This is a genomic window from Gilvirhabdus luticola (genome assembly GCF_040117515.1).
GTDB lineage: Bacteria > Bacteroidota > Bacteroidia > Flavobacteriales > Flavobacteriaceae > Gilvirhabdus > Gilvirhabdus luticola.
The window spans coordinates 461,374-519,044 of the sequence record NZ_JBEEEN010000002.1; the positions used below are offsets into that span (position 1 = coordinate 461,374).

The following is a 57,671-nucleotide window of genomic DNA, read 5'->3' on the forward strand; positions in this document are numbered from 1 at the left end:
ATAAAAGAAATTTAAACATAAAAATAAAAAATTCGGCTCGTGTTTAATCCAAAAAGTTAGTGTCTTTTTATACGCTACGTTTCATACACAAGACCGTTAGAGCACATTCAGCTGAAGCTGACTTGTGTTGCTACTTGCTTCGCACTTCCGCCCCACAAGTGAAATGTGCTCTAAAGACCTGCTAAACCAAATTGTTTAAAGCTTATATACAAACCACAGCTCCAGCTGACGGACTCAAGTCCTTAACGAGCCATAACAGTAGCTAAAAGCAATTTGGATCTGCTTCTTGAACTCCCAATCTAATAAATTTATCAACTAACGGTAGCTGCGCTACCTTGTCGGTAAACAATGATTTGGGACCCAAATAACAATATCTGTCATTTTCACAAATCATTGTTGCTTAAATTTATTATCTTTTCGTTCGCAAAGCAGAACTGCGTTTAGCAGGTCGTTGTACCCAATAGTATAATACAAATACCTTTAGAATAAAAAGAGTACCTTCATAGCATGAAACATTCTAACAAAGTATTTATTTTTACAATTACAATTCTACTTTTTTCACTAATAGCCTGCAAAAACAAACAGCCAAAACCAAATCCTGGACTCGCATCAATTGATTTACTTCGTGGTGATATTTTGTTGTGTGGTAATCCGCAATTTGGAGATGTAAGCTTTTCTTTGGAATGCAATTACGATACTAGAAAGGCTTTTGACTTGGCAATTTCTTTATTGCACTCTTTTGAATATGACGAAGCAGAAAAAGCATTTGTTAAGGTCATTGATGCTGATCCGGAATGTGCAATGGCATATTGGGGTGTGGCAATGAGCATTTATCACGAACTTTGGGCTCCTCCAGGTCCGAAAGAATTGGAAAAAGGTTCAAAGCTTCTTGAAATTGCTGAAACTTTACCAAAATCTGAACGTGCGAAGGATTATTTGGACGCTATTGGGGTATTTTATAAAGATTGGGAAACCCTTGACCATAGAAGCAGAGAGCTCTTGTATGAGGAGAAAATGGAACAGGTTTATTTAAACAATAAGGATGATATTGAAGCTGCCGTGCTATATGCCCTATCATTAACATCTTCTGCCGACCCGAATGATAAAACCTATAAAAATCAGCGGAAATCGGGAGCGATATTAGAAGAACTTTTCATAGAATATCCAAACCATCCCGGAATAGCTCATTACATCATACACACCTATGATTATCCTGAAATTGCATCACTAGGTCTCACCACCGCCAGAAGATATGCTGAAATTGCTCCATCATCTGCTCATGCACAACATATGCCATCACATATTTTTACTCGTCTCGGACTCTGGGAAGAATCGGTAAAAACCAATTTAAATTCGTCATCTTCGGCTATTTGCTATTCAGAAAGCGTGTCTGCAGAAGGGCATTGGTCTCAAGAGATACACGCGATGGATTACCTTGTTTATGCCTATTTACAATTAGGAGATAGTAAAAAGGTGGATGAACAAAACGATTATATGAAATCGATAAAAAAATCTTTTCCATCAAATCATTTCGCCGTAGCATATACTGCAAATGCCATACCGGCACGTATAGCACTTGAGAATAGAAATTGGAATGAGGCTGCAAACCTAAAATTACCCACTTTGGAATTTGAATGGGATAATTTTCCTTGGGAAAAATCCATCTTACATTTTGCCAGAGCATATGGCTCTGTGCGTTCCGGAAATATTCCTGCTGCTGAAAAAGAGCTCGAAATAATCAAAACTTTCCATCAACAACTTTTAGATGTAAACAATGCTGAATCCATATATAAAGCTGGGCAAGTTCAAATTGAAATAAAAATAATCGAAGCCTGGACCGCATTGGCAAAGGGCAATAACGAGGAAGCTCTATCCTTAATGAAACTCGCTTCCGAATTGGAAAGTAAAACATCAAAGCACCCCGTTACACCAGGTGAAGTATTACCCGCGGATGAACTATTAGGCGATATGCTGTTACTATTAAATAAGCCTGAAGAGGCGTTAACAGTATATGAAGCAAACCTTGAAGGCCATCCAAATAGGTTAAACGGCCTTTATGGTGCAGCAAAAGCAGCCAAACAATCCGGCAACGAAGAAAAAGCCGTTTTGTATTTTGAAAAACTACTGAAATTAACTGAAAATTCGAATAGTGACAGACCAGAACTAAAAGTGGCCAAAGAATTTATCTCTTTAAAAACAATCTAATGAGAGACAGAATGAATAACCCAAGAGAATTCTTCCGCATTTTTAGCACCCTTATTTTTTTTGCATTAATTTCTTGTGACCAAGGATCTGAAAGGCAACTGCCTATTTATAATCCCTCAGACTTTAATCCCGATTTAGTTGATAAAAGTCTTCGAAATAAAAGTAAATATCACACTGTTTCCGATTTTTCACTCACAAATCAAAATGGCGAAATAATTTCTCAAAAAGATTATGAAAACAAAATTTATGTAGTTGATTTCATTTTTACACGTTGCGAGACTATTTGTCCAATTATGACAGCTAATATGGAGGAAATTCAAAATAAATTCAAATATAACAAAGAACTCCTGCTTTTGTCACTATCTGTGACCCCCGAATTAGATAGTGTTTCAGTTTTACGAAAATATGCGAATGATAATGGCGTAATTGATTCCAAATGGAATATAACAACAGGTGATAAAAAACACATTTATGGATTAGCAAGGAAAAGCTATTTTGCTGTTGTTACACGAGGTGATGGAGATTTACAAGATTTTATTCATACACCAAACTTTATATTGGTCGATAAGAAAAAACAGATAAGGGGAATTTATGATGGAACTGACAATAATGAAATAGTTCAACTTATTAAGGATATTGAAAATTTAATAAACTGATTTATAGAAATAATAGTTGAGTTTACTGGGTACAACAATGTATATAAAAAATAGGCGAAACAGTAATAATATCAAGGCTTTTGGCTCGTATCAAAATTTGTGCTTAACCGAAAGTTCAGTGCTTCGTAATCGCCTACTTTTCATATACTAATCGTTGTAGCTAATTTGATGAAAAACAATAAAAACTAACCTTAAAATTTAAATTTCTAATGAATAATTCGAAAAATAGTATTTCCAGAAGAGAAATGTGTTCCTTAATTGGATTAGGTATTGTTGGGCTTACACTTCCTTTTGGTTGCAGGTCTTCAGCTAAGAATTTTAATTTAGCAAATATTCATTTTAAAAATCTCTATGAGGTAGCTGATCTTATTAAAAATAAAACAATTAGCTCAGTTGAATTGACTCAATTAATGTTAGATCGTATAGAAAGTATTGACAAAAGATTGCATAGTTATATTACTGTAATGAGTGAATATTCATTAAAAAGAGCTAAAATGGCTGATGAGCAGTTATTAAAAGGGGATTATCTTGGTCCTTTACATGGTGTCCCAATTGCAGTAAAAGATTTAGTCTTTACAAAAAATGCTCCAACAACTGGAGGTCTTTCTTTTTATAAGGACTTTGTTCCTGAATATAATGCGACGGTCTTTGAAAAATTAGAGAATGCTGGAGCTATAATTCTGGGTAAATTAAATCTTACTGAAGGTGCTATGGCTGGATATCATAGTGACTTTGAAATTCCTATAAACCCATGGGAAGAGCAACATTGGGCTGGCGCTTCTTCAAGCGGTTCTGGTGTAGCCACTGCCGCTGGACTTTGTTTTGGTTCACTTGGTACAGATACTGGAGGCTCTATTCGTTTTCCTTCAATGGCAAATGGCGTTGTTGGACTCAAACCAACTTTTGGCAGAGTTAGTAAATATGGTGTTTTACCTTTAAGTGATTCTCTTGATCATGTTGGTCCACTTACTCGATGTGTGAAAGACGCGGCTATTATGTTTGATGTAATTAGTGGTTATGACGAAAAAGATCCAAACTCTATAAATAAACCTGCTTCAAATTTAAGTGCTGAACTAACAAAGGGAATAAATGGCCTCAGAATAGGATTGGATGAAAGTTATATTGCGGATGGTGTTGATAAGGAGATTGTTGACAGCATATTGAATGCAGTTGATAAATTAGAGGAATTAGGTGCAGAAATTGTAAGATTTAAAATTCCTTGGGACAAAAATGCTCTGGGTGGAATTTGGTTTAATGTCTGCACACCAGAGGCTGCGGTTGCTCATAAAATTAATTATCCATCAAAAGAAGATTTGTATGGACCATATTTTCGTGATTTCCTTGCTTATGGTAAATCTGTATCTAAAAAAGATTACGAAGATGCCAAATTAGCTAAAGAAACATTTAAGGAGGAATTTTTAAAAATATTTAAGAATGTTGATGTTATAGTGGCTCCTGCAGGAACTTTACCAGAAGGGATTACTCATGAAATTCAAAGAGGAGGTATGGAAGCTTTTAATCCTTATGTAGCAGCTGCTAATATGCACTTTACTATATCTGCTAATCTTTCAGGAACTCCTGCAATTACATTTCAATGTGGAAAATCGAATGAAGGATATCCTCATAGTTTACAACTAATGGGAGCTCCATTTAGTGAATCTATTTTATGCAGATTAGGTTATGAATTTGAACAAGCCACAGAATGGCATAAACGGCATCCAGCAATTTGACCATTCTTACAAATATGAAAACTAGCTACAACAACGTATATAGTTCATTGCTTTTGATTTTCCTAATCGGAAAATCCTTGCGCCGAACTATTGCCAGTTTTATTTGCTAAATTAGTGACTAAACCAACGCAACAAACCATACACAAACCGTTGGCGACAATAAATGAAAAAGTTGTTTAAACATGAATACAATGAAAGTTAGAAACATAGTTTTGTCATTATTCCTATTGACCTTAATAGTAAGTTGCTCCACAGTAGAAAAACTTCATAAAAAACCTATAGGACTCATTAATAGTGTTACTTATTTGGATTCATCGTTTAACAACCCAAATGCCGCCAATGGTTTTTTAGTCAACTATGAAAACCAGACCTATGGTATCACAGCCAAACATGTTTTGGTGGTGGCAAAAACAGAGGAAATGGAGTTCATTGACTTTGAAGGAGGCTTAAAGGAATGGAAAATGCATCCAAAAAATGATACCACTAAATATATTGTTATGGACAAGTTATTAAACTCCAACAGAAAGGATTCTCTTACATGGAGTTATATGTCTAATAACCGAGACAGTTATGAAGATTGGTTAATTTTCTCAGTCAAAGAAAACAAATCAAAGTATAAACCTCTAAAATTTAGAAGTAACCAGCTCATGAAAGGTGAGAATTTATATGTAATTGGCTGGTCTTATTCGGATACTATAGGACCACAACGTGTATATGAGTACATATACGAGAAAACAGAAAAAAATTATCATCATCTGATACAAAAAAATGGCCCTACTAGTTTAGCGGGCTTAAGTGGGGCTCCGATAGTAGATGAGAAAGGGAAATTAGTGGGTCTAGTGTCTTCAGGAGGGAAAAATGTAAAAACAAAAGAGGTAATTTTATTAGCCACACCTGTAAAAAATATGCTTGAGTTTATTAAAGAAGTAAATAGAAGCTAACATTGTATATTGAGCATAACACCCTGCAGGATGCAAGGCTCAATATAATAACCGTTGTGCTTCATTATAACCAACCATTAACCAATGATAAAATTCTTTAGAAAAATTAGACAAAAATTACTCACTGAAAATAAATTAAGTAAATATCTAATTTACGCAATAGGCGAAATAATTCTAGTCGTCATTGGAATTTTAATTGCTTTGAGTATTAATAATTGGAATGAAGATAGAAATAACAGAAAGTTAATAACTGTTTACAAAAAAAGTTTAATAGAAAACCTTGTTCAAGATAGCATTGCCATAGCTAATGGAATTAATATTATCAATTCTGAAATAACAAAAATTGAACAATTTGAAAAAAGAGTTTCTAATTCTCAAGAACCATTAGATACAATTCTTAAAATTGCTCGTTTTGAATATGAATTTCGCATTTCTGTTAATAATCACTTCGAAAAAGTCACATATGAAGTGCTTAATTCTACTGGACATATTGGTTTATTCACTAATAAATTGACAAAAAAAATGAAAGAATTAAATAGTTTACAAGATCGTGCTATATACAGTGCCAATCAATCTTTTGAATCCTATAGAAACAACCTTTCGAATTATTCACATAAGTATCCATTCTCTTTTAGAAATAATTTAATCAAAAATAACACCAGAGCTGCTAGCGTAGTTTGGAATAATATTTCTAAATCTGAACACGCAACAGAATTTAATGCATTGATTATTGCAAAAGGAGATGTATACCGACTTGCTTTAGGCCATTTACCAGATTTAAAAACAAAAACAAATGAATTACTTTCTGAACTTCGAAAACATAAATAACGTAAGCACAACAATGGCTATAAGTAATTGCTTGTATTCGCCTACTTCTGAAAATCCTCGCGGATTTTCTATTCGGTTTTTATTTGCTAAATTAGTTGCTTACACACGCAACGTATCATATACAAAACCGTTGGTGTGTATTACAAACATGAACACTATAACATCTCCTAATAAAAATGAAAAGAGTGCTTAAATCAAGATGGTTCTTAATTCCAGCAGCATTAATTCTCTGCCTCTTGGCCTTTTTAAAATACTATTATTCATTTGATGGAAGGGTTCAAAAAGTCACTTTTACAAGCAATAACCATGAGATCGAAGGTGCAATTATCAGACCTAATAAAGAAGGACCTCTCCCTGCAGTTGTCATACTTCATGGTTCTGGTGGAAGCCATCAGGAATATAACAAGATGTTTAATAAATTACATGCAAATGAATTCACTAAAAGGGGGTTTGCTGTTTTGTGTTATACAAAAAGAGGTTCGGGTAAGAACAATGTGAACTATGACCATGTGGACTTTAATGACCTTATAGGCGATGCCCTTTCTGCGATAAACTTTCTCAAAACCCAACCAGATATTGACCCTAATAATATTGGTATTTTTGCATTGAGTGAGTCCGGTTGGTTTAGCCCAGAGATTGCTGAAAAATCAGGTAGTATAAAATTTATCATTAATCGAGTAGGAACGCCATTGGATTGGCGTAAAACGGTGATTCATGAAGTGAGAAAAGAAGTTGAAAATCACGGATTAACTGAGCAGGAAATTGAAGAAGTAATAGTTCCTATTACTTTGCGTAGATGGCAATTCTATATTGATGCGAGCAAGAATAACTCGGCTGTTGAGAAGGAGAGAATTGCTATTAATAAGCAGCTCAAGGAAATGAGCACCAATGAAAGGTTCTCTGGATTATTTGCAGAAAAATTACCCGAATTCGATGCGAAAATTTATGCTGCCAAGGCTCAAAAATACAGCTATGATCCTGGCCCTTTTATAAAACGAATTAATATTCCCATGCTTTATATCCTCGGAGAAACGGATATTAACATTCCTACGGTTGAAACAATTGAAGAATTAGAGATGCTCAAAGAATCCTACCAAAAGGACATAACAATAAAAACGTTTCCAAACACAGGTCATTACATGTATAGGTATGATTCATTGCCAATTGAAGGTTTATACCAAGAAGGCTACCTTGATTTAATTGGCAATTGGGCTAAACAACAAGTAAAGAATTAACACACACCAACAATGTATATAAACCATTAAAACGGTTTATATACTAGATCGTTGTAGGTAATTAAAACCATCATTATAAAAAAAATCTATATTCTTCTTTTCTCAATAACTCTGATAAGCAATTGTTTTGCTCAAAAGGCTGACCTAATCCAATCAGAAATAAATGTTATTGAAAATGGTTTGATTAAGAACATTCATGTGGAATATTCTATCTGTGATTTATTTGCTAAATTAGTTGCTTAACCACGCAACTAAACATACACAACAACGTTGGCAAACATTAAATAAACACATGAATTAAAAATAGTAATATGACTAAAACAGATTTATTAATCTATTCATTACTTTCTCTATTCCTGTTAATATACACTTCCGTTCAAGCACAAAATGATACGATACAACAAAATTCAGTTTTATGGAGTAAAGTAGAGGCCTTTACACCTACGATAGTAAAACTTCCGGATAATTATAATTCAACTAAAGAGCATACTCTTATTATCGGGCTGCATGGCTATAGTGGTACTGCAGAAGGTCAATTAAGGTGGTTGAGCAAGCCCTTTATAGAGGCTGGGTTTATTTATGCAACTACCCAAGCTCCCTACCCAGTACTACATGAGAATGGGAAGTTGGCTTATGAGTGGTTTCTCTATGATATCTCATCCCCTATTATGCTTGAAAGACCTGCTTCTGATTTGGAAAAAAAAGCCATGCGAACATCCACAGAAAATCAAATGGGACAAGTGATAGACGATTTAAAAGATAAATATAGTGTAAACAAAATATATGTTGCAGGCTTCTCCCAAGGTGGAATTATAACCTATCTAACAGGTATCCATCATCACGATAAAATAGACGGTATTATTATTTTCAGTTCGGTAGTAGATAAGGATTGGTTGGGAAATGATAATATTGAAGATGGAAAAGGAGTAAGAACTCTGATAATTCAAGGAGAACATGACAAATTAGTTCCGATTGAGTTAGCAGAAAATGGCCGCGACTTATTGATTAAAAACGGTTACGATGTAACGTATAAGAAATTTAATGGAGAGCACACCATACCTATGCATCTTATGGACTTTGTAATCGATTGGATAAAAAAAGAATAAATAAAACGTTTGCCAACACCGGCTATAGATCATTGAGGCGGAATTACCAGTCGGAAAGTCCTCGCAAATTTGCTATCTTCGGTTTTGCTTGCGCCAGTTCGCTTTGCTCGTGTCGACATAAAATCCTCGCGGATTTATCCGCAACGAAACCATAGCCAAACCGTTCTTTAGCATTAAAATACGATATGAATAAAATAACCATCTCTTTAATAATTGTCTTAATAACATCGAGCGTTGCCATCGGCCAAGAGTATGGCTGCTTTGATTTCACCTGGGAGGGAGACTCTATATCAGGGCGATATCATCCCAAACTGTCCATTAATGTTGCTGTCAGCCTTGATGACTTACCACATGAATTTACCATGCAGTTGGATCTTGGTGCGGTAAGAACCAATTTATATGGCAATTCTTTCCAGCCCTACATGGAAGAATACCCCTCATTGAAAGAGAAGATTGACTCAAGCAAGACTTTCTTTATTCAGAATCAGAAAAACCCCATGTTTGTAGATATGTCACTCAGTATGGGAGACCAAAAGTTTGACCACATAGACATTGGACTTTTTAAAGGGTTTGGAGCTCCGATTTCTGCTGATTCCTTAAAAACAAAGTCGGTTAAACACATCGGTACGATAGCTCCAGATATTTTTCAGGATAAGATACTAGTGATTGACTATCCAAACAATCGTATTTGCTTTGCTGATGAGTTACCAAAGGAATTTAAAGATTTAAACTTTCAGGACTTAGTCTTGGAGGGTGGCCGGGTCATGATCCCTTTTGAAATAAACGATCGAAAAGAGATGCTTATGTTCGATACGGGATCGAGCATGTTTTCACTTTTGACAACTAAGAATAACTCTGTGCTGGTAACAGATGGAAAAGTAGTTGATTCACTAAGCGTAAATAGTTGGGGAACAGAGATTCCCGTTTATGGCAGTAACTTAACAGCCGATGTGAAACTTGGAGGTAAATCACTTCCACCCGCACTGGTATATTATGTAGATAATCCTCAATTCGATGCTGGTTTTAAAGAGATTGGTATTTGGGGTATAACGGGGAACGCCTATTTCTTGAACAGTACGGTTATCATTGATTATAGAAGTCAAAAAATTGCAATAAAATAACGCTACAGAACAAAGTATATAGCGCATTGAAACGCGCCATATAGGTAACCGTTGTGCTTCATTATGACCAACCAATAACCAATTTTTAACAAAACCAGAATGTTGGTTACTAAAACCGCTTATAAATAAAAAACGTAGCAGAGAGAATTGAAATAGAAATCATTATGAAGACAGAAAACTCTAATGAAGTAAAAAAGACTATCTTTAAGGAAATTAATCAGCCGTTTTAGAGCCCTGTATTTTCGCTATTACAAAAAGAAGGTATATTGTTTAAAACAATAATGTAATTATACCTTCTATGAAAGTAAAACTATTTCTGTTTACTGTATCTTTTTGTATTACAGCCATTTCTTATTCCCAAAATGAATTTATAACAACATGGAAAACAGACAATCCAGGAACCTCAAACGCAACCTCAATTACAATACCCACTACCGGTATTGGCTATAATTATAATATAGATTGGGACAATGATGGCACTTTTGACGATTTTGGTGTCACAGGTGATATTACTCACGATTTCAGTTCAGCAGGGACCTATACAATTAGAATTCAAGGTGATTTTCCACGAATTTTCTTTAACTCATCTGGAGACAAAGATAAGCTACTCACCATCGAACAATGGGGAAATATAAGCTGGAGTTCAATGAACCTCGCTTTTTCGGGATGTTCAAATATGGTGATAAATGCTACTGATGCTCCAAATCTTGCACTGGTATCTGATATGAGTTTTATGTTTTATAATGCAACAGCATTGAATCAAGACATAGGATCTTGGGATGTTTCGAGTGTCACCGATATGCGATACATGTTTTATTCTGCAGCGGCTTTTAACCAGGATATTGGAAGCTGGAATACTTCAAGTGTTACTAACATGGAAGGTGTCTTTAATCTAGCAACCTCCTTTAATCAGGATATTGGAGGCTGGAATGTATCAAGTGTTACGAGCATACATCAGATGTTTCGAGACGCATCTGCATTCAATCAAAATCTGTCAGCTTGGGATGTTGGAAATGTAGCATTGATCAGCTCGGTGTTTTGGGGAGCCACATCTTTCAATCAAGACATAACAAGTTGGGATGTGAGTAGTGCAACTGATATGTCTCGTATGTTCCAATCAGCAACAGTTTTCAACCAGAACATTGGATTATGGAATGTATCTAATGTCTCGAACATGAGTTACATGTTTTCAGGAGCTTCTTCATTCAATCAAAACATTGGTTCATGGATCATGTCCAATGTCACGGATATGAGCTTTATGTTTCAAGCAGCTAGCATGTTCAATCAAGACATAGGATCATGGGATGTTTCTAGCGTTTTGAATTTATCCAATACGTTTGCACAATCGAGTTCCTTTAACCAGGATATTGGCCTTTGGAATGTCTCAAGTGTAACCGACATGAGCTTTTTGTTTCATTTGGCTACAAGCTTTAACCAAAATATTGGCTCATGGGACGTTTCAAGTGTTACGAATTTAAGTTGGGCTTTTCAAAATGCGTCATCCTTCAATCAGGACATAGGATTATGGAATGTTTCTAGCGTCACCAATATAAGTTTAACTTTTCATAGTGCTACCTCATTTAATCAGGATATATCATCATGGGATGTCTCCAGTGTCACGACGTTACAAAGCACTTTTCAAAATGCGACTTCCTTTGATCAGGCTATCGGAACCTGGGATGTTTCCAGTGTTGTTACACTAGGGGGAACGTTTGGAGGTGCATCCTCTTTTAACCAAAATCTGGGAACGTGGGATGTGTCAAACGTGACCGATATGAATGGGGTGTTCAACGGAGCTAACTTGTTCAATCAAGATATTGGAGCCTGGAACGTTTCGAATGTTACGGCAATGAGCGGCATGTTTGTGAATGCAACCGCATTTGATCAGGATTTAGGATCATGGGATGTGTCGAACGTTACAAATTTGGCAGGCATGTTTTCATCATCCGATCTTTCAAGAGCAAATTATGATGCCACACTTATAGGTTGGGAGAGTTTACCTTCATTGCAATCAGGTGTTCCGCTCGGCGCACTAGGTGTAAATTTTTGTAATGCTGCCACTGCTCATGCAAACCTGATTGCCAATTATGGCTGGACAATAACAGATGCTGGCTTGGATTGCGCAGGCTTAAGTATTGAGAGTTTTGATGCCAATACGATTTCATTATACCCAAATCCTAGTTCTGGTAAAGTGTTTTTAAAATACGATTCTGGTGAAAATTTAAGAGTATTTAATGTATTAGGTCAAGAAATATATAAAACTCAATTAAATACAAATTTAACTAGTCAAGAATTCAATTTTTCTAAATTTAATTCTGGTATTTATTCAATAAAAATCAGTAATGGTAATAAAGTAGTTATAAAGCAATTAGTAATAAAATAACGTAAGCACAAGAACGTGTATAATTATTGCTACGCATTAACTTCAATTAAAATTCATAATTTTAAACAAACTAATTAGTTTTCATCGGAATCATCCTGCGGACGTTTCCACACAAACCATACACGAACACGTTGTCGAAAATAAGGATACGAACAACAGGCATAGTTCATCGAATCTGCTTCTAAAATTTAAACTCTTTGATTCTATAAATATTTTCCTCCATCTCCTCTTTTAAAACACTCAATTTAAAATCACTATCTTAGAGCTAAATCAATCCATGTGATAAAACATACTATACTCAGCAATCATAATATGACTAAATCCTTTTATTTAATTATCCTATTAGCAATTTTGTTTTGTGGATGTAAAAAGGAACCCTTAAAGACTGGAGGATCACAACATGATCTCAATCATTGGGCCTTTACGAGTTTTTCGAAAGTCGATAGCATTAACCCCATTTTAAGACCAACAGGAAACCTAAATTTTGAATGCCCTTTAACAAAAAAACAAAGAAATTGGGAAGAAAGAAATGTACTAAACCCTTCCGCAATTGTAAAAGGTGATGAAATTTACTTGTTCTATAGAGCACAAGATTCAAACGGAACATCTCGAATTGGCCTTGCAATAAGTTCTGATGGACTTCATTTTACAAAACAAGAAAAACCTGTATTCTATCCTGATAATGATTTCATGAAAGAGTATGAATGGAATTATAAGAAGATGGGTAATGATGCAAAATTGGAAGATTGTCTAAACTGTTATTTTGATGGAATTGAAGATCCAAGAATTGTTGAAAGTAAGAATGGGCTTTACATTATGACATATACTGCATATGATGGAAAAACAGCTCGACTAGCTATTGCATCGTCTAATGATTTGATTTCCTGGACTAAGCATGGTCTTGTTCTAAAAGAGTATAAAGATCATTGGTCAAAATCAGGAGCTATTGTTGTAGAATTAGAAGGAAACAAAAATATTGCTAAAAAAATTGATGGAAAATATTGGATGTATTTTGGAGATACAAATTTATTCTTGGCCACCTCAAAAGACTTGATAAATTGGGAAGTATGTAAAAATGAGGAAAATAATAGGATGATATCTGTATTGCATCCTCGGAAGGGCTATTTTGATAGTAGATTGGTCGAACCCGGCCCTTTTGCCATATTCAGGGAACAAGGAATTTTATTAATATACAATGGAAGTAATGCAGCTAGTTTTAATGACTCCAATTTACCTAAATTCACATATGCAGCTGGGCAAGCGCTTTTTGATAAGAAAAAACCATATAAGTTAATCGACAGAACAGAAAATTATTTTATTTATCCTGATAAAGATTATGAGAAAGTTGGTGAAGTAAATGAAGTTTGTTTTGTAGAAGGTTTAGTGAAGTTTAAAAATAAATGGTTTCTTTATTATGGGACAGCAGACTCAAAAATAGCCGTAGCAATTCACCAAATAGAAAAATAAGTCAAAACTCCCGACAACAATGGCTATAGAAAAAGCCTCTTAAGGTCGGCCTTCACATAGCCTAAACCGTTGTGGTGCATTAAAAAAAAAGAATGAAATTTAAACTATTTAAAGAATTTAAGGAATTCGCTGTAAAAGGCAATATGATTGACATCGCAATAGGTGTCATTATTGGTACAGCTTTTAATAAAGTAGTCGAGGTCCTTGTAACTGAAATATTTCTTCCACCATTATCTTTTATGACAGATGGAGTTAATTGGGAAAACAAAAGATGGATTCTTCGAGAAGCAGTAACTGAAAGTGGAATTACCAAACCAGAAGAAATTGCTATTGGATATGGCAAGCTAATTGAAGCTGGTGTAGATTTTTTAATTATTGGATTTACCGTTTTTTTGGTTGTCAAATTTATGAATACGATTAGAAAAAAATCAGAAGACCCAACTAATACGTCTGAAGTAACTCCAAAGAACATCGAATTACTCAATGAAATGGTAAATAGAATGGATGAGCAAATAAGATTGTTAGAACAAATGGTGAAGTCTAAAGAAAAGTAAATTCAATTTATAGAAAAACGCACCTTAACAACGTGTATAATTCATTACTAGCACTTGACTACTTACGAATATCCTCGCAGATTTTATATTCGGTTTTAATTAGCTAACTTTAGTGCTTAAACCACGCAACTAATCTTTCACAAACACATGGTAGCTCAATTAAATTAAAAACAATGAAATTATTTTATTTAATACTAATCTGCATCTTTCCAATAATTAGCAGTGCTCAAAGCTCAGATGTAAAAGAAAAGATAGAAAATTCAAATATTTACAGTGAAGATGCCTTAAAAGAAATTAAATTCTCTATTGACAAAATAGAAAGCTGTGAAAACAGTCGTTCAGTTGACTTCGTTCAAAGCTGCAGAAGAGATGTTTCAAATTCTTTAGATTTGGCTAAAAACAAAATCAACCATGCAAAAAATGAGGCTAATTCCATCAAAGAAAAGGCTACAGAAATTAGTTGTTCAGAATTAGAAGAACAAGCAGATAAAGCGAAAGCTTATTTTCACGATGCTGAATCAAAAATATCTGATGCTTTGGGTGAATTGTACAAGGTGAAATATGCGAAAAATTTATCTAAATTAAACCTTCACCTGTCAATCGCAAATGATAATATCAATCAGGCTTCGATAAGAATAAATTATGCCGTTAATGAAATGCAAAATACGCTTGTTACTCATGAAAATTGTGATTAAAAAATTTTAGTACATAAAAAAATACGCTGTACAACGTGCATAAATCATTGCTAGTTCTCGCCTACTTTCGAAAATCCTCGCGGATTTTCAATTCAGTTTGTATTTTCTGATTTAGTTTCTTAACCATACACAAACATGCTGTATATCATTGAAAAAGAATAAACTACCCTAATATGTCATCCTTGCATTATAAATGAAAAAAAAGGAAATTTTCACATCTAAAAGGGAACGGACATTATGGTTTTGGGCCTTATTGGTTTTTATAGCTATCTATGCTACTTTGTTTTTAGGCGGTCAACTCCTGGTTTTTATAGTTGAACGTCGATTAATAGAACAAAGCACTTTTTATTTATTTCTTGTATTGATTTTAGCATTCATATTCAGTGGATTTAAAAGTTCTGATAAGAGATTAGAATATTGGATTTATGCCGGAGTGATAACTGTATACGGAATGGCATTGTTAAGAATGAATCTCACAACTACTGATCGCACTCATATGTTTGAATATGGATTACTTTCAATATTAATTTATGAAGCATTAATTGAAAGGAAGCTCAATGGAGAGTATGTAAAATTTCCAGTTTTAACCGCTGCTATGGTAGCTGGAACTATTGGATTACTGGACGAATGTATTCATCATATTATCTCGTATCGCGTTTTTGATATTGTTGATATTGGTTTCAATTATTTGGCGTCTGCATTTGGAGTATTAATAAGTTTCGGAGTCAGTAAATTGCAACGCATTTTCACAAAACAAGAGTAAATAATTGTTTAAAAACTTCACACAACCTGTTTAATTAATTCCTTCTAAATCTTATTATCAGAAATTCCTCACATTTTTACTATCTTTCGTTCTTAATCTGAAAATTCTCGTGCCTGCCTGTCGGCAAACAGGGATTTTCATATATCGAAATCATACACAAACCAGTAGTCTTTCACTATAACCAACCTTTAACCAATGAAAAACTTTAAAATTCCTCATGTCTTTATTTTCCTATTTTGGATAATTATAATTTGTTCTATACTTTCTTATTTCATACCTAGTGGAAGTTTTGAACGTACAACAAGAGACTATGGTAGTATGACACAGACCGTGGTTGTACCAAATAGCTATAAGGAGATTCCCAAACACTATTCATTAAAGGCTGCCATCATTGGTGAAAATGTTGATGAAATGTCTTCACCAGTTTCCGCACTTGGTGTGTTGAGCGCAATACCAAAAGGTCTAGGAGATTCCGCGATACTTGTATTTTACGTTTTTATTATAGGAGCTGTTTTTACACTAGTTCAATATACAGGTGCTATCAATGCTTTTCTATTTATGCTTATTGCAAAGTTCCAAAATAAACCAAAACAACTTCTTTTTTTAATCTACATGACCATTTTTTCAGGTTCCTCTTTTATGGGAATAGGCTCTGAAACAATAGCTCTTATTCCAGTGTTCCTATTCTTATCCAAACAGTTAGGATACGATAGAATATTTGGTCTAGCGTTATTAGGTATACCTGTTTATTTGGGTTGGAGTACAGGTGTAACCAATCCATTTACAGTACAAATCGCCCAGATTATTGCTGAACTACCAATTGGTTCAGGTATCGGTTTTCGCCTTATTCTTTACGTAGCCTATGCGGCTGTTGGGTTTTATTTTCTAATGGGTTATGGTAATAGAATAAAGAAAAACCCTTCACGTAGTTTGATGAAAAATGACAAATTTAATTTAGATGAATTTGGATCATTTAAGCAAAGTGAATTAGAAAAAAAGCATGTCATTATTCTTTTGTTTTTTGTAGTGTCATATTCAGCCATATTAATTGCTGTTCAAACAATTGGCTGGGGATTGATTGAAATGAGTGCATGTTTTATTGGTATTATTATAGTAGTAACAAAGATTTCAGGTATGACTGGTGATGAATCAATGTCAGCTTTCACAAAAGGATTACAAATTATGATTGTTCCCGCGTTGGTTGTAGGTGTCGCACGAGGAATCTCTGTAGTACTTCAAGAAGGAATGATTATAGACACCATGCTTCATCATTCGAGTATTGCTCTAATGTCAATGCCTAAAATAGCTGCAGCCGAAGGTATGTTATTTTTTCAAACGACACTGAATTTTTTCATTCCATCTGCTTCTGGTCAAGCTTTGGTCTCTATGCCATTAATGACACCAATGTCAGATATTTTAGGGATATCTCGCCAAACTGCAGTTCTCGCATACATATTAGGTGATGGAATTTCAAACCTCATTATACCAACAAATGGTGTTTTGATGGCTATGCTAGGTTTGGCTAAAGTATCTTTTGAAAAGTGGTTTAAGTTTGTGTTGCCATTGTTCCTTTTAAGTATGATTTTAGCCTTTGGATTTATAGCTTTGGCCATTGTAATTGGTTATTAATAAGTTCCTTTTGGTTTAATATTCTAATTAAGTGAATTGTAAACTTTAGACAGATATAATTAATAATTAGGTTGTCACCTGCTGTGAAAAAACGAATAGTAATAGATTTAGCTCGTTTTCTTTTACTAATTTACACCCTAGCTACGCAACTAATCATATATGAGAATATGTTGTGATGTATTCAATTAATATCCTATAAAACTAATAAGCATGAGAGTTTTTATTATTACAGTTGTATTTGTTATGATGGGAATTGTATGCAATGCACAAAATTTCACAAGACAAGATTCCTTAAGAGGTTCTATCACGCCCGAAAGATCTTGGTGGGATTTATCCTATTATCATCTGGATATAGTAGTTGATATTGAAAACCAAACCATAAAGGGATCGAATACAATTAGATACAAAGTGTTACAACCAAATCAGCGTATTCAGATTGATCTTCAGCCACCAATGAACATTTCTAAAGTTTTTGAAGATGGAAAAGAATTAAACTATACACGAGATGGGAACGCCTACTTTATTGAATTAAAAAAAGTGCAAGTCCCCGAAGCCCATAACGAAATCATAGTCGTGTATAATGGAAAACCAAGAATTGCTCCACGTCCACCTTGGGATTCAGGTCTAGTTTGGAAAAAAGATAGTCTTGGTAAACCCTTTGCTTCTAGCATAAGTTGGGGAGCAGGTTCAAGTCAATGGTGGCCTTGTAAAGATCATATGTATGATGAGGTTGATAGTCTTAAATTTAGCATTAATGTTCAAAAGGATTTAGTTGCAGTTGCCAATGGGAGATTGATCAATATTGAAACAAAGAAAAACGACACAAAAACCTATCACTGGGTTGTAGCAAATCCAATTAATAATTACGGAGTAAACTTTAACATAGGAAATTATGCACACTTTTCTGAAGTGTACCATGGTGAATTGGGTCCTTTAGATTGTGATTATTTCGTCTTGCAACAAAATCTATCAAAGGCAAAGGAACATTTTAAACAAGTTCCAATGATGCTAGAAGCTTTCGAATATTGGTTCGGTCCCTATCCATTTTATGAAGACAGTTATAAACTTGTAGAGACTCCTTATCTGGGTATGGAACATCAAAGTGCCACAGCTTATGGAAATGGTTATCAAAATGGTTATTTAGGGAATGATGGGTCACAATCTGGTTGGGGAAATAAATTTGATCATCTCATTATTCATGAATCCGGCCATGAATGGTTTGCTTGTAATATTACATTCAAGGATATTGCTGATATTTGGATTCATGAGTCTTTTACCACATATTCTGAAGGACTTTATGTTGAATATCACTACGGAAAAAAGGCCGGTAATGACTATCAAATTGGAATCAGGAAAGGTATAAATAATGACAAGCCAATGATTGGTCGTTATGATGTTAATGATTTGGATTATTCAGGAGATAATTACCCCAAAGGTGCTGCAATTATACACATGTTAAGGCAAATTATAGATGATGATGAGAAATGGAGACAGATTTTAAGAGGTTTAAACAAAGTGTTTTATCATCAAACTGTATCCACACAGCAAGTGGAAGATTACATAACGGAGAAATGTGGTCTAAATCTTGATCATTTTTGGAATCAATATCTACGAACGAACCAAATACCACAGTTCGAATATTATTTCGCTAAAGGGAAATTGTCATACCGTTGGTCAAATGCAATCGAAAAATTTGACATGCCACTGAAAGTATTCATAAATGGTAAAGAGCAATGGCTATATCCTAAAACGAATTGGCAAGAAAAAGATATTAATTCAGAGGAAATAAATCTAATCGTTGATCGCAATTTTTATGTGCCTTCTTTTTATAGCAATTCAAGGTAAATAATTAATTTACACAAATCATTTCTGTTTTTAACACACTTAATGTATCTCATTAATCATTTATTCCACAATAAATTTACCTTGCATCATTGCATAATGCCCAGGAAAACTACATATAAATGTATACTCTCCTGCTTCTGGTGCATCGAACTCTATGCTTGTTGTTTGACCTCCGCCAATTAAATCTGTATGGGCAATAATATCATCTGAATCTTTTGGGATATATTGATTATCACTAGCTGTAGATGCTGATGCAGCAAATGTCGTAACGTTAACATCTTGTTTTAAAATTACAACATTATGACCCATAACTTTAATATCTAATTTCCCAATATGCCTTAAGGTCAACTTTACTTTTTGTCCTGATTTTACAATGATTTCTTTTTTATCAAACTTCATTAAATCGTCACCACTAATGACAACATTGGCAATATTTTCATCTACTTTTTTTTGAGTCTCTGCTGGTGAATTAATTTTTATTTCTTGAGATTCTTCTTTTTTCTTTTCGCTGCCACAACTTAAAAAAATTGCTGTTGTAAAAAAGAGTGTTAAAATAGAGTTGGATAATTTCATAATAATAGTTTTATGTTAACTAATTTAAATAAAAAGTCTAAATTAAAGTATATAATCTGTACTTATAAAATTTGATGCTTTGGTATTTAGCAGGTCTTTTAAAATTGCTTTGTTATAGTCATTATCTTTTGAAGCCAGAAAAGTTCTGATTGAAAAAGCACGTAATGCGTCATGAACACTTAATGTTGAAACTGCTGAATCTTTTCTTCCCGTAAACGGATACACATCAGGTCCGCGCTGACAAGAACTGTTAAGATTTACTCTACAAACCAAATTAACCAATGTATCTATTAGAGGTGCTAAAGTTCTTACATCTTTTCCAAATAAGCTTACTTGTTGACCGTAATTAGATTCTGCCATATCATCTAAAGGTTCATCAATATGTGAAAATGATACAATAGGAATCACAGGTCCAAATTGTTCTTCTTCAAACACTCGCATATCTTTTGTTACTGGGTACAATACCGCAGGGAAAATAAAATTATTGGTGGTTTCACCGCCTTTTTGGTTTAAAATAGAAGCTCCCTTTTCAATAGCATCATCAATAAGTTCTTGAATATATTCTGGTTTATCTTTTTCAGGCAGAGGTGTTAATTGCGCTCCAGAATCCCATGGATTTCCAAATTTTAATGCATCTACTTGTTCAGAAAAACGTTTGTTAAACTCATCTACAATAGATTCATGAACATATAAGATTTTTAAAGCTGTACAACGTTGACCATTAAAAGAAAGCGTGCCTGAAATACATTCCTTAACAGTTAAATCTAAATCCGCATCAGGTAAAATAATTGCTGGGTTTTTGGCCTCAAGGCCCAAAACCAAACGCAATCTGTTTTGTTTTGGATGTTGCTCTTGTAGGGCATTTGCAGATTTACTATTTCCAATTAAGGCCAATACATCTATTTTGCCAGATTGCATAATTGGTGTGGCTAAAACTCTTCCTCTACCGAAAACCACGTTAACCACACCTTTCGGGAAACTGTTTTGAAAAGCTTCTAACAATGGTCCAATTAATAAAACACCGTGTTTTGCAGGTTTAAAAATCACAGTATTACCCATTATCAATGCTGGAATAAGCAAAGTGAATGTTTCGTTAAGTGGATAATTATATGGACCTAAACACAATACAACACCAAGTGGACCTCTTCTTATATGAGCATGAACACCATCGTTTTTTTCAAATTTAGCAGAATCTCTGTCTAATTGTTTATAATCTTCGATAGTATCGTAAATATAATCTACTGTTCTGTCGAATTCTTTTTGAGAATCTGGTAGATTTTTACCTATTTCCCACATCAATAATTTAACCACTTCATCTCGCTTGGTTTTCATTTGTGATACAAACTTTTCCATGCAAGCTATTCTATCTACAACCTTCATAGTTGGCCATAAGCCTTGTCCTTTATCATATGCAAGACAGGCAGAATCCAGAGCTTCTAATGCTTCTTTTTCGGTTAAATCAGGTACGCTGCCTAATAATGTCGGTTTGTAATCTTCGGTTGAAGAAATTGTAGAATAGACATTAGCAAATTGGCCATCCCAAGATTTAAGTTCTCCAGAAACCAAATAATTCTCTTGTTTTAATGGTGATGTGATTTTAAATTCTTCAGGAATTTCTAACATTGTTGAGGTTATCATTTTTCTGGATTAATTGTTTTTTTAACTTATGTTAAAACTGCTTCTCTAGCTTCTGTTTTAATTACTTTCATAGCTGTCATTGCAGAACGTAAACGTTTACCAATAGCTTCTATTGGATGATTTCTAATACCATCGTTTACTTTGATTAGCTCAACATTATCTACCGCGTTTGATTTTGAATAAGCCTTACCAATTACATCTGTTTTTACAGATTTCATAAAATCTACCAGTAATGGTTTTGCAGCGTGATCAAACAAATAACAACCATATTCTGCTGTGTCAGAAATTACACGATTCATTTCATATAACTTCTTGCGCGCAATGGTATTTGCAATTAATGGTAATTCATGTAAAGATTCGTAATACGCAGAATCTTCTATAATACCAGCACTTACCATAGTATCATAAGCTAACTCAACACCTGCTTTTACAAATGCTACCATGAGTGTACCATGATCAAAATATTCTTGTTCAGAAATATGATCTGATGTTAATGGTGTCATTTCAAAATTCGTTTCACCAGTAGCGGCTCTCCATTTAAGCAGATTTACATCATCATTTGCCCAATCTTCCATCATGGTTTGTGAGAAATGCCCAGAAATAATATCGTCCATGTGTTTACCAAATAATGGTGTTAAAATTTCTTTCAATTCTTCAGACAATTTGTAAGCCTTAATTTTTGCAGGATTAGACAATCTATCCATCATATTGGTTATTCCTCCATGTTTTAAAGCTTCGGTAATCGTTTCCCAACCATATTGAATAAGTTTAGCAGCATAATTGGCATCTACACCTTCTTCAACCATTTTATCGAAACATAAAATAGACCCTGTTTGTAACACTCCACATAGAATGGTTTGCTCGCCCATTAAATCACTTTTTACTTCGGCTACAAAAGAAGACTCCAATACACCTGCTCTATCACCACCTGTCCCTACTGCATAAGCTTTTGCTTGCGACAATCCTTTTCCTTCAGGATCATTTTCTGGATGAACGGCAATAAGGGTTGGAACACCAAAACCACGTTTGTATTCCTCACGAACTTCTGTTCCTGGACATTTAGGTGCTACCATAATAACTGTTATGTCTTTTCTTATTTTCATGCCTTCTTCTACAATATTAAAGCCATGAGAATACGATAATGTCGCACCTTGCTTCATTAAAGGCATTACAGCACTTACAGCACTTGTATGTTGCTTATCTGGTGTAAGGTTCAAAACTAAATCTGCCGTAGGTATTAACTCATCATACGTTCCAACAGTAAATCCGTTCTCTGTTGCCTGTTTATAAGACTGACGTTTTTCTGCAATGGCTTGCTCGCGCAATGCATAAGAAATATCCAATCCTGAATCTCTCATGTTTAATCCTTGGTTAAGTCCTTGTGCGCCACAACCAACGATGACAATTTTCTTTCCTAATAATGCGTTTACACCATCTTCAAACTCTGAAGCATCCATAAATCGGCATTTTCCTAACTGTTCTAATTGTTTTCTTAATGAAAGTGTGTTAAAATAATTTGACATTTTTTTGTTTTTTTTAATGGTTAAATGCTGCAAGCATTAATGATATTTTCATTTCGTCTTTGGTCACTGCAATACGCCCTGAACGCGTAAATTGCATGATACCAAAAACACTTAAATCTTTGTATAACTGATCTATTTCATTTCTTCTTCCTGATTTCTCGAGGACAAAAAATTCTTTGTTAACAGTTACAATATTAGAGTTACTATCTTTAATAATATTTTGTATCTGACGTTCTTCAAACAACAAATCAGACTTAATTTTAAACAAGCATGATTCTTGATAGATAGTGTCTTCATCTCTATGATAAAAGGCTTTTATAACTTCCACTTGTTTTTCAATCTGACCAACAATTTTTTTGATTTGATCTTCAGTCATAATCACCAAAATTGTAAAACGAGAAACACCATCTATTTCTGATGCCGAAGTATTCAAGCTTTCAATGTTGATATGCCTTCTTTGAAATATTGCCGAAATACGATTAAGCAACCCTATGTTATTTTCGGTATATATTGATACGGTATAATGATTTTTGAAATTGTCCATATTAACTTAATCTTATATCTGAAACTGATGCTCCTGAAGGAATCATCGGAAATACATTATCTTCTTTTTCTACACAAACTTCCAAAAAGTATGCTGAATCACTTGCAATCATTTCGGCTACAGCATCTGCTAAATCTTCTCGTTTTGTTACTTTTTTGGCTTCTATATAATATCCTTTTGCAATTTGAACAAAATCTGGATTTATCAATTCGGTAGAAGCATAGCGCTTATCAAAAAACAACTGTTGCCATTGGCGAACCATACCTAGAAAATCATTATTTAGCACCACAATTTTAACAGGTACTTTAGTTTGAAAAATTGTACCTAGTTCCTGAATGGTCATCTGGTAACCACCGTCGCCAATAACAGCTACAACTTCACGTTCTGGAGCTGCCATTTTTGCACCAATTGCTGCTGGTAAAGCAAAACCCATGGTACCCAAACCTCCAGAGGTTATATTACTTTTTGTTTTATTAAACTCTGCATACCTGCAAGCTATCATTTGGTGTTGACCTACATCACTAACAATCGCAGCTTCACCTTTCGTTTGTTGGTTAATTTCGTTTAAAACTTCTCCCATCGTTAAGCCATCCTTTGTTGGGTGCAAATCATTTTTAATGACTTTTTCAAACTCAATTTCATATAATTTCTTAAACTCATTATGCCAATTCGAATGAGAATTTTTATTCAACAAAGGAAGGAGTTCTGCTAAACTTTCTTTGGCATTGCCTAAAACAGCAACATCTGTTTTGACATTTTTGTCAACCTCTGCAGGATCAATTTCAAAATGAATAATCTTCGCCTGTTTGGCATATGTTTCCAAATTCCCTGTAACCCTATCGTCAAAGCGCATTCCAATTGCAATTAAAACATCACATGAATTAGTTAGGATATTTGGCGCATAATTGCCATGCATACCAACCATCCCTACATTTAATGGATGACTGGAAGGTATAGCTGAAGCTCCTAATATTGTCCAGGCGGAAGGTATTCCAGTTTTTTCAATAACAGCTTTAAACTCTTCTTCTGCTTCACCAAGAATAACACCTTGACCCCAAACCACCATTGGTTTTTTTGCATTATTGATTAGCTCTGCTGCAGCCTTTAACTCTTTTGAGTTTATTTTAGGAACAGGAATATAACTTCTTACTGCTTGGCATTTTTCATATTTAAAATCGAATTCCTCAAACTGTGCGTCTTTAGTTATATCAATTAATACAGGTCCTGGTCTTCCACTTTTGGCAATATAAAATGCCTTTGCCATAACTTCAGGTATTTCTGAAGCTTTAGTTATTTGATGATTCCATTTGGTTACTGGTGTAGAAATTCCAATAATATCTGTTTCTTGAAAGGCATCACTACCTAATAAGTGCGAAGCAACTTGACCAGTGATACATACCATTGGTGTAGAATCTATTTGAGCATCTGCTATTCCAGTAATAAGGTTTGTAGCACCAGGTCCAGAAGTAGCCATGGCTACTCCAACTTTACCAGAGATTCTTGCATAACCTTGAGCAGCATGAGTAGCTCCTTGTTCATGCCGTGTTAATACATGGTGTAATTTATCTTGGTATTTATACAATTCATCATATACTGGCATAATGGCTCCACCCGGATAACCATATAGAATATCGACGCCTTCTTCAAGAAGACATCTTACTATAGCTTCGCAGCCGGTCATGCGTTCTGCTGTTTGAGAATTTGTGTCTTTTTTTAATAATGTTTGAGTTTCTTTCATCTCATATATTTATTGAGATCCTTCGACAAGTTCAGGATGACATTTTTATATTAATTATATTTTACCTAGAATTCATCAGTTACACATCCTTTGGATGCAGATGAAACCGTTTTTGCATATTTATAAAGTACTCCTCTTTCAAATTTCAATTTAGGAGCAGTCCAATTTTGTCTTCGTTTTTGTAATTCTTCTTCAGAAACCTCTAAAGAAATACTATTTGTTTCTGCATCTATTGTAATTATATCGCCATCTTTAACAAAGGCAATGGTACCTCCTTCTTGAGCTTCTGGAGTAATATGACCAACTACAAAGCCGTGTGTGCCACCAGAAAATCGCCCATCAGTAATTAAGGCCACATCTTTACCTAAACCAGCTCCCATAATTGCTGCTGTAGGTTTCAACATTTCTGGCATACCAGGACCTCCTTTTGGTCCTTCATAACGAATAACCACCACATCACCTTTTTCTACTTTACCATCACGTATACCGTCGTTAGCTGCATATTCTCCTTCAAATACTTTTGCTTTTCCTTTAAAACATAAACCTTCTTTACCTGTGATTTTAGCAACACTGCCTTCTGAAGCTAAATTTCCGTATAACATACGTAAATGTCCTGTTGCTTTTATAGGTTTTTCTATTGGTTTTATAACATCTTGTCCTTCAGCCAAATCATCAACATCTAATAAATTTTCTGCCAGTGTTTTCCCTGTAACGGTTAAGCAATCACCATGCAATAATCCTTTTTTCAAAAGATATTTTAATACCGCAGGAACACCGCCAATAGCATGTACATCTTCCATAAGATATTTTCCACTAGGTTTTAAATCGGCAAGAAAAGGTGTATTATCACTTATATTTTGAAAATCTTTAAGCGTAAAATCTATTTGAGCTGCTCTTGCAATTGCTAAAAAATGTAATACAGCATTGGTTGAACCACCAAGAATGGTCACTAGACGAATGGCATTTTCTAATGATTTTCTTGTAATAATATCTGAAGGTTTAATGTCTTTTTCAAGCAGTAATCGCATTGCTTCACCTGCTTTTATAGACTCTTCTTTTTTAGAATCACTTAATGCAGGATTTGAAGAATTATAAGGTAATGCCATGCCTAATGCCTCTATTGCCGAAGCCATAGTATTAGCAGTGTACATGCCGCCACAAGCTCCTTGACCTGGAATTGATTTTCTGATGACACTTTTATACTCTGCCTCTTCCATAGTTCCTGCTACCTTACTTCCCCAAGCTTCAAAAGAAGAAACAATATCTAATTTTTTACCAGCATGACAACCAGAATCTGTTGTACCACCATAAACCAAAATAGCTGGTCTATTTAAACGAATCATAGCCATTAAAGCACCAGGCATATTTTTATCACAACCAACTACCGTTATTAATCCATCATAACTCATAGCTTGAACTACGGTTTCCATAGAATCAGCGATAATATCTCTAGAAGGTAACGAATAACGCATACCTGGCGTACCCATGGAAATACCATCACTTACACCGATTGTATTAAAAATCAAACCGACTAAATCTTCATTTTTTGTGCCTTGTTTTGCCAATTTCGCCAAATCATTTAAATGCATGTTGCACGGATTACCTTCATAACCAGTACTTGCAATACCTACTAGAGGTTTAAAAAAATCTTCGTCAGAAAAACCAATTGCATATAACATGGCCTGTGCGGCTGGTTGAGTTGGATCTTGAGTAACTGTTTTACTGTATTTATTAAGCTTCATTTATTTTATGACAATATTATAGTATCGAAATTACTTTATTGAGTTTTTTTAATGTAAGCTTATTCTTTAATGGGTTTAAATCCATTTACGTTTCAATTAAGTTAAACAATTGATTATAAATATTTTAACCTTTATTTTTTATGATGTTCAATACTTTAAATTTGTTAATTAAACAGAACAAATTCCTATTAAAGAAGAACATTAATTGCTTTTTTGTTTTATTCCTTATTATACAGTTATAAAAAAAGTGAAATTGGTTTACTTTCTATATTATTTTTTTACTTTTGCCAAACAAATAATAAGAGGACAGATTTGACTGATTGCAACCTCATTAAAATAATGCTAAAGACAGTGTGAACTATCTTAAGAGTGCGTCGTCAAATCTTCAAAATAAAAATTAAGTTATATGGCGTATTTATTCACTTCAGAAAGTGTTTCTGAAGGGCACCCAGACAAAGTAGCAGATCAGATTAGTGATGCTTTGATTGACAATTTTTTGGCTTTTGATAAAGACTCCAAAGTGGCTTGTGAAACTCTGGTCACAACTGGTCAAGTTATTCTTGCTGGTGAAGTAAAATCAAACACCTATTTGGATGTTCAGCAAATAGCAAGAGACACTATAAATAAGATTGGTTATACCAAAGGTGAATATATGTTTGACGGTAATTCTTGTGGTGTGCTTTCGGCAATCCATGAACAATCTGAAGACATTAATCGTGGTGTGGATAGAGCTACAAAAGAAGAACAAGGTGCTGGAGACCAAGGAATGATGTTCGGGTATGCTACAAACGAAACCGAAAATTTTATGCCTTTAGCTTTAGAGCTATCGCATAGAATTTTAAAAGAACTCTCTACTTTAAGGAGAGAAAGTAAAGATATTACCTATTTAAGACCTGATGCCAAAGCCCAAGTTACTATTGAATATAGTGATGATAATGTACCTCAACGTATAGACTCTATAGTTGTATCTACACAGCATGATGAATTTGACAATGATGATGTTATGCTAGCAAAAATTAGAAAAGATATTATTGAAATTCTGATACCTCGTGTGGTAAGTAAATTACCTAAAGTTATTCAAACCTTATTTAATAATCAGATAAAATACCATATTAACCCAACTGGCAAGTTTGTAATAGGTGGACCACATGGTGATTCTGGTTTAACAGGAAGAAAAATAATAGTGGATACTTATGGAGGAAAAGGTGCCCATGGTGGCGGTGCTTTTTCTGGAAAAGACCCAAGTAAGGTTGATAGAAGTGCGGCTTATGCTACGCGCCATATTGCCAAAAATTTGGTAGCAGCTGGTGTTTGTGACGAAGTTTTAGTACAAGTAAGTTATGCCATTGGTGTAGTTGAGCCTATGGGAATTTTTATTGATACTTATGGTACTTGCCCATTTAATATGACAGATGGTGAAATTGCCAAAATAGTTACAAAGCTGTTTGATATGCGTCCAGCAGCCATTGAAGATCGTTTAAAACTACGTCAACCTATTTATAGCGAAACTGCAGCCTATGGACACATGGGTCGTGAAAATAAAATAGTCACCAAAACGTTTACACAGCCTACCGGAGAAAGTGTTACAGTTGATGTTGAACTTTTTACTTGGGAAAAACTAGATTACGTAGATAAAGTAAAAGAAGCTTTCGGATTGTAAACTAAAACACCCAATATAATATTATAAAAGCCTCGTAGATACTATGAGGCTTTTTTGAATTTCTTATTTTTTTTAGCAAAAAGAAATGTCAAACATTATTTAACGACTAAAATAACTAAACAATTAATACAAATTAATATTAAAGTATTGGTGAAATCAATAAAGATTGATGTCTGTAAAGATTCTAATCGACTAAAATGATGGCTAACATGACAGACTTCTGTTATCTTACTTTATTAGATGAGACAATTAATAAATTTGAAAAATGAGATGGATTTTGCTTTACTTCTGGATTGGATTGAGTTGCCCACAATTGGGCAATGCGCAGCAAGTTGAGTTGCAATTCAAACTAGTTGATAAAGTAACCAAAAAGTCAATATCTGATGCTCACATTTTTATAAATAACTCCAGCATAGGCACTACAAGTGATATCGATGGTTACTGTAAATTTAGTGTTTCTATACTGGAGACTCAAGTACTTATCATTACTCATGTATCATATAAAACATTAAATATCGTCCCTAAAAATTATAAACATCTTTCTAAAGGTGCTACAATAGAAATGCAAGGTAAGAATGTTGATTTAGATGAGATTCTTCTTACCTCAAAAAAAGATAAAAAATGGAAGAAAAAATTTAGAAAATTTAGAAAAACACTATTGGGAGACGGTAAAGCTGCATCTAATTGCAAAATCTTGAATCCAGAGGTATTACAGTTCGAAGAAAAGAATGGAAACTTGTGGGTAACGGCTGTCGACCTTCTACACATCGAAAACAACTATTTAGGATATACCATTCATTTTTGGCTTGAAGAGTTATCAATAGAGACCAATGGGTCAACCTATTACAAAGGCAATGGTAAATACATTGATAAAGCTCAAGCAAATGATACGCAATATATTGAGAGAAGGAAACTGCTTTACAAACACAGCTTACCTAACTTTTTTCGAAGCCTTATTAAAAGCCCAAACAAATCAGCCTTAAAAAAACTAGGATACGAACTTTCCTTTGAAAAATATGATAATGGGCAATTCAACACTATTCTTATTCCTACAGAACCAAGTACGCTTGTCCTACCTGACTCTATTCCTGGTTGGAATAGATTGTACTTTTCTGAATTTTTAACGATCAAACACCTTGAACTTGATGTGGCTTCAAATAATGAAGTACAAGTTTCTGTATCTCCTGCCGAACAACAAAAATTCGGAACTAATAAAACTCAATCTCTTGGAAGAGATGCACAAAAAGAAGTTTCTCGATTGTACAAAATCGAACCATATTTGTTATTTGATAAGCGTGGAAATATTATAAATAAATCTGCTGTCAAAGAATATGGCTATTGGGCTAAACAACGCCTTGCTCTGACCTTACCTATAGATTACAAAGCATTTTCAGATTATAGTGTAAAAGAATCTGCGTTCAAATTAATTGACACTCTTCTTATTTTTCAAAATCTAGTTGGAATCGATCTGAAAAAAAGGTCAGAGGCGTTAAATGTTTTACAAAAAAATTGGTCTCAAAGTTATATAGCTCCACTGCTTGATGTATTGATGTTAAGCCAGGATCTTTGGCTACAAAAATCTGTCCGAGCATTACTAGACGAACATGTGCCTTCCATTGAATCTAATTTTTATAATGGTATTCAGTTGCTGTGGAAAGACGAGCCATCCTATGGTAGCTACTATGCAGATTTTAAAGCTTATCTATATGGTGCACTTGATCCTGCGTTTTATCAATACTTTTATAAAAGAGGGGACCAATCCAAAATTCGTTTGGATGAAATCATTTGGGGAGGCGTGAGACAGGACGGTATACCGCCACTAAAATTGCCTACAATGATGTCTGCAAGTCAGTCTACTTATCTTTCGGATACTGATGAAGTTTTCGGTCTAGTGATTAATGGAGAGGCGCTTGCCTATCCAAAACGTATCCTAGCCTGGCATGAATTCCTAGTTGACGATATTGGAGAACAATCCATTGCCGTGGTGTACTGTACACTTTGTGGGACAGTTATTATTTATGATACCGAATTCAACGGAGTAAAACACAACCTAGGAACTAGTGGATTTCTCTATCGCTCAAATAAACTTATGTATGACCAAGATACTCAATCTTTATGGAGTACCATTTTGGGACAGCCTGTACTAGGACCATTGGTCGATCAGAATATTGAGCTATCTATTTTACCTGTGGAAACTACTGCATGGAGAGAATGGCGTGAAAGACATCCTAATACACATGTGCTCTCTATTAATACTGGGCATTCTAGAAATTACGATGAAGGTGAAGCCTATAAAGACTATTTTTCGGATGATAAATTGATGTTTCCAGTTCCAAGACTTGATACGCGTTTGTCTAATAAAGCCAGGGTCTTTATTCCTCGACCTAAAAACTTTGCGACACATCCTTTAGCTATTTCTGTTAAATATTTAAAACGCAAAAGAATTCATCAGGATAAGATAGATGAACAAAGGCTGTTAATTATAGCTGATCGTAATGGTTCTAGCCGTGCGTATGCCATTGATGATCAACAATTCAAATCCTATAAAAATGGGGTATTACTTGATAATAATGACAATAGATGGGACGTTAAGGAAGATGCTTTAATTGGCCCTAAAAGACAACAACTTCTTCGAATTCCAGGGCATGAGGCTTTTTGGTTTGCCTGGATCAATGTTTTTCCTGAAACAAGAATTATTTATTAAATGCAACCTATAGATGTTATTCATTGTAGAATAAAATTCATTTTACACAACCTACAGGAGAAAGTGTCACTCAAAATATGAAGGTTTTTACTTGGGAAAAACTAGATTATGTTGATAGAATAAAAGAAGTTTTTGGGCTCTAGTGAATATTTAAATATAAATTAAAGCCTTGGAACTTTGTAAGGCTTTTTTGTTAATAGACTATTTGACTTCGTCAAAAAAAATACCGAACTTTTTTTATTTTGGTTAAAAACGGATTTATATCTCAACTTTAAAGCACATTTAGCTGAAGGTTTTTAGTGATGAACTAGGTTAAGATTATGGCCTACAAATCATATTTAATACTGAATATGATATATCGTGGTTGTATAAAATATTCACTAACACTTGTATACAAAGTATTGGAGTTATCTTGATTCAGGGATTTGGTGTTTAAAATATTTGTGGCTCTAACCTTATATTCCCATTTACTGTCTTTCTTTTGATAAGACAAACCAGCATCAAAAAAGCTATAATTATTTAATGTTTTATGATCATTTTTATAGTTAAAATATGAATAATCCGCTCTAAAAATAAAGCCTTTAAGGAAATAGGCATCCATATTTGCGAATGGGCTTTGCGTATAGAATTTTGTTTTTCCTGACCCTTGTTCATATTCATTGACGGTAAGGTTATAGCCAACTTCAAAATTTGGTGCTTTCCTGAAATTAGTGCTCAACCGTGTTTTGTACGATTGGCTGAATGATTCATTGATGCTTCTTTGGTTATTGACCATTTGATTGTATTTTGAATAGGACAGATTACCTCCTATAGACGCTTTAAATTTGCCAATACTTTTTTCAAATCTAGCATCTACAAATACCGATTCATCGGCAAAATTTGAATTAAAAGATGTTGAAACCTGACTTGTAGTTTGGATGTCTGGCTCTCCAGGTGTTGGATTTGGAATGGTTAAAAATTCTGTTCTTGATCTAATTTCATCAACTCCTTTGCTATAGTTAACGTATGCAAATACGTTGGTGTAATTAAACATATTAAAACTGAAATAACTTAAATTCAAGTTATGTGAAAGTGAATTTTCCAAGTTTCTATTACCCTGATATAATACATTGTAATTATTAAAAACAGCAGCTTCTGCCAATTGGTCTACATCTGTAAAACTGTTTTCCATACTATATCTAAAATTTAATGTTTCGCTTTTCTTGAGCTGAATTCTTGTATCAAAATCTGGCAATAATCTTATGAAGTTATCTTTAACCTGACTCCCAAATTGGTTATTTTTGGTAGTATATGAATGTACAGAAAATCCTGGACTGAATGTGAAAATTCCTGATTTCAATCTATAATGCAAGCCCAAATAAACATCACTAAAGTTGAACTTTACATCATTTAAAATATCAACCTGCGAATTATCAAGTTCGTATTGATCACCATTATCCAAAATCTGAAAGATTTTAGAATCAAACTGCTGTTTGCTCAATAAGGTACCTAAAGTAAAATTTATATTACTCTTTTGGTTCAACACATACCAATAGTCTATTTTGGCATCCAACTTATTTGTTTTGACACTCTTGTCTTGTGCAGTGCTCAATAGTGTTTGGTTAGTGTCTAGACCAAGCATATCCGTAAACTGAAATTGCTCTGATTGTTCTAATGTTGCATTGTAGAACGGATTTTCATCCTGCCATAAATGTTGAACTTCAAGGGCAAAAATATTTTTATTATTTAAGGTATAATAGTAATTTAGGTTTTGACTCAAACTAAATGGACTCTGCTTCTGAATCTCATTAACGTTCTGCAAAATTGATGAATAAAAATCCTGATATTCGTTTTGCTTGGAAACCTTTGCAAAAATATCATAATCCAAATGATTATTACCATTAGGCTTATAGCTGGAGCTTAACTTAAACAAGCCTAAATCTACCTTTTGATGGGTTTTACTCTGTGTTGTTTCATCTGGTGGTGGAATATCTCCTGTTTCAGATTGCACATACCGCTTTATACTATTTTGTTCTAATTCTGTTCGTGTACCAGAATAAATTGCAAAACCACTTAAATCCCAAGTCTTTTTTGGTGAATAACTAAAGTTTGCAGCTCCAAATTTAGTGTCTATGGCTTTAGCTTTATTGTTTTGCATAGTTAAAAAACCCATGTCCTGTGCTTCAACATTAAACCCTGTTCCACTTCTTTGATTAAGTCCTCTAAAACCTCCAGAGAATTTAAAATAATCTCGCATTGTAAAAGGAACCTCACCAATATTATTCATGTCGGTAATAATATTGATGCTATACTTCGGGCTATAATAAAACAGTTTTGGATGTGCCAAATAACGCTCGTCTGGACCTAAACCTGCAGTAATCTCACCAAACCAAAAATTCTTTTTCCCTTCTTTAAGCTTAATATTAATGGCAATATTGTCTTCATTGCTTCTCACATTTTGAAGTTGGCTCACCTCATCATAATTCTTTAACACCTGAACTTTATCTAAAGCATCTGCCGGTATATTTTTTGTTGCCAATTTGGTATCACCATCAAAAAAATCCTTGCCTTCTACCATGACTTTATCCACGACCTTACCTTCCACTTCTATTTCACCATCATCATTTATATCAACACCAGGTAATTTTTTAAGTACATCTTCAAGTTTCTTATCGGTTTCGTCCTTAAAAGAATCTACGTTATAGACAAGTGTATCACCTTTTATAGTTACAGGCATTTCGTAAATCAATTCAACTGCATCAAGAGTGTTGTCAGGCATAAGATTGAAGTTTTTTATCATATCATCTTCAGAAGTTTCAACGATTTCTTCAAACGTTTTCATGCCTATATAACTTACTTGTATAGTATATGAAGTATTCTTTTTTAAGTTAAGTCTGTATTCCCCTTGATCGTTTGTAATACCATACGAATCCAGATTTTCAGTTGATTGATTGATAGCGACAACATTTGATAATTCTAAAGGGTTGCCAATACTGTCTTTTACTACTCCTTCTAATTTTATTTGGGCAAATGATGAGCTTGCTACAAACAAAAGGAGTATAATTGATAATTTATATTGCATGTTCGTTTTTTGATTGATGAAATAGAATATTATCCTCCAATTCTAATTTCAATTCTTTCGCCATCACCATCCCGATTGTGTTTGTAACGATCATTCATTTCCTGCATTTTCTTTTCTACGATCTCTTCAAACTCTAATTGGTTAACCTCTTTACCTTTATCTGGCTCTACAATACTTACTTTGTCTTTTGGGTTTAAAACTATTTTACTACAAATTATAGTTTCCGTTCCATCATTTACCTCAAGGATTAATCCTGGAAGTCCTTGATATTTTGCTGGTCCACTATTAACTGGTACTTGCATGGTGTACCAAGCCGTAATTGTAATTTCTTCTATTTTAGGTTCTGCTGTTTCACTCAAGTCTTTATCTCCATTAATACTCATTGAGCTTTCAAATACTTCAACCTGTCTTTTCATTGTAGCTTTATGACATGTGTAATTGCCTATGTTTTTAGTTTCGCCATGCATAGTCCAATCTGGATTTTCAAGATTGTCTTTAATAAGAAATACTTTACCAAAGACTTCATTCTGGCTAGTGTATCGTTGTTCTTTTGTGTTTTTGTAAAGAATATCAGAACCATCTGTGCTTGCAACAACAAATTGCATTCCTTCAGGTTGCGGAGCTTCTAAAATTTCGTCCTCTTTATAAATAGATTCTTCTTTATTGAATGTAAGAATGTAGGTTTTTTCAAAATTCTTTTTTAACATTGCTATGATTTGGTTGTAACGCTCTCCTCCTATTTGAGTACTGTCTAGTTCAATATCCATTTTCCGTTTGGACTTATAAGTAGCTTCTCCTTGGAAATCTTGTGCCAGGAACGTGCTTGTTAGCAATAAGCTTACTAATAACATACATGTGTGTTTCATCGTTTTTGTTTTAATATTTGTGACACAAAGATGAACAGCTTCATGTTTTTTTTTAGTTAACTACTGTTAACGTGTGTTAACCGATTGGTTTTATATTATTTTAACATTTACTTTTGGCGTATGGATGATTCAAGATATCGTTGGATTTTATATATCATAATTTTTGTAATACTCGGCACTATTGGTATTCAAGTGTATTGGAATTATAAAAATTACCTTATTAATAAGCAGCAATTTGTGAATGATGTTCAGATAAGTCTGGACAATGCCGTAGAATCTTATTTTGCCAATTTAGCTGAAGTTAACACCATCAAGTTTGCTTTTAGAGGAGATATTGATGAAAACGATCTAATGGGTGAAGAGCGATTGGACAGTATTATGCATGAATTCAAATTTTCAACTCTTTCTGAAGACGAATTTGATTCTTTAAACATTGAAATTTTAGATGGTGAAGTAAAATATCAAGGTCTTAAGGGTGATTCAGTAATTGATATTTTAAAAAGTAAAAATGGTGAAGAATTTTGGCAGAAAGAGCGCGTTTTTTTAAAGCGTTTTCATGTAGATTCCATCTCACAAACCGAATTAAAAAATTTAACCTCAAAGGTTATTGTTTCTCTATCTAATGACAGTCTATTATTAGAGCAGATTGACACTTTATTAGAACAAGAATTACATAGGAAAAATCTAAAATTAGATTACTATTTAGCATATAAAGATGCTGTCGATAATACAAAGTCAATTAACAGGCTTTCAGTTTTTAAAAAGGTGAATGATTCGTTGATTGAAAAAAAGTTTTTAAGCACTACATCAAAATCTACCTATTTACCTTATGACACTTCTTTAAAAGTGTATTTTACAAATGAAACAAAATCTATTTTAAAGCGAATTTTAACTGGCATTGTGTTGTCTACATTATTAGTGCTGCTTGTAATAAGTTGTTTGTTTTATCTCTTAAAAATTATAAAACGTCAAAAGCAATTGGCAGAAGTTAAAAATGATTTAATCAGTAACATTACACACGAATTCAAAACACCTATTGCAACCATTGGAGTAGCTCTTGAAAGTATTAAAGATTTTAATGTTATTGATGATAAGGAGAAAACGAAAAAGTATTTAAAAATGTCTGGAGACCAATTATCCAAACTCAATGTTATGGTTGAAAAATTATTGGAAACAGCAACTCTAGATAGCGATAATTTAAAGCTTAACACAGAGCAAATCAATCTTGTAGATTTGGTGAAATCATCTGTAGATAGATATCAAATTCAAAATGAAAATAAAGCGTTTCATTTTGAATCCAAAATCGATGAAGCTATAATTTCTGTTGATATTTTTCATTTAGAAAATGCTATTAACAATGTTATCGACAATGCTGTTAAGTATGGTGGAGGCTCTATTTTGGTTAAAATGGAAAACAATTCCAAAACAATTGAAATTTTAATTTCAGACAATGGGAATAGCTTAACCAAAGTACACAAAGACAAGATATTTGAACAGTTTTATAGAATTCCAAAAGGAAATACGCACAATATAAAAGGTTTTGGAATTGGTTTGTATTACACCAAAAAAATCATAGAAAAACATGGTGGTACAATTCAATTGGAGTTAAATAAAAACCTAACAACTATTAAAATAGTTTTATCTTATGAATAAAAGCTCTTCTGTCCTTCTAGCTGAAGATGAACCAGCTTTAGGATTAATTATTAAAGAAAGTCTAGAAACAAGAGGCTTTGAAGTGCTATTATGCGATAATGGTGAAAAAGCCTTGCAGGTTTACAAAGAATCTCAACCAGAAATCTTGGTGCTTGATGTCATGATGCCAAAAAAAGACGGCTTCACTTTAGCAAAGGAAATTAGACAAGAAGATGATACGATTCCAATAATTTTTTTGACTGCAAAATCACAGACACAAGATGTAGTAGAAGGGTTTACTATTGGCGGTAACGATTATTTAAAGAAACCCTTTAGCATGGAGGAGCTTATTGTTAGAATCAATAATCTATTAAAAAGAACTGTTCTTCAAAGAACTTCTGATAAGTTACAAATAGGGCATTATGTTTTTGATTTTCCAAAGCAAACATTGCAATACAAAAATGAAGATAAAGTGCAATTAACGCATCGAGAATCACATTTGCTTTTTCATTTAGTGAAAAACAAAAATCAGGTTCTAGATCGCTCATTAATTTTAAACAAACTTTGGGGAAGTGATGATTTTTTTAACGCTAGAAGCATGGACGTCTTCATTACTAAACTTCGAAAGAAACTTCAACAAGAAGAATCTATTCAAATTATTAATGTTAGAGGTTTTGGCTACAAATTAATATGCTAAAAGTGGTTTGATTTTTGTAATTTTCAATACAGAATGAAGAACCTCTTATATTTTTTACTTTTTGTATCCTTCTTTGGTTTTGGTCAAGACCAAATAGAAACCAAATTCATATCAAAAGAAAAACTGTCCGTTCAGTCCATTGTAGATATTGATGATTTTGGAGTTCTTTATTATATAAATAGTAATATCTTTTATAAAAAGGAAAAGGTGTCGGTTATTAGTTATAATAATCTTCAATTGGGTAACATCTATTCTATAAACACGTTTAATCCTTTAAAGATTAATGTGTTCTACAATGATTTTAATTCAGTAATAATTTTAGATAATCGGCTTGCAGAAATCTTTAAAATCGATTTTAACAAATACAAACCATTTAGAAATGTATCACAAATTTCTACAGGAAATGACAATACTATTTGGCTGTTTAATCAAGATACGCAACAGCTCGAGCTCTATGATTATAAATCCAACAAAACTAGGGCAACTACTTTGCCTGTTGTGAGCCAGGTTTTAGATTTAAAAAGTAATTTTAACGAATGTTGGCTACTTACAGAAAACTATATTTATAGGTATAATTATTTTGGAAGTTTGTTGTCAAAAATAAAAAATAATGGATTCTCAAATCTTGTAGAAAACAATGGTGATCTATTCCTGCAAAAAGGAAATAAACTCTATTTTTTAAAAAAAGAAAACGATACAATTTTACCTATTAATATGCCAGAATTGTTAATAAAACAGTTTTTAGTAACCAATGAAACCTTGTATATTTACAACGAGGAATTTCTTCATAAATACCAACTTATAACCAGATAGAATTATGCACGTTGCAATTGCAGGAAATATTGGCGCTGGAAAGACTACGCTTACAAAATTACTAGCAAAACACTACAAATGGGAAGCGCAACTTGAAGATGTTGTGGACAATCCATATTTAGACGATTTTTACAACCAAATGGAACGATGGAGTTTTAATCTTCAGGTCTATTTCTTAAATAGTCGCTTCAGACAGGTTTTACAAATTCGTAAAAGTGGTAAGGAGATAATTCAAGACCGAACTATTTATGAAGACGCTCATATTTTTGCACCAAACCTTCATGCCATGGGTTTAATGACCAACAGGGATTTTGAAAATTACAGATCGCTATTTGATTTAATGGAGTCTTTGGTTCAAGGTCCTGATCTATTAATTTATTTAAGAAGTTCTATTCCTAATCTCGTATCACAAATTCATAAACGAGGAAGAGATTACGAAAATTCAATAAGTATTGATTATTTAAGTAGATTAAATGAACGATATGAAGCTTGGATACATGGTTATGACAAAGGCAAACTATTAATTGTTGATGTCGATCATTTAGATTTTGTCGATAACCCAGAAGATCTAGGAAGTATTATTAATAAAATTGATGCTGAAATACATGGTTTATTTTAAAGTTTATTCTTATGGAATCAACAAAATTAAAACGCCCAAAACATAAGGGATCACCAAAATTATTTGACAACCCAATTCTCGAAAAGTTAACGCATACGCACATTTCGTTACCATTAATTATTTTTTCTGTTATTGCTGCAGCCTTAATATACTACGGCATTATAGAAAAAGGTTTTGAAGTACCCATGATGATTTTATTATTCTTTGCTGGATTTATCTTCTTTACTTTTATAGAATACATTATGCATCGCTACCTATATCACATTCCTGCTACAACCGCAAAAAGAAAAAAAGTATCATACACTATGCATGGTGTTCATCATGATTATCCCAAAGATAAATCCAGATTAGCGATGCCACCTGTATTAAGCTTGGTGATTGCTACGGTTTTCTTTATAATATACAGAACTATTTTAGGAGATTATGCTTTTGGGTTTCTTGCTGGATTTTTAATTGGGTATGCCACCTATTTAGCAGTACATTATTCAGTACATGCTTTTCACGTGCCTAATAACTTTTTGAAACATTTATGGTACCACCATAGCATACATCATTACCGGGAACCCGATAGGGCTTTTGGTGTTTCTTCTCCTTTATGGGATGTGGTATTTAGAACCATGCCAAGAAAATTTGTTAAGCGAGAGGTAGGAAAAAGTATTGACGATTAGATATATAATAAAAAAGGCTGCTAAAATTAGCAGCCTTTTTTATTATATATATTTGAGAATTATTCTTCAATAATTTCTTCTTCAACTTCTTTAACTACATGATTTGAATCAACTTTAACATCAACATCTTTTAAAGCATTAAGCTTTGCTTTCACTTCTTCCATACTTCCTTCTATAACTTGATAATCTGTTACAGTTTCACCATTTTCAGTAGTTGTAGTTGTCACCACAGCTTTTGCAGTTTTGTCATCATCAGAAGTCAATTCAACTTTCACCTCTTTTTTTATGTCATTTACAACTTCATTCATTGCTGTGGTTTCTTCAGTGGAATGACCTCCTAAAATTGGAGCAATAACCAAACCAACTAAACAAGTTAACTTAATTAAAATATTCATAGATGGCCCAGAAGTATCTTTAAACGGATCTCCAACAGTATCTCCAGTTACAGCAGCTTTATGAGCATCTGACCCTTTATAAGTCATTTCACCATTAATCTCTACACCAGCTTCAAATGATTTTTTAGCATTATCCCAAGCACCACCAGCATTGTTTTGGAAAATTGCCCACATAACACCACTTACACAAACACCAGCCATGTAGCCGCCTAAAGGTTCAGCTCCAAATACTAAACCAATAATGATTGGTGTGATAATGGTAATTAAACCTGGTAAAATCATTTCTTTTAATGCAGCTTTTGTTGAAATATCCACACATTTAGCATATTCTGGAGTTCCAGTACCTTCCATAATACCCGGAATTTCTCTAAACTGTCTTCTTACTTCCTGCACCATTTCCATAGCTGCTTTCCCAACAGATTGCATGGCTAAAGCTGAAAAGATTACTGGAATCATACCGCCAACAAATAACATGGCCAATACATCTGCTTTAAAGATGTTAATACCATCAATTCCTGTAAATGTTACATAAGCTGCAAACAACGCTAAAGCAGTTAAAGCAGCAGATGCAATGGCAAATCCTTTACCTACAGCTGCAGTTGTATTCCCAACAGAGTCTAATATATCTGTACGTTCACGTACTTCAGGATCTAATTCACTCATTTCTGCAACACCACCAGCGTTATCTGCAATTGGTCCAAACGCGTCAATGGCTAATTGCATTGCAGTTGTAGCCATCATTGCTGATGCTGCTAGAGCAACTCCATAAAATCCAGCCAATTCATAAGAACCATAAATAGCAGCGGCAAAAAGTAAAACAGAAGCAAATGTAGATTTCATACCAACTGCTAAACCTGCAATAATGTTTGTTGCAGCACCTGTAGAACTATTTTTTACGATATCTAAAACTGGTTTTTTACCAAGACTTGTATAATATGCTGTCACTACTGAAATTAATGCCCCAACAGCAAGACCAATACATGCAGACCAAAACACATTCATTGATGGAATGGATTTATAACCTTCACCAAAGAATTTCATGTTCATTGTTTCTGGCAACATCCAATCTATTAAAAAGAAACTGGCAATAAGTGTTAACACGATTGCTACCCAGTTTCCTAAATCTAATGCTTTTTGAACTTGTGCTTCTTTAGCTTCATTATTTTTAATACTTACTAAAAACGTTCCTATAATGGATGCCAAAATCCCAACACCAGCAATAACTATTGGTAATAAAATTGGCCCCATATTACTAAACGCATCTGTAAACTGACTATTTTGAGACATATCCTTAATGAGGTAATTACCTAATACCATGGATGCTAAAACTGTTGCTACGTAAGATCCAAACAAATCGGCTCCCATTCCTGCTACATCTCCAACATTGTCACCAACATTATCTGCAATAGTTGCTGGATTACGAGGATCGTCTTCTGGAATACCAGCTTCAACTTTACCAACTAAATCAGCTCCAACATCGGCAGCTTTTGTATAAATACCGCCACCAACACGAGCAAACAATGCGATAGATTCTGCACCAAGTGAAAACCCAGCAAGTGTTTCTAACACCACTGTCATATTATCATAAAAAGAACCATCAGTTCCTAAAAACTGACTCACAAAGAACATGAAGAATAAACTCAATCCTAAAACTGCTAAACTTGCAACACCTAGTCCCATAACAGTTCCTCCGCCAAAAGAAACTTTAAGTGCTTGAGGCAAACTTGTTTTTGCTGCTTCAGCAGTACGTGCGTTAGCTTCGGTAGCAATACGCATTCCAATATTACCTGCAAGAGCAGAAAAGATCGCACCACTAATAAATGCTGGGACTATCATCCAGTGTGTTTGTACATTTTCAAGTGTAGATACAAAAAACAGCGCAACAGATGCTATGACTACAAAGATGGCAAGAAGCCTATATTCTGCACTTAAAAATGCCAAAGCGCCTTCTTTAATGGCTTTAGAAATACCTTGCATTTTCTCATTACCGGCAGGTTGTTTTTTAACCCAAACCATTTTGGTCAACATAAAAAGTAGTCCTAAAATTGCCAATGCGATTGGCACAAAAATCATGTTCGATTCCATATTATATTCAAAATTTTATTAAGCTCGGCAAAAGTAGTAAAATCCATTTGAATAAAAAACCCTTTTACGGGTTTATAGAACAGGTTAATAATATGGTAAATAAAGCTGTTGATTATTATAAAATACTATGATAATACAAAGTAGGCCTATTTGACTTTTATAATAAAATAGTCGAACTTCGTTTAACAATCGATAAACAAACATTGAAACGTTTTTTATCTTCGCTTTACCAAAAATTTGAAACTAACCAATAAAATTATTATTATGGAACAATCAAAACATCAAGCTATTCGTGAATATGAATTAGATACTTGGACAAGATGCTCGTCAAGTTACAATGAAACTTGGGCTACTTTAACTAATGAAACACTTCCATTATTAATAAGCAAAACAAATGTCAATTCTAATTGTTCTGTTTTAGATATTGGTTGTGGTGCTGGAAATTCTACAAAGAAAATTAGTGAAACGGGAGCAAATGTAATCGGAATTGATTTTTCTAAAAAAATGATAAATGAGGCTAAATCGGCACATAGTGGTATCGTATTCAAACAATCGGATGCTGAAAATATTCCATTAAAGGATAACTCAATAGATGTTGTAATAGCCAATTTTATAGTTCATCATTTACCTGAACCAAATAAAGTTTTTAAGGAAATAAACAGGGTTTTAAAACCAGATGGGAAATTTGCTTTTGCAGTTTGGGGAGCAAAGCAAGAACAAAGTTCATTAGGGGCTTTTTTTCAAGCCTTTGGAAACCACCACGAATTATCTGAACTACCTCACGGACCATTATTTGGTGTCACAGATTTTGATACTTATAATACATTTGTATCAAATGCTAGTTTAAAAAATTTCAAATTAGAAAAGCTAGATACAAAGTGGAATATGCAATCACTTGACCCACTAATTAACGGATGTTGGGATTGGGGAAATTTAAACTTATTTCCTGAAAATAAGCAAAATGATATAAAAAAGGATGTAATTAAAAATTGTGAATCCTTTAAAACGGAAAATGGTTATTCCTTTCCACATTCGGCTATGATAGGATATGCTGAAAAATAAAAACTTTTGGTAACACCGTGTATAATTCATTGCTAGTACTCGCCTACTTACGAAAATCCTAGCGGATTTTCTATTCGGTTTGTATTTGCTAATTTTAATGCTTAAACACGCAACAAAATCATACACAAACACGTTAAACGAACCTTCTAAAAATGAAATCCAAAAGTTCCTGTAACACCAAATTTTCGTGCATCAGGATTGTCTAGATAGTTACCCCTAAAGTTAAAATCTATTCTGAACACCTTGAAGATATTGCCTACACCAAAACTGTATTCCCAATACACTTCATCACTTGGTGCAACCAAAGGAATACTATAAGGATTTGAGCTTGTATTTAAAGCAATATTCTCATCTGATAGATCTCCCCAAGCTCCTCTAATACTCACAATCTCACGAAGATTTAATTTCCTCAACCAAGGAATTCTTGAAAAAAAACGTCCATTAAAATTATGTTCAAAATTAAAAGACACATATGTGTCTGTTACAAACTCATAAAAGTCTAATTGAGAGAACGTATTATATATTGAAAAGTAAGATTGGTTTCCAGGTATAACACTTAATAACCCCAAAGGTACCTCGCCATAAGTTTTACCGACTTCTATAGTAGAATACAATCTTCCAAGTCCACCCAGTTGCCAAGGTTGGATGTATGAAAATTGGAGTTTGGTATAATCAAAATCGCTATCAAATACGTCTTTCTTTCCTAAACTAATCCTGGCAAATAGTCTTGCAAAATCGTCATTTGCTCTATGACGTTCCACACCATAACCTGACATCTTTCGCTTTGGATAGTAAAATAAAGAAAATGTAGACTCAAACTGTTTGACTTCTGACTCGACGCCCGTTGGTGTATTATAATCTAAACTAAATGTTGGTGAGGCAGACTCCAATGTCCTGTAATCAGCACCGAGTCTAAAAATAAAGTTACGCCAAGGTTCTATTTCTAATGCAAGACTTGTTAAATTGATATCTGTTAATTTGTCATTATCGCCTTTTGCAATAAGTGAAGAAGATGCCAAACTTCTACCCAAAACATCTGTAGATGTTGTAAGACTAGCACCTATTTGTTCAATATCCCTTCTTTGACCACCCGATATAATGAGTCTACTCTTTTTGTCAATAAGCCATTTTCCTGATATTCCATATTTAAATTTATCATCTCGAAAACCATAGGCTAAAAACCCTTCTAATCTCCAAAGATCATTCCTTCCAAAATAGGTTCTTGCACCTGTACGAACACGAATTCCTTCAACTTCATTATATCCAAAGGTGGAAAAAATGGGCCCATAATCTAATGGAAGTTTATTAAATTCTATATATCCTGATGACAGAATACTACCTAGATTGTACAATTGCTTGAATTTTTTGACTGTCTTTAGAGTGTCTAACATTTTATAAACTCCCTTTTCGTCTTCGCTTAAAGGCTCTAATCTGTTTTCTTCCCAGAAAGTATCATCTCTATCGTAGGCATCTTTATCGTAATTGAAAACTTCTTTTTCATAGTACTTTTTATCTCGTTCTTTATCAAAAATATAGTCATTGTATAAGGTAGTGCGTTTACCATATATACCTCGTGATTTTTCTTTTTTATTAAATGCGAAATCAGACATCATGTAATCTCTTTTTACAAGAAATAAAGAATCGTTTAACACGTCATATTCTTGTTCTATGTAAATATCTTTTACCCAGTTGATGTTGGCACTTTTTGAAGCTTGAAGATTTATTTCCTTGATGGCATAAGTAGTATCTGCTACCCAAAAATCTCCTTTAAAAGTAAGTTCATTCTTTCGCCTTGGGTAATAAATAATATTGTAGCACCATTTATTATCAATAAATGCACTGTCTGACAACACATAATTATAAGTATTGACTCCTGTTTTAGACAATGGGCTTACAAAACTTTTATCAAAAAACTTAAGGTAGTTATCGTAAATATCAAAGTCTGCATATAAATCTGCAACAAAATCAATAATAATCTGATTATCGCTGAATCCTGAATTTTTATTTCCTTTTAAATCTTCTTTTTCTTTGTTCATAATATTATCACCATAGACTCTTGATGCAGCTTCGTTAACAAACATTGGCAGATAAGTTTTTCCTGTTACTTTGGAAGTGTCAACCTGATCAAAAACAAACTCCATTCCTCTAAATAGTTTACTTTTTATCAAAGCACTATCTATTGTATTGATATCAAATTCTATTTTCTCGTACTTATCGTATTCGTATTGCTTAAATTGTTTTAAACCATTCTTTCTTTTGTGTTCCCAAATTTTCTTTAATAAAGCAATGGCTGGATTTTCCTTTTCATCTTTTGATTGCTTTCCAGAAACAATTACCACTGTATTGAGCTGTTCTGCTTCATCATTAAGAATAAACTCTAAATTATAGTTTACTTTTTTTGTAAGTGGAATATTTAATGTTTGATAGCCTACAAAAGAAACAGTAACTGTCTCCCAGGTTTCATCAGATTCTAAATAAAAGCTTCCATTCTCATCTGTAATGGTACCTTCGGTTGATCCTTTCAAGATTATATTACAATAGGAAATAGGATCTCCATTTTCATCATACACATGACCACTTATTTTGGTTTGTGAATGACTAAAACATATTCCTAAAAGAAAAAATGCAAATAGTAGATTTCGTTTCATAATAAAAAAACTTCACCAACTCAGCTGCCAATGAAGTTTATATAACGTAAAAAATGATGATTTATTTGTACAATACTTTCTTTACAGCTTTAATTACATCATTGCTGTTTGGCAACCATTCTTCCAATAAAACTGGTGAATAAGGTGCTGGAGTATCAGCTGTATTTATTTTTACTATTTGTGCATCCAAATAATCAAATGCATTAGCTTGAACCAAATATGTTATTTCAGTAGAAACATTTCCAAAAGGCCACGCTTCTTCAAGAATTACCAATCTGTTTGTTTTTTTAACCGAATTTAAGATTGCATCGTGGTCCATTGGGCGAACAGTTCTTAAGTCAATAATTTCGCAAGAAATACCTTCTTTATCAAGCTCATCTGCAGCTTTGTAAGCTTCTTTAATAATTTTTCCAAATGAGACAATAGTGACATCTTTTCCTTCACGCTTAATATCTGCAACCCCTAAAGGTATGGTATATTCGCCTTCAGGAACCTCGCCTTTGTCGCCATACATTTGCTCACTTTCCATAAAAATCACTGGGTCATCGTCACGAATAGAAGACTTTAAAAGACCTTTTGCATCATACGGATTTGATGGCACAACCACTTTCAATCCTGGTGTATTGGCAAACCAACTTTCAAATGCTTGTGAGTGTGTCGCTCCAAGTTGCCCAGCCGAAGCTGTAGGACCTCTAAAAACAATAGGGCATTTAAACTGCCCTCCAGACATTTGTCTAATCTTGGCTGCATTATTTATAATCTGATCAATTCCAACTAAAGAAAAGTTAAAGGTCATATATTCTACTATTGGTCGGTTTCCAGTCATAGTAGAACCAATGGCAATACCAGCAAAACCTAACTCTGCAATAGGAGTATCAATAACTCGTTTAGGACCAAACTCATCCAACATTCCTTTCGAAGCTTTATAGGCTCCATTGTATTCTGCAACTTCCTCTCCAAGTAAATAAACACTTTCGTCTCTACGCATTTCTTCGCTCATAGCTTCGCAGACAGCTTCTCTAAATTGAATTGTTTTCATTTATGCATTTTTATGGAGTAGCAAAAATAGCAATAATAAAAAACTAATTCTTATAGAATATTTTAAAAATTTACTATGCGTGCATAGTATATAATCGAAATAAAATATTTACCTTCGTAACCTCTAAAAATTATTACTCAATAAACCATATAAACTATGAAAATTATAGTATGTATAAGTCATGTTCCAGACACTACATCCAAAATTAATTTTGTTGATGATGATACAAAATTTGATACTAATGGTGTGCAATTTGTGATCAATCCAAATGATGAATTCGGCCTAACTCGCGCCATGTGGTTCAAGGAAAAACAAGGCGCAACAGTACACGTTGCCAATGTTGGAGGGCAAGAAACAGAGCCAACATTAAGAAAGTGTCTTGCTATTGGTGCTGATGCAGCAATAAGAGTAAATACAGAAGCAACAGATGGTTTTGCTGTTGCAAAACAATTAGCTAATGTTATTAAAGATGGTGAGTATGATTTAATAATTGCTGGAAGAGAGTCGATAGATTATAATGGCGGAATGGTTCCTGGAATGATTGCTGGTTTATTGAATGCAAATTTTGTAAATAATTGCATTGGACTGGAAGTTGATGGCTCTAATGCAAAAGCTGTTAGAGAAATTGATGGTGGTAAAGAAACTGTTACAACGTCTCTACCTTTGGTTGTTGGTGGTCAAAAAGGAATTGTAGAAGAAAGCGACTTGCGTATTCCAAATATGAGAGGCATTATGATGGCAAGACAAAAACCTTTAACGATTGTTGAACCAGCTGAAGTCAATAGGGGAACGACATCTGTAAGTTTTGAAAAACCAACTCCTAAAGGTGCTGTTACTTTGGTGTCCCCAGATAATTTAGATGAGTTGGTAAATTTGCTTCACAGCGAAGCTAAAGTCATTTAATTAATTTTTAAATTGAAAAACATGTCAGTTTTAGTATATACAGAATCAGATCAAGGAAAATTTAAAAAAGTAGCTTTAGAAGTTGCTTCTTACGGAAAAGCTGTGGCAAACCAACTAGGCACAACAGTTACAGCAGTTACCATTAATGCTAATGAAACTTCAATTTTAGGCCAACATGGTGTAGATAAAGTTTTAAATGTAAACCATGCTTCTCTAGACACTTTCAATGCCAAAACATATGCAGATATTATAAAACAAGCTGCTGAAAAAGAAGGTTCAAAAGTTGTAGTTGTAAGCTCAAGTGCCGACAGTAAATATTTGGCTCCACTTTTAGCAATAGATTTAAATGCAGGTTACGCTTCCAATGTTGTTGAAGCTCCATCAAGCACTTCTCCTTTTACAGTAAAACGTACAGCTTTTACAAATAAAGCTTTTAATTTCACATCAATAAATACTGAAGTAAAATTGGTTGGTGTTTCTAAAAACTCTTACGGATTGGTTGAATCTAACGGGAATGCTTCTTCCGAAGATTTTATGCCTACAATTTTAGAAAATGATGTACATGTAGATTCAGTAGACAAAATAACTGGTAAGGTCACCATTGCTGATGCTGAAATTGTGGTTTCTGGTGGTCGTGGTTTAAAAGGTCCTGAAAATTGGGGAATGATTGAAGAATTAGCAGATGTTTTAGGAGCAGCAACAGCTTGCTCAAAACCTGTTTCAGATTTAGGTTGGAGACCTCATAGTGAGCATGTTGGACAAACAGGAAAACCAGTGGCATCAAACTTATATATTGCAGTAGGAATTTCTGGGGCTATACAGCATCTTGCGGGCATCAATGCTTCCAAAGTAAAAGTAGTCATTAATACAGATCCTGAAGCACCATTTTTTAAGGCAGCAGACTATGGTGTTGTTGGCGACGCATTTGAAGTTGTACCAAAACTCACAGAAAAATTAAAGGAATTTAAAGCACAAAACGCTTAATTTTTTTTAACTTGTAATTATAAAAGAATAGAATAGCAATATTCTCAACGAATTTCTTTTATAATTTAGCTTTAATAACTCTAATTATTTTAAATTAGCTTTTTTAAAAAATTAGGTTACAAAGTCCTAATTTAAACAGTCTTTTGTGATATTATAGATATGAGTTTAGTTCGACTGAATATAAAAGGGATTTCTTATAGCCAAACACAAAATGGTGCTTATGCATTAATTTTAAATGAAGTAGATGGTGATCGCAAACTACCCATAGTCATTGGAGCCTTCGAAGCTCAATCAATTGCCATTGCGCTTGAAAAGGAAATAAGACCTCCTAGACCATTAACTCATGATTTGTTTAAAAATTTTGCCGACAGATTTGATATTGTTGTAAAACAGGTCATCATTCATAAATTAGTGGACGGCGTTTTTTATTCAAGCTTAATTTGTGAACGCGATAAGATTGAAGAAATCATTGATGCTAGAACCAGTGACGCCATTGCACTAGCGCTGCGTTTTAAAGCACCTATTTTTACTTACAAAAATATCCTGGACAAGGCTGGTATTTATTTAAAGGTAAATCCGAAAAAAGAAGATGAAGATGAAGAGCAAGATAGTATTCTGATTGATGACATGCTTGCTGAAGAATTGGAGTCAAGTCCAGCAATGGAAAACTACAAAAACAAAACTCTTGACGAGCTACATAAATTACTAGAAACTGCTGTAGCAAAAGAAGACTACGAAACGGCAGCAAGAATACGAGACGAAATCTCTAAACGATAATCTGATCCTTTATAAATATGAAATTACTTTTTTCGGTTGCTGCCATGTGTTCTAATCTTGTTAGTAATACATCAGCACAAACAGTCGATACCATAATACCAAGTTCTGGATTTAGCACAGGCGGTTTATTAAGAGGATTGCTTGGTATGTTTGTTTTGCTTTGTATTGCGTTTCTGTTAAGTAAAAATAAAAGAGGCATCAACTGGAGAACTGTAGGTTTTGGTTTATTAGCACAACTTTTACTAGCCATAGGGGTACTTAAAGTTCCTTTCGTTCAAGCCGTTTTTGAATTTGTAGGAGGGATTTTTGTGAGCATTCTAGATTTTACAATGGCAGGAACAATATTTTTATTTGACTCGTTTGTTACTGACGAAGTGCAATTGGAAGACTCAATGATAACTTTTGCCATCTCCATTTTACCAACTATTATTTTCTTTTCAGCCTTAACATCTGTACTGTTTTATTTGGGCATCATACAAAAAGTTGTGAAAGGTTTGGCTTGGATGCTTACTAAAGTCTTAAAGATTTCGGGTGCAGAAAGCTTAAGTGTTGCAGGTAATATTTTTCTTGGCCAAACAGAATCTCCCTTGATGATTAAAGCCTATTTAGAGAAAATGAATAGATCCGAAATACTTTTGGTCATGATTGGTGGGATGGCAACCGTTGCAGGTGGAGTTTTAGCAGCCTATATTGGATTTTTAGGAGGAACTGACGAAGTTATGAAAATATTCTATGCCAAGCACCTTTTAGCAGCGTCTGTTATGGCAGCTCCAGGAGCTGTGGTCATTTCAAAAATATTATATCCTCAAACAGAAAAAATAGATTCAGACATTAAAATTACTCAAGAAAATATTGGTTCTAATATTCTGGACGCCATTGCCAATGGAACTACTGAAGGCTTAAAATTGGCTGTAAATGTTGGAGCAATGCTGTTAGTTTTTCTGGCTTTTATTGCAATGATAAATGGTATTTTGGGCTGGGTTGGTGAAGTAACATCTTTAAATACATTAGTTGCCAACAATACGATGTATAGCGAATTTTCTTTAGAATTCTTATTAGGTTATGCCTTTGCTCCACTAATGTGGCTCATTGGTGTTGCTAAAGAAGACATGGCATTAATGGGGCAATTGTTAGGTATAAAATTAGTGGCTAGTGAATTTGTAGGCTACATTCAGTTGGCCAATTTAAAAGACGTTGGAAATATTCTCCATTTAAAGTACGAAAAGTCTATAATCATGGCAACCTATATGTTATGTGGCTTTGCCAACTTTGCGTCTATTGGAATTCAAATTGGCGGCATAGGTTCTTTGGCACCAGGACAACGCAAAACATTATCAGAATTTGGAATAAAAGCTTTGATTGGAGGTACAATTGCTTCTTTATTGTCTGCAACAATCGCTGGAATGATTATTGGTTAACCGTTGATAACTTTTAAAATAAATTAAAACATAAACGGTTTGGGTATAGAGCTTTTCTTTATTTTTATTTTCTGAAAATTTCTCATATAAATGAAACAATATTTAGACCTAGTAAAACACGTTTTAGAAAACGGAAACAAAAAATCTGACAGAACAGGAACCGGAACAAAAAGTGTCTTTGGCTACCAAATGAGATTTGATTTAAGTGAAGGTTTTCCTATGGTAACCACCAAAAAATTACACTTAAAGTCTATTATATTTGAGTTGCTTTGGTTTTTAAAAGGCGATACAAATATTAATTATTTAATCGAAAATGGTGTTAGAATCTGGAATGAATGGGCCGATGAAAATGGAGATTTAGGTCCGGTATATGGTCACCAATGGCGTAACTGGAATAATGACGAGATAGACCAAATAAAAGAAGTTATTGACACACTAAAAAATAATCCTGATAGCAGACGCATGATAGTTTCTGCTTGGAATCCTTCAGTATTACCAGATACATCCAAATCGTTTAGCGAAAATGTAGCTAACGGAAAAGCTGCTTTGCCTCCTTGTCACGCTTTTTTTCAATTTTATGTAGCCAATGGTAAATTATCTTGTCAATTATATCAGCGAAGTGCAGATATCTTTTTAGGTGTTCCCTTTAATATTGCATCTTATGCGTTATTTACAATGATGATTGCACAAGTTTGTGGTTATCATCCTGGAGATTTTATTCATACTTTTGGTGATGCCCATATCTATAGTAATCATTACGAACAATTGGAGCTGCAATTATCTCGAGATCCAAGACCTTTGCCAAAAATGATTTTAAACCCAGAAGTAAAAGATATTTTTGACTTTAAATTTGAGGATTTCACTTTGGTAGATTACAATCCACATCCACATATCAAGGGTATTGTTGCAGTATAAAAAAAGAGCTTCAAAAAATTGAAGCCCTTTTAACCAACTAAAAATTAATAATATCTTATAAACTTAAGACACCATTTTCTGCAGCTGCATAATCATTCCATACATACGCATCTGCTTGGTCGTCGTTAACATATACGCCGTCAACAACATATCTAAATTCATAAGAATTGTCTTTTTCTAAATTTACAGTTCCTTTAAAAGTTCCGTTTTTTAACTTTTTAAGTTCAACGGCTTCCGTATTCCACTCATTAAAACTTCCTACAACTGCCACCTGACTTGCGTCTTCAGCAGGTACAGAAAATGTTACTTTACAAACTGGTTTGCTTTTTAAATATTGTTTTGTAATTGCCATAATATCTTATTTTAAATTATTAAATCTTCTTTTTGTGTTCCAGATGTATCCCTTCTTAAGGGCGTTCATCTCTTGTGTGAATTTGTTGTTTCTTGTTCTCATAATTTCTGTATTTTAATTATACATCAATTAACTTGACTCATTTCGGCTACAAATGTATAAAACAATTTTTCAGACAAAAACCAAAAAAGGATCTAAAGCAAAAGATTTATTGATTTGATTAAAAAGGCTTCACAATTATTTAAAGTATGTAAAAAATTAATACATATTTTATGAGATTATCAATGCAAATTTTTACTTCTTTTAGCCTGATTATCAACTACATCGTTTGCGTTTTTACTATTATTGTTCTTTCCAAATCTAATATATCGTTTTCGCAACTATTCCCATGTCAAATTCAATATTTTAAAAGTAATTCCTGTCAAAAAGTACTTATATAAGTCATCAAAAAAAGTTAACTTTACATTCTAACATTTCATAAATATGTTTGGGAAAAAGAAGCCTGTTCAGCAGATAGATAAGGAACAATTAGAGTTAATACAAACTGCGCAAAAGCGAATAAAACAAAAAAAACGTTTATATGCTCATTTTGTGTTCTTTTTAATTGGTTCTGTGTTTATTATTATTGCCAATTTAGTTCTTGATTTAGGAAAAGACATCAAACCTTTTGGTGTAGATTGGTTTGTTTATCCAATTGTAATTTGGTTGTTTTTCTTTTTATATCATGCTTTTAATGTGTTCGTTACACATAAATTTTTGGGACAAGATTGGGAACAAAAGCAGCTTGATAAGCTTGTTTCTTCTCAACGCGCAAGGATTGATGCCTTAAAAATACAATTTTTAAAGGAAGAAACCCAAATGGCTAAAGAAGAGATTGAACAAGAAAAACACGCTAAAAAAAAAACCACTAAATCTTCAGAATTAACCATTATTGTAGCTGCCGGCGAAAACAATGCCATTGGCAAGGACAATGACCTTATTTGGCATTTGAGTGATGATTTAAAACGTTTTAAAACACTAACAAATGGGCACCATATTATTATGGGAAGAAAAACCTATGAGAGTTTTCCGAAACCTTTGCCAAATAGAACTCATATTGTCATAACAAGACAAGACAATTACAAAGTTCCTGATGGTGTTATTGTTGTAAATAACCTCGAAGATGCCGTTGATGCTTGTAGAAAAGATAATCAACCATTCATTATTGGAGGAGGTGAAATTTATAAGCAATCTATACCTTTAGCAGATAAATTAGAAATCACAAGAGTTCATAAATCTTTTGAAAATGCCGATACTTTTTTCCCTGAAATTGATACTAATATTTGGAAAGAAGTGAGCAAGTCTTATCATGAAATAGATCAAAACCACAAGCATGCATTTTCGTTTATTACATATACCAGAAAATAAATCATGTCCGAAAAAGAAAAAATGTTATCTGGAGAAATGTATAATCCATTGAATCCAGAATTGGTTGCAGAAAGACACCAATGCAGGTCGTTATTTCAAGAAATCAACAAATTGACTGAAGATGAAAAAAAACAGCGTTTTAAATTATTTTACAAGTTAATTCCAAATGCTGGCAAGAATTTATGGATAGAACCTCCTTTTTACTGTGATTATGGCTATAACATCATAGCAGGAGATAATGTCTTTATGAATTTTAACTGCTGTATTTTAGATGTTGCACCTGTTAATATTGGTAATCATTGTATGTTTGGTCCAAACGTACAGATCTATACTGCAACTCATCCTCTAGAAGCCAAGACCAGAAATAGTGGTCGCGAATTTGCCAAACCTATTACTATTGGAAAAAATGTTTGGATTGGTGGTCATGCTGTAATTTGTCCTGGTGTAACTATTGGCGACAATGTTGTTATTGGTGCTGGAGCAATCGTGACAAAAAGCTTTCCAGATAATGTCTTTATTGCTGGAAATCCAGCTAAAATTGTAAAAGAAATTGACAATAGTTAATTTTTCTTACAAAGATAAAAGTAAGTGCTTTCTTATTTTATCTACCGCATTTACAGTTAGTTAAGCACCATTTAAAATTATTTTATTACATTAGTAGCCACCAAATCTTATTAACCATGAAAACAATTGTAATTAAACCTACATTACTACTGCTGTTATTTGCTTTTATTTTATTAGGCTGTAGTTCTACTAACAATCTAACGATGAACGTTACAGAGCCAGCACCTGTATACGTTCCAAATCATATTCAGCGTATAGGAATTTTAAATAGAAGTGAATCTACCTCTAACAAAACTCTTGACGATATAGACAAGATTTTTTCTGCCGAAGGACTTCATCTGGACAGAGAAGGCGCAGACAATATCATTCAAGGCATGCAAGACGAATTTGAAAAAAACAAAACCTTCAAAGATGTTATTCTAGTTGAATCTGATAAAGTTGAAAACCCAGGTCTTGGCATCTTTCCAAATGCATTGTCTTGGAACATGGTCAACCAAATTTGTGAAGAAAACAACATTGATGCATTGGTAGTACTTTCCTTTTACGATACAGATGCTTCTATAAAATATAATGCTCAAACTATAGATAAAGTCAACGCCTTCGGAATCAAAATTCCAGTTATAGAACATACTGCAGAAGTGAACACCAATATTCTGGCAGGCTTCAGAATTTATGATAATGCTAATAAAACGATTCTTGACGAGATTATGAACAGTGATTGGTCAAGAACTATTGGTCGTGGCATTAATCCAGTAAAAGCTGCGGAAGCCATTGCAGGACGTACAGAAGCTGTTTTACAAATAAGCAATGGTTTAGGTCATCGCTATGCTTTGAGAACCTATCCTTTTAAGATACGTGTCACGCGTGAATATTATGTAAAAGGCACAGATAATTTTGAAATTGCGATGCGAAGAGCCCAAACAGGAGATTGGGATGGTGCTGCAGAACTTTGGGAACTAGAAATCAGTAATCCAAACTCTAAAATTGCAGGTCGTGCTTGTTATAATATGGCAATCATTAACGAAATAAATGGTGACTTGTTGGCAGCTAAAGATTGGGCTTCAAAAGCTTATACAGATTACAGAGATAAAAATGCCTTACGCTATTTGAATATTCTAAAAAACCGAATGGCAAAGAATGAGTTGCTAGCTATGCGATCTAACTAAATACTTGGCTTTATTAAAAAAATAGTCGAACTTCGTTACTTCTGTATTTAAGATGCACTTAATGAATCATTGACTTTTAATAAACCAATTAATGAAGCTTTTTAAACCCTTTTATTTTCTTGTTTTAGTAATTACTTTTTATAGTTGTAATGACCAGGAGCAATTTGATATACTTATAAGACAAGGTCAAATATTGGATGGCTCTGGAAACAATTCCTATATTGGAGATATAGCAATCAATGCAGATACGATTGCCGTTATTGGTGATCTTAAAGACGCTAAAGGACTAATTGAAATTGATGCTACTGGATTGGCAGTTGCGCCAGGCTTTATAAACATGTTGAGTTGGGCAACAGAATCTTTGATTGAAGACGGAAGATCGATGAGCGATATCAAGCAAGGCGTAACTTTAGAGGTTTTTGGAGAAGGTTGGTCTATGGGTCCAATAAGTGAAGAAATGAGAGCAGGATGGCTAAAAGATCAAGGAGACATCAAATATGATATTAATTGGACTACACTAGATGAATATCTTCAATTTCTTGTCAATAAAGGCATTTCAACAAATGTAGCCTCTTTCGTTGGAGCAACAACCTTAAGAATACACGTCATTGGTTTTGAAGATAGAGCTCCTACGCAGAAAGAACTTGAAACCATGAAGTCTTTGGTCAAACAAGCTATGGAAGAAGGTGCTTTGGGTATTGGTTCATCATTAATTTATGCTCCAGCATTTTACTCCAGCACGGAAGAGTTGATTGAATTGTGCAAAGTAGCTTCAGCCTATGATGGTATGTACATTTCACATTTGCGAAGTGAAGGTCCAAAACTTTTAGAAAGCTTGGATGAACTTATCAAAATTGCTAAAGAAGCTAATATTAGAGCAGAAGTTTACCATTTAAAGCAAAGTGGTAAAGCCAATTGGAATAAGTTAGACTATGTAGTGACAAAAATTGATTCTGCGAGAACAGCAGGTTTACATATTACAACAGACATGTACACATATACCGCAGGTGCTACTGGTTTGAATGCGTCTATGCCACCATGGGTACAGGAAGGAGGATTTGATCAATGGGTAGAACGTTTACAGAATCCTGAAATCAGAAAGAAAGTGCTTCATGAAATGAGCGTACCGACTGATGACTGGGAAAATTTATTACAAGCTGCTGGATCGGCAGATAAAGTATTGCTTATTGGTTTTAAAAATGATAGCTTAAAATATCTTACAGGGAAAACTTTAGCACAAGTAGCAAATATACGACATAAATCGCCAGAAGAAACCGCTATGGACTTGGTGGTAGATGATGGCAGTAGAGTTGATGCCGTTTATTTTTTAATGTCTGAAGACAACGTGAAAAAACAAATTGCTTTACCATGGATGAGCTTTGGCTCTGATGCAGAATCATCTGCTCCAGAAGGTGTTTTTTTAAAATCCTCCACACATCCTCGTGCTTATGGCAATGTAGCAAGATTGTTGGGTAAATATGTTAGAGATGAAAAGGTAATCTCTTTAGAAGAAGCAGTCTATAAGCTTACTACTCTACCAGCTACCAATTTAAAAATAAAAAAACGTGGTGCTTTAAAAGAAGGCTTTTATGCCGATATAGCCATTTTTAATCCCAAAGCCATACAAGACCATGCAAATTTTGAGAACCCACAACAATTGTCCACTGGTATGGAACATGTCTTTGTAAATGGCAATCAGGTTTTAAAAGATGGCGAACATACAGGTGCATTACCGGGACAAGTAGTAAGAGGTCCTGGATGGAAAGGTACTGAATAATGCAATACACAATCTATTTGATTGCTGTACAAAACTGGCTTGATTTTCTCAAAAAAATAGCCGAAATTCGTTTAACTATGCCTAATAACAACTTAAGCTGTGATTAGCCTGACATTGTGGTTGATTAATTTAACCCAAATATATCATGGACAAAAAAATATCATTCTTAATAATCCTAATTCTATCATCGATTCCCTCTTTGGTTGGACCTATTGCTAACATTGGGCAATGGAGTGGTTCAAATTCGCCTTATTTGAGTCAAATTTTAACTGGGTTTCCAACATTACTATTTGGAACATGGATTGGATATAAATTCATATTTCTCATTGGTATTAATAAGAATGTTAGATCAAAATCCAGTTCAGTAATGAAGTCATTGACAATATTCTTGTTTACATTTCTAGCCTGTTTGGCTTCCTGGAGTATTTGTCAGGAAATCCTATTGGTATTACAAAAAGCATTTGGAATGATAGAAGCCATTAATTGTGGATGGTTTGATGGTATAATTGGCTTACCACTATTAATGATTTATAGTTTCGTTCC

At 33.8% G+C, this 57,671-nt stretch carries 45 protein-coding genes (1 of these 45 running past the window's edge); 33 read left to right on the top strand and 12 right to left on the bottom strand.

Going from position 1 to position 57,671, the window contains the following annotated elements:
• The first annotated feature begins 507 nt into the window (after positions 1-507).
• The 15 genes from AAFP94_RS06610 (at position 508) to AAFP94_RS06680 (ending at position 19,158) form a co-directional block, all read left to right on the top strand.
• Positions 508-2,205, top strand: coding sequence for a tetratricopeptide repeat protein (locus tag AAFP94_RS06610; RefSeq protein WP_316661745.1), 1,698 nt, complete (start codon positions 508-510; stop codon positions 2,203-2,205).
• Positions 2,205-2,861 (top strand): SCO family protein, encoded by a 657-nt coding sequence (locus AAFP94_RS06615; protein ID WP_316661746.1) that lies wholly within the window; start codon positions 2,205-2,207, stop codon positions 2,859-2,861. Before AAFP94_RS06610 ends, AAFP94_RS06615 begins: the two co-directional genes overlap by 1 nt.
• Positions 2,862-3,070: 209 nt before the next feature.
• Entirely contained in the window at positions 3,071-4,591 is a 1,521-nt protein-coding gene (locus AAFP94_RS06620; RefSeq protein WP_316661747.1) for an amidase, read from the top strand.
• 191 nt (positions 4,592-4,782) lie between these two features.
• Entirely contained in the window at positions 4,783-5,532 is a 750-nt protein-coding gene (locus AAFP94_RS06625; protein ID WP_316661748.1) for a trypsin-like peptidase domain-containing protein, read from the top strand.
• 84 nt (positions 5,533-5,616) lie between these two features.
• Positions 5,617-6,360, top strand: coding sequence for a DUF6090 family protein (locus tag AAFP94_RS06630; protein WP_316661749.1), 744 nt, complete (start codon positions 5,617-5,619; stop codon positions 6,358-6,360).
• 176 nt (positions 6,361-6,536) lie between these two features.
• Positions 6,537-7,595, top strand: coding sequence for an alpha/beta hydrolase family protein (locus tag AAFP94_RS06635; protein WP_316661750.1), 1,059 nt, complete (start codon positions 6,537-6,539; stop codon positions 7,593-7,595).
• Positions 7,596-7,906: 311 nt separating this feature from the next.
• Positions 7,907-8,701 (top strand): alpha/beta hydrolase, encoded by a 795-nt coding sequence (locus AAFP94_RS06640; RefSeq protein ID WP_316661751.1) that lies wholly within the window; start codon positions 7,907-7,909, stop codon positions 8,699-8,701.
• Positions 8,702-8,886: 185 nt separating this feature from the next.
• Positions 8,887-9,822, top strand: a complete 936-nt coding sequence (locus tag AAFP94_RS06645) for a hypothetical protein (protein WP_316661752.1) — start codon at positions 8,887-8,889, stop codon at positions 9,820-9,822.
• A gap of 298 nt (positions 9,823-10,120) precedes the next feature.
• Positions 10,121-12,205 carry a BspA family leucine-rich repeat surface protein gene (locus AAFP94_RS06650; protein WP_316661753.1) on the top strand — a complete coding sequence of 695 codons (2,085 nt, stop codon included), beginning with the start codon at positions 10,121-10,123 and terminating at the stop codon, positions 12,203-12,205.
• A gap of 312 nt (positions 12,206-12,517) precedes the next feature.
• Entirely contained in the window at positions 12,518-13,672 is a 1,155-nt protein-coding gene (locus AAFP94_RS06655) for a glycoside hydrolase family 130 protein (protein ID WP_316661754.1), read from the top strand.
• Positions 13,673-13,764: 92 nt separating this feature from the next.
• Positions 13,765-14,226, top strand: coding sequence for a large conductance mechanosensitive channel protein MscL (gene mscL, locus AAFP94_RS06660; RefSeq protein ID WP_316661755.1), 462 nt, complete (start codon positions 13,765-13,767; stop codon positions 14,224-14,226).
• Between the two features lie 173 nt (positions 14,227-14,399).
• A complete protein-coding gene (locus tag AAFP94_RS06665; RefSeq protein ID WP_316661756.1) occupies positions 14,400-14,921 on the top strand; it encodes a hypothetical protein in 522 nt (173 codons plus the stop codon).
• Positions 14,922-15,114: 193 nt separating this feature from the next.
• Positions 15,115-15,684 (top strand): VanZ family protein, encoded by a 570-nt coding sequence (locus AAFP94_RS06670; RefSeq protein WP_316661757.1) that lies wholly within the window; start codon positions 15,115-15,117, stop codon positions 15,682-15,684.
• A gap of 195 nt (positions 15,685-15,879) precedes the next feature.
• Positions 15,880-17,313 carry a YfcC family protein gene (locus tag AAFP94_RS06675; RefSeq protein WP_316661758.1) on the top strand — a complete coding sequence of 478 codons (1,434 nt, stop codon included), beginning with the start codon at positions 15,880-15,882 and terminating at the stop codon, positions 17,311-17,313.
• Between the two features lie 210 nt (positions 17,314-17,523).
• Positions 17,524-19,158 (top strand): M1 family metallopeptidase, encoded by a 1,635-nt coding sequence (locus tag AAFP94_RS06680; protein WP_316661759.1) that lies wholly within the window; start codon positions 17,524-17,526, stop codon positions 19,156-19,158.
• Positions 19,159-19,218: 60 nt separating this feature from the next.
• Here AAFP94_RS06680 and azu read toward each other — a convergent pair whose 3' ends face one another.
• The 6 genes from azu to ilvD all read right to left on the bottom strand — a co-directional run bounded on the left by azu (position 19,219) and on the right by ilvD (position 26,916).
• Positions 19,219-19,731, bottom strand: a complete 513-nt coding sequence (gene azu, locus AAFP94_RS06685) for an azurin (protein ID WP_316661760.1) — start codon at positions 19,729-19,731, stop codon at positions 19,219-19,221.
• 42 nt (positions 19,732-19,773) lie between these two features.
• A complete protein-coding gene (locus tag AAFP94_RS06690; RefSeq protein WP_316661761.1) occupies positions 19,774-21,369 on the bottom strand; it encodes an NADP-dependent glyceraldehyde-3-phosphate dehydrogenase in 1,596 nt (531 codons plus the stop codon).
• A gap of 26 nt (positions 21,370-21,395) precedes the next feature.
• Positions 21,396-22,892 (bottom strand): ketol-acid reductoisomerase, encoded by a 1,497-nt coding sequence (gene ilvC / locus AAFP94_RS06695; RefSeq protein ID WP_316661762.1) that lies wholly within the window; start codon positions 22,890-22,892, stop codon positions 21,396-21,398.
• A 13-nt stretch (positions 22,893-22,905) separates the two neighbouring features.
• Positions 22,906-23,436 carry an acetolactate synthase small subunit gene (gene ilvN / locus AAFP94_RS06700; protein WP_316661763.1) on the bottom strand — a complete coding sequence of 177 codons (531 nt, stop codon included), beginning with the start codon at positions 23,434-23,436 and terminating at the stop codon, positions 22,906-22,908.
• A 1-nt stretch (position 23,437) separates the two neighbouring features.
• Positions 23,438-25,174, bottom strand: coding sequence for a biosynthetic-type acetolactate synthase large subunit (gene ilvB, locus AAFP94_RS06705; RefSeq protein ID WP_316661764.1), 1,737 nt, complete (start codon positions 25,172-25,174; stop codon positions 23,438-23,440).
• 65 nt (positions 25,175-25,239) lie between these two features.
• The gene (ilvD, locus tag AAFP94_RS06710; RefSeq protein ID WP_316661765.1) at positions 25,240-26,916 is read right to left on the bottom strand and encodes a dihydroxy-acid dehydratase; all 1,677 of its coding nucleotides are present in this window, start codon (positions 26,914-26,916) and stop codon (positions 25,240-25,242) included.
• A 406-nt stretch (positions 26,917-27,322) separates the two neighbouring features.
• Between ilvD and metK the strand changes: the two genes are divergently transcribed.
• Both metK and AAFP94_RS06720 read left to right on the top strand, forming a co-directional pair.
• Entirely contained in the window at positions 27,323-28,576 is a 1,254-nt protein-coding gene (metK, locus tag AAFP94_RS06715; RefSeq protein ID WP_316661766.1) for a methionine adenosyltransferase, read from the top strand.
• Between the two features lie 265 nt (positions 28,577-28,841).
• Positions 28,842-31,280 (top strand): DUF3179 domain-containing (seleno)protein, encoded by a 2,439-nt coding sequence (locus AAFP94_RS06720; RefSeq protein WP_316661767.1) that lies wholly within the window; start codon positions 28,842-28,844, stop codon positions 31,278-31,280.
• Positions 31,281-31,605: 325 nt separating this feature from the next.
• On the opposite strand, the gene AAFP94_RS06725 is transcribed toward AAFP94_RS06720, so the two are convergent.
• Positions 31,606-34,341: a TonB-dependent receptor gene (locus AAFP94_RS06725; RefSeq protein ID WP_316661768.1), complete on the bottom strand. Its 2,736-nt coding sequence runs from the start codon at positions 34,339-34,341 to the stop codon at positions 31,606-31,608.
• 29 nt (positions 34,342-34,370) lie between these two features.
• The gene (locus AAFP94_RS06730) at positions 34,371-35,207 is read right to left on the bottom strand and encodes a GLPGLI family protein (protein WP_316661769.1); all 837 of its coding nucleotides are present in this window, start codon (positions 35,205-35,207) and stop codon (positions 34,371-34,373) included.
• 120 nt (positions 35,208-35,327) lie between these two features.
• Between AAFP94_RS06730 and AAFP94_RS06735 the strand changes: the two genes are divergently transcribed.
• Genes AAFP94_RS06735 through AAFP94_RS06755 form a run of 5 tightly spaced genes read left to right on the top strand, consistent with a single transcriptional unit; the run spans position 35,328 to position 39,636 of the window.
• Positions 35,328-36,860, top strand: a complete 1,533-nt coding sequence (locus AAFP94_RS06735) for a sensor histidine kinase (RefSeq protein ID WP_316661770.1) — start codon at positions 35,328-35,330, stop codon at positions 36,858-36,860.
• A complete protein-coding gene (locus tag AAFP94_RS06740) occupies positions 36,853-37,536 on the top strand; it encodes a response regulator transcription factor (RefSeq protein WP_316661771.1) in 684 nt (227 codons plus the stop codon). The genes AAFP94_RS06735 and AAFP94_RS06740 overlap by 8 nt, the downstream gene beginning before the upstream one ends.
• Positions 37,537-37,569: 33 nt before the next feature.
• The gene (locus tag AAFP94_RS06745; protein ID WP_316661772.1) at positions 37,570-38,349 is read left to right on the top strand and encodes a hypothetical protein; all 780 of its coding nucleotides are present in this window, start codon (positions 37,570-37,572) and stop codon (positions 38,347-38,349) included.
• A gap of 4 nt (positions 38,350-38,353) precedes the next feature.
• A complete protein-coding gene (locus AAFP94_RS06750) occupies positions 38,354-38,968 on the top strand; it encodes a deoxynucleoside kinase (protein ID WP_316661773.1) in 615 nt (204 codons plus the stop codon).
• 11 nt (positions 38,969-38,979) lie between these two features.
• Positions 38,980-39,636 (top strand): sterol desaturase family protein, encoded by a 657-nt coding sequence (locus AAFP94_RS06755; RefSeq protein ID WP_316661774.1) that lies wholly within the window; start codon positions 38,980-38,982, stop codon positions 39,634-39,636.
• Positions 39,637-39,695: 59 nt separating this feature from the next.
• Here the strand turns inward: AAFP94_RS06755 and AAFP94_RS06760 are convergent, their stop codons facing one another.
• Positions 39,696-42,116 carry a sodium-translocating pyrophosphatase gene (locus AAFP94_RS06760; protein WP_316661775.1) on the bottom strand — a complete coding sequence of 807 codons (2,421 nt, stop codon included), beginning with the start codon at positions 42,114-42,116 and terminating at the stop codon, positions 39,696-39,698.
• A gap of 264 nt (positions 42,117-42,380) precedes the next feature.
• Here AAFP94_RS06760 and AAFP94_RS06765 point away from each other — a divergent pair, with 264 nt between their 5' ends.
• Positions 42,381-43,178, top strand: coding sequence for a class I SAM-dependent methyltransferase (locus tag AAFP94_RS06765; protein ID WP_316661776.1), 798 nt, complete (start codon positions 42,381-42,383; stop codon positions 43,176-43,178).
• 146 nt (positions 43,179-43,324) lie between these two features.
• Here AAFP94_RS06765 and AAFP94_RS06770 read toward each other — a convergent pair whose 3' ends face one another.
• Together AAFP94_RS06770 and AAFP94_RS06775 are read right to left on the bottom strand one after the other, a co-directional pair.
• On the bottom strand, positions 43,325-45,826 hold the full coding sequence (locus AAFP94_RS06770) for a DUF5686 and carboxypeptidase-like regulatory domain-containing protein (RefSeq protein WP_316661777.1): 2,502 nt from the start codon (positions 45,824-45,826) through the stop codon (positions 43,325-43,327).
• Positions 45,827-45,887: 61 nt separating this feature from the next.
• Positions 45,888-46,865 carry a pyruvate dehydrogenase complex E1 component subunit beta gene (locus AAFP94_RS06775; RefSeq protein ID WP_316661778.1) on the bottom strand — a complete coding sequence of 326 codons (978 nt, stop codon included), beginning with the start codon at positions 46,863-46,865 and terminating at the stop codon, positions 45,888-45,890.
• A gap of 156 nt (positions 46,866-47,021) precedes the next feature.
• Here AAFP94_RS06775 and AAFP94_RS06780 point away from each other — a divergent pair, with 156 nt between their 5' ends.
• From AAFP94_RS06780 to AAFP94_RS06800, 5 genes are all read left to right on the top strand, one after another.
• Entirely contained in the window at positions 47,022-47,768 is a 747-nt protein-coding gene (locus AAFP94_RS06780) for an electron transfer flavoprotein subunit beta/FixA family protein (RefSeq protein ID WP_316661779.1), read from the top strand.
• 21 nt (positions 47,769-47,789) lie between these two features.
• Positions 47,790-48,752 (top strand): electron transfer flavoprotein subunit alpha/FixB family protein, encoded by a 963-nt coding sequence (locus tag AAFP94_RS06785; RefSeq protein WP_316661780.1) that lies wholly within the window; start codon positions 47,790-47,792, stop codon positions 48,750-48,752.
• Positions 48,753-48,911: 159 nt separating this feature from the next.
• Entirely contained in the window at positions 48,912-49,529 is a 618-nt protein-coding gene (locus AAFP94_RS06790; protein ID WP_316661781.1) for a bifunctional nuclease family protein, read from the top strand.
• Positions 49,530-49,546: 17 nt separating this feature from the next.
• Positions 49,547-50,947, top strand: coding sequence for a NupC/NupG family nucleoside CNT transporter (locus AAFP94_RS06795; RefSeq protein ID WP_409628290.1), 1,401 nt, complete (start codon positions 49,547-49,549; stop codon positions 50,945-50,947).
• Between the two features lie 90 nt (positions 50,948-51,037).
• Positions 51,038-51,862 carry a thymidylate synthase gene (locus AAFP94_RS06800; protein ID WP_316661782.1) on the top strand — a complete coding sequence of 275 codons (825 nt, stop codon included), beginning with the start codon at positions 51,038-51,040 and terminating at the stop codon, positions 51,860-51,862.
• A gap of 55 nt (positions 51,863-51,917) precedes the next feature.
• On the opposite strand, the gene AAFP94_RS06805 is transcribed toward AAFP94_RS06800, so the two are convergent.
• Entirely contained in the window at positions 51,918-52,214 is a 297-nt protein-coding gene (locus AAFP94_RS06805) for an isoamylase early set domain-containing protein (protein ID WP_316661783.1), read from the bottom strand.
• Positions 52,215-52,697: 483 nt separating this feature from the next.
• On the opposite strand from AAFP94_RS06805, the gene AAFP94_RS06810 reads away from it, so the two are divergent.
• The 5 genes from AAFP94_RS06810 to AAFP94_RS06830 form a co-directional block, all read left to right on the top strand.
• Positions 52,698-53,621, top strand: a complete 924-nt coding sequence (locus tag AAFP94_RS06810; RefSeq protein ID WP_316661784.1) for a dihydrofolate reductase — start codon at positions 52,698-52,700, stop codon at positions 53,619-53,621.
• A 3-nt stretch (positions 53,622-53,624) separates the two neighbouring features.
• The gene (locus AAFP94_RS06815; protein ID WP_316661785.1) at positions 53,625-54,185 is read left to right on the top strand and encodes a sugar O-acetyltransferase; all 561 of its coding nucleotides are present in this window, start codon (positions 53,625-53,627) and stop codon (positions 54,183-54,185) included.
• A 116-nt stretch (positions 54,186-54,301) separates the two neighbouring features.
• Positions 54,302-55,351: a DUF6340 family protein gene (locus AAFP94_RS06820; protein ID WP_316661786.1), complete on the top strand. Its 1,050-nt coding sequence runs from the start codon at positions 54,302-54,304 to the stop codon at positions 55,349-55,351.
• Between the two features lie 91 nt (positions 55,352-55,442).
• Positions 55,443-57,128: an N-acyl-D-amino-acid deacylase family protein gene (locus AAFP94_RS06825; RefSeq protein WP_316661787.1), complete on the top strand. Its 1,686-nt coding sequence runs from the start codon at positions 55,443-55,445 to the stop codon at positions 57,126-57,128.
• A 145-nt stretch (positions 57,129-57,273) separates the two neighbouring features.
• On the top strand, positions 57,274-57,671 hold the 5' portion of the coding sequence (locus tag AAFP94_RS06830; protein ID WP_316661788.1) for a hypothetical protein. 82 nt of this gene lie beyond the right edge of the window; only the first 398 of its 480 coding nucleotides appear in the window; it begins with the start codon at positions 57,274-57,276; its stop codon lies beyond the right edge, outside the window.

Bases quoted from the DNA above. Each gene is read 5' to 3' on its own strand.
- AAFP94_RS06755 (WP_316661774.1), top strand. From the start codon at position 38,980: ATGGAATCAACAAAATTAAAACGCCCAAAACATAAGGGATCACCAAAA.
- AAFP94_RS06825 (WP_316661787.1), top strand. From the start codon at position 55,443: ATGAAGCTTTTTAAACCCTTTTATTTTCTTGTTTTAGTAATTACTTTT.
- AAFP94_RS06790 (WP_316661781.1), top strand. From the start codon at position 48,912: ATGAGTTTAGTTCGACTGAATATAAAAGGGATTTCTTATAGCCAAACA.
- AAFP94_RS06625 (WP_316661748.1), top strand. From the start codon at position 4,783: ATGAAAGTTAGAAACATAGTTTTGTCATTATTCCTATTGACCTTAATA.
- AAFP94_RS06690 (WP_316661761.1), bottom strand. From the start codon at position 21,369: ATGATAACCTCAACAATGTTAGAAATTCCTGAAGAATTTAAAATCACA.
- AAFP94_RS06620 (WP_316661747.1), top strand. From the start codon at position 3,071: ATGAATAATTCGAAAAATAGTATTTCCAGAAGAGAAATGTGTTCCTTA.
- ilvD (WP_316661765.1), bottom strand. From the start codon at position 26,916: ATGAAGCTTAATAAATACAGTAAAACAGTTACTCAAGATCCAACTCAA.
- AAFP94_RS06665 (WP_316661756.1), top strand. From the start codon at position 14,400: ATGAAATTATTTTATTTAATACTAATCTGCATCTTTCCAATAATTAGC.
- AAFP94_RS06750 (WP_316661773.1), top strand. From the start codon at position 38,354: ATGCACGTTGCAATTGCAGGAAATATTGGCGCTGGAAAGACTACGCTT.
- AAFP94_RS06770 (WP_316661777.1), bottom strand. From the start codon at position 45,826: ATGAAACGAAATCTACTATTTGCATTTTTTCTTTTAGGAATATGTTTT.
- ilvN (WP_316661763.1), bottom strand. From the start codon at position 23,436: ATGGACAATTTCAAAAATCATTATACCGTATCAATATATACCGAAAAT.
- AAFP94_RS06765 (WP_316661776.1), top strand. From the start codon at position 42,381: ATGGAACAATCAAAACATCAAGCTATTCGTGAATATGAATTAGATACT.
- metK (WP_316661766.1), top strand. From the start codon at position 27,323: ATGGCGTATTTATTCACTTCAGAAAGTGTTTCTGAAGGGCACCCAGAC.
- AAFP94_RS06720 (WP_316661767.1), top strand. From the start codon at position 28,842: ATGAGATGGATTTTGCTTTACTTCTGGATTGGATTGAGTTGCCCACAA.
- AAFP94_RS06810 (WP_316661784.1), top strand. From the start codon at position 52,698: ATGTTTGGGAAAAAGAAGCCTGTTCAGCAGATAGATAAGGAACAATTA.
- mscL (WP_316661755.1), top strand. From the start codon at position 13,765: ATGAAATTTAAACTATTTAAAGAATTTAAGGAATTCGCTGTAAAAGGC.
- AAFP94_RS06615 (WP_316661746.1), top strand. From the start codon at position 2,205: ATGAGAGACAGAATGAATAACCCAAGAGAATTCTTCCGCATTTTTAGC.
- azu (WP_316661760.1), bottom strand. From the start codon at position 19,731: ATGAAATTATCCAACTCTATTTTAACACTCTTTTTTACAACAGCAATT.
- AAFP94_RS06815 (WP_316661785.1), top strand. From the start codon at position 53,625: ATGTCCGAAAAAGAAAAAATGTTATCTGGAGAAATGTATAATCCATTG.
- AAFP94_RS06725 (WP_316661768.1), bottom strand. From the start codon at position 34,341: ATGCAATATAAATTATCAATTATACTCCTTTTGTTTGTAGCAAGCTCA.
- AAFP94_RS06780 (WP_316661779.1), top strand. From the start codon at position 47,022: ATGAAAATTATAGTATGTATAAGTCATGTTCCAGACACTACATCCAAA.
- AAFP94_RS06645 (WP_316661752.1), top strand. From the start codon at position 8,887: ATGAATAAAATAACCATCTCTTTAATAATTGTCTTAATAACATCGAGC.
- AAFP94_RS06670 (WP_316661757.1), top strand. From the start codon at position 15,115: ATGAAAAAAAAGGAAATTTTCACATCTAAAAGGGAACGGACATTATGG.
- AAFP94_RS06610 (WP_316661745.1), top strand. From the start codon at position 508: ATGAAACATTCTAACAAAGTATTTATTTTTACAATTACAATTCTACTT.
- AAFP94_RS06650 (WP_316661753.1), top strand. From the start codon at position 10,121: ATGAAAGTAAAACTATTTCTGTTTACTGTATCTTTTTGTATTACAGCC.
- AAFP94_RS06760 (WP_316661775.1), bottom strand. From the start codon at position 42,116: ATGGAATCGAACATGATTTTTGTGCCAATCGCATTGGCAATTTTAGGA.
- AAFP94_RS06735 (WP_316661770.1), top strand. From the start codon at position 35,328: ATGGATGATTCAAGATATCGTTGGATTTTATATATCATAATTTTTGTA.
- AAFP94_RS06675 (WP_316661758.1), top strand. From the start codon at position 15,880: ATGAAAAACTTTAAAATTCCTCATGTCTTTATTTTCCTATTTTGGATA.
- AAFP94_RS06800 (WP_316661782.1), top strand. From the start codon at position 51,038: ATGAAACAATATTTAGACCTAGTAAAACACGTTTTAGAAAACGGAAAC.
- AAFP94_RS06740 (WP_316661771.1), top strand. From the start codon at position 36,853: ATGAATAAAAGCTCTTCTGTCCTTCTAGCTGAAGATGAACCAGCTTTA.
- AAFP94_RS06640 (WP_316661751.1), top strand. From the start codon at position 7,907: ATGACTAAAACAGATTTATTAATCTATTCATTACTTTCTCTATTCCTG.
- AAFP94_RS06775 (WP_316661778.1), bottom strand. From the start codon at position 46,865: ATGAAAACAATTCAATTTAGAGAAGCTGTCTGCGAAGCTATGAGCGAA.
- AAFP94_RS06630 (WP_316661749.1), top strand. From the start codon at position 5,617: ATGATAAAATTCTTTAGAAAAATTAGACAAAAATTACTCACTGAAAAT.
- AAFP94_RS06795 (WP_409628290.1), top strand. From the start codon at position 49,547: ATGAAATTACTTTTTTCGGTTGCTGCCATGTGTTCTAATCTTGTTAGT.
- ilvB (WP_316661764.1), bottom strand. From the start codon at position 25,174: ATGAAAGAAACTCAAACATTATTAAAAAAAGACACAAATTCTCAAACA.
- AAFP94_RS06730 (WP_316661769.1), bottom strand. From the start codon at position 35,207: ATGAAACACACATGTATGTTATTAGTAAGCTTATTGCTAACAAGCACG.
- AAFP94_RS06820 (WP_316661786.1), top strand. From the start codon at position 54,302: ATGAAAACAATTGTAATTAAACCTACATTACTACTGCTGTTATTTGCT.
- ilvC (WP_316661762.1), bottom strand. From the start codon at position 22,892: ATGTCAAATTATTTTAACACACTTTCATTAAGAAAACAATTAGAACAG.
- AAFP94_RS06635 (WP_316661750.1), top strand. From the start codon at position 6,537: ATGAAAAGAGTGCTTAAATCAAGATGGTTCTTAATTCCAGCAGCATTA.
- AAFP94_RS06655 (WP_316661754.1), top strand. From the start codon at position 12,518: ATGACTAAATCCTTTTATTTAATTATCCTATTAGCAATTTTGTTTTGT.
- AAFP94_RS06680 (WP_316661759.1), top strand. From the start codon at position 17,524: ATGAGAGTTTTTATTATTACAGTTGTATTTGTTATGATGGGAATTGTA.
- AAFP94_RS06785 (WP_316661780.1), top strand. From the start codon at position 47,790: ATGTCAGTTTTAGTATATACAGAATCAGATCAAGGAAAATTTAAAAAA.
- AAFP94_RS06745 (WP_316661772.1), top strand. From the start codon at position 37,570: ATGAAGAACCTCTTATATTTTTTACTTTTTGTATCCTTCTTTGGTTTT.
- AAFP94_RS06805 (WP_316661783.1), bottom strand. From the start codon at position 52,214: ATGGCAATTACAAAACAATATTTAAAAAGCAAACCAGTTTGTAAAGTA.